The 57,671-nt window shown below is 68.4% G+C and carries 45 protein-coding genes, 1 pseudogene and 1 riboswitch (2 of these 47 running past the window's edge); of the genes and pseudogenes, 17 read left to right on the top strand and 29 right to left on the bottom strand.

Going from position 1 to position 57,671, the window contains the following annotated elements; translation table 11 throughout:
• From nrfD to IT361_08195, 9 genes are all read right to left on the bottom strand, one after another.
• On the bottom strand, positions 1–1,284 hold the 5' portion of the coding sequence (gene nrfD / locus IT361_08235) for a polysulfide reductase NrfD (GenBank protein MCC6317664.1). Its footprint begins 159 nt before the window's first position; only the first 1,284 of its 1,443 coding nucleotides appear in the window; the start codon lies at positions 1,282–1,284; its stop codon lies off the left edge, out of view.
• Positions 1,284–4,370: a 4Fe-4S dicluster domain-containing protein gene (locus IT361_08230; protein ID MCC6317663.1), complete on the bottom strand. Its 3,087-nt coding sequence runs from the start codon at positions 4,368–4,370 to the stop codon at positions 1,284–1,286. Before IT361_08230 ends, nrfD begins: the two co-directional genes overlap by 1 nt.
• 75 nt (positions 4,371–4,445) lie before the next feature.
• The gene (locus tag IT361_08225; protein MCC6317662.1) at positions 4,446–5,087 is read right to left on the bottom strand and encodes a cytochrome c3 family protein; all 642 of its coding nucleotides are present in this window, start codon (positions 5,085–5,087) and stop codon (positions 4,446–4,448) included.
• A 160-nt stretch (positions 5,088–5,247) separates the two neighbouring features.
• The gene (locus IT361_08220; protein MCC6317661.1) at positions 5,248–6,015 is read right to left on the bottom strand and encodes a hypothetical protein; all 768 of its coding nucleotides are present in this window, start codon (positions 6,013–6,015) and stop codon (positions 5,248–5,250) included.
• Between the two features lie 46 nt (positions 6,016–6,061).
• Positions 6,062–6,877 carry an amidohydrolase family protein gene (locus tag IT361_08215; GenBank protein MCC6317660.1) on the bottom strand — a complete coding sequence of 272 codons (816 nt, stop codon included), beginning with the start codon at positions 6,875–6,877 and terminating at the stop codon, positions 6,062–6,064.
• Entirely contained in the window at positions 6,874–8,214 is a 1,341-nt protein-coding gene (locus tag IT361_08210) for an aminotransferase class III-fold pyridoxal phosphate-dependent enzyme (protein MCC6317659.1), read from the bottom strand. The genes IT361_08215 and IT361_08210 overlap by 4 nt, the downstream gene beginning before the upstream one ends.
• A gap of 38 nt (positions 8,215–8,252) precedes the next feature.
• Positions 8,253–9,107: an RNA methyltransferase gene (locus IT361_08205; protein MCC6317658.1), complete on the bottom strand. Its 855-nt coding sequence runs from the start codon at positions 9,105–9,107 to the stop codon at positions 8,253–8,255.
• Entirely contained in the window at positions 9,100–11,844 is a 2,745-nt protein-coding gene (locus IT361_08200; GenBank protein MCC6317657.1) for a heparinase II/III family protein, read from the bottom strand. The genes IT361_08205 and IT361_08200 overlap by 8 nt, the downstream gene beginning before the upstream one ends.
• Positions 11,826–13,295 carry a peptide ABC transporter substrate-binding protein gene (locus tag IT361_08195; GenBank protein MCC6317656.1) on the bottom strand — a complete coding sequence of 490 codons (1,470 nt, stop codon included), beginning with the start codon at positions 13,293–13,295 and terminating at the stop codon, positions 11,826–11,828. The genes IT361_08200 and IT361_08195 overlap by 19 nt, the downstream gene beginning before the upstream one ends.
• Positions 13,296–13,424: 129 nt before the next feature.
• On the opposite strand from IT361_08195, the gene IT361_08190 reads away from it, so the two are divergent.
• A complete protein-coding gene (locus tag IT361_08190; protein MCC6317655.1) occupies positions 13,425–14,408 on the top strand; it encodes an ABC transporter permease in 984 nt (327 codons plus the stop codon).
• On the top strand, positions 14,405–15,244 hold the full coding sequence (locus IT361_08185) for an ABC transporter permease (protein MCC6317654.1): 840 nt from the start codon (positions 14,405–14,407) through the stop codon (positions 15,242–15,244). Before IT361_08190 ends, IT361_08185 begins: the two co-directional genes overlap by 4 nt.
• Here the strand turns inward: IT361_08185 and IT361_08180 are convergent.
• Positions 15,241–17,943 carry a hypothetical protein gene (locus tag IT361_08180; protein ID MCC6317653.1) on the bottom strand — a complete coding sequence of 901 codons (2,703 nt, stop codon included), beginning with the start codon at positions 17,941–17,943 and terminating at the stop codon, positions 15,241–15,243. The two genes, IT361_08185 and IT361_08180, sit on opposite strands and share 4 nt — an antisense overlap.
• A gap of 150 nt (positions 17,944–18,093) precedes the next feature.
• Between IT361_08180 and IT361_08175 the strand changes: the two genes are divergently transcribed.
• Positions 18,094–18,699 (top strand): superoxide dismutase, encoded by a 606-nt coding sequence (locus IT361_08175; protein ID MCC6317652.1) that lies wholly within the window; start codon positions 18,094–18,096, stop codon positions 18,697–18,699.
• A gap of 45 nt (positions 18,700–18,744) precedes the next feature.
• Here the strand turns inward: IT361_08175 and speA are convergent, their stop codons facing one another.
• Positions 18,745–20,718, bottom strand: a complete 1,974-nt coding sequence (speA, locus tag IT361_08170) for a biosynthetic arginine decarboxylase (protein MCC6317651.1) — start codon at positions 20,716–20,718, stop codon at positions 18,745–18,747.
• A 142-nt stretch (positions 20,719–20,860) separates the two neighbouring features.
• Here speA and IT361_08165 point away from each other — a divergent pair, with 142 nt between their 5' ends.
• Positions 20,861–21,754 carry a c-type cytochrome gene (locus IT361_08165; GenBank protein MCC6317650.1) on the top strand — a complete coding sequence of 298 codons (894 nt, stop codon included), beginning with the start codon at positions 20,861–20,863 and terminating at the stop codon, positions 21,752–21,754.
• 5 nt (positions 21,755–21,759) lie between these two features.
• Complete coding sequence (locus IT361_08160; GenBank protein MCC6317649.1) at positions 21,760–22,431, top strand: NAD(P)H-binding protein; 672 nt, start codon at positions 21,760–21,762, stop codon at positions 22,429–22,431.
• 102 nt (positions 22,432–22,533) lie between these two features.
• Here the strand turns inward: IT361_08160 and IT361_08155 are convergent, their stop codons facing one another.
• A complete protein-coding gene (locus tag IT361_08155; GenBank protein ID MCC6317648.1) occupies positions 22,534–25,368 on the bottom strand; it encodes a S9 family peptidase in 2,835 nt (944 codons plus the stop codon).
• Between the two features lie 122 nt (positions 25,369–25,490).
• On the opposite strand from IT361_08155, the gene IT361_08150 reads away from it, so the two are divergent.
• From IT361_08150 to IT361_08120, 7 genes are all read left to right on the top strand, one after another.
• Positions 25,491–26,936 (top strand): MBL fold metallo-hydrolase, encoded by a 1,446-nt coding sequence (locus tag IT361_08150; protein ID MCC6317647.1) that lies wholly within the window; start codon positions 25,491–25,493, stop codon positions 26,934–26,936.
• Between the two features lie 25 nt (positions 26,937–26,961).
• Positions 26,962–27,588 carry a DUF502 domain-containing protein gene (locus IT361_08145; protein ID MCC6317646.1) on the top strand — a complete coding sequence of 209 codons (627 nt, stop codon included), beginning with the start codon at positions 26,962–26,964 and terminating at the stop codon, positions 27,586–27,588.
• Between the two features lie 63 nt (positions 27,589–27,651).
• Positions 27,652–28,956 carry an amidohydrolase family protein gene (locus tag IT361_08140; protein MCC6317645.1) on the top strand — a complete coding sequence of 435 codons (1,305 nt, stop codon included), beginning with the start codon at positions 27,652–27,654 and terminating at the stop codon, positions 28,954–28,956.
• Positions 28,957–29,048: 92 nt separating this feature from the next.
• Complete coding sequence (locus IT361_08135) at positions 29,049–30,278, top strand: exo-alpha-sialidase (GenBank protein MCC6317644.1); 1,230 nt, start codon at positions 29,049–29,051, stop codon at positions 30,276–30,278.
• On the top strand, positions 30,275–30,790 hold the full coding sequence (locus IT361_08130) for a TlpA family protein disulfide reductase (GenBank protein MCC6317643.1): 516 nt from the start codon (positions 30,275–30,277) through the stop codon (positions 30,788–30,790). Before IT361_08135 ends, IT361_08130 begins: the two co-directional genes overlap by 4 nt.
• 41 nt (positions 30,791–30,831) lie before the next feature.
• Entirely contained in the window at positions 30,832–31,446 is a 615-nt protein-coding gene (locus IT361_08125) for a DJ-1/PfpI family protein (protein MCC6317642.1), read from the top strand.
• Between the two features lie 422 nt (positions 31,447–31,868).
• Entirely contained in the window at positions 31,869–32,660 is a 792-nt protein-coding gene (locus IT361_08120; GenBank protein ID MCC6317641.1) for a PEP-CTERM sorting domain-containing protein, read from the top strand.
• Between the two features lie 47 nt (positions 32,661–32,707).
• On the opposite strand, the gene IT361_08115 is transcribed toward IT361_08120, so the two are convergent.
• From IT361_08115 to IT361_08100, 4 genes are all read right to left on the bottom strand, one after another.
• Positions 32,708–33,331, bottom strand: coding sequence for a hypothetical protein (locus IT361_08115; GenBank protein MCC6317640.1), 624 nt, complete (start codon positions 33,329–33,331; stop codon positions 32,708–32,710).
• A 74-nt stretch (positions 33,332–33,405) separates the two neighbouring features.
• On the bottom strand, positions 33,406–34,500 hold the full coding sequence (locus IT361_08110; GenBank protein MCC6317639.1) for a beta-ketoacyl-ACP synthase 3: 1,095 nt from the start codon (positions 34,498–34,500) through the stop codon (positions 33,406–33,408).
• 48 nt (positions 34,501–34,548) lie between these two features.
• Positions 34,549–37,419: a S9 family peptidase gene (locus tag IT361_08105; GenBank protein ID MCC6317638.1), complete on the bottom strand. Its 2,871-nt coding sequence runs from the start codon at positions 37,417–37,419 to the stop codon at positions 34,549–34,551.
• Positions 37,420–37,690: 271 nt separating this feature from the next.
• Positions 37,691–38,104, bottom strand: coding sequence for a cytochrome c (locus IT361_08100; GenBank protein MCC6317637.1), 414 nt, complete (start codon positions 38,102–38,104; stop codon positions 37,691–37,693).
• Between the two features lie 501 nt (positions 38,105–38,605).
• Here IT361_08100 and IT361_08095 point away from each other — a divergent pair.
• The 3 genes and pseudogenes from IT361_08095 to IT361_08085 all read left to right on the top strand — a co-directional run bounded on the left by IT361_08095 (position 38,606) and on the right by IT361_08085 (position 40,037).
• On the top strand, positions 38,606–39,040 hold the full coding sequence (locus tag IT361_08095) for a hypothetical protein (protein ID MCC6317636.1): 435 nt from the start codon (positions 38,606–38,608) through the stop codon (positions 39,038–39,040).
• A 152-nt stretch (positions 39,041–39,192) separates the two neighbouring features.
• Complete coding sequence (locus tag IT361_08090) at positions 39,193–39,696, top strand: polymer-forming cytoskeletal protein (protein ID MCC6317635.1); 504 nt, start codon at positions 39,193–39,195, stop codon at positions 39,694–39,696.
• A pseudogene (locus tag IT361_08085) lies at positions 39,693–40,037 on the top strand (hypothetical protein). The gene IT361_08090 and the pseudogene IT361_08085 overlap by 4 nt, the downstream one beginning before the upstream one ends.
• An 87-nt stretch (positions 40,038–40,124) precedes the next feature.
• Here IT361_08085 and IT361_08080 read toward each other — a convergent pair.
• From IT361_08080 to IT361_08055, 6 genes are all read right to left on the bottom strand, one after another.
• A complete protein-coding gene (locus tag IT361_08080) occupies positions 40,125–42,206 on the bottom strand; it encodes a TonB-dependent receptor plug domain-containing protein (GenBank protein MCC6317634.1) in 2,082 nt (693 codons plus the stop codon).
• Positions 42,198–42,301: riboswitch (TPP riboswitch) on the bottom strand. (Overlaps the previous gene by 9 nt.)
• Before the next feature lie 81 nt (positions 42,302–42,382).
• Positions 42,383–42,988 carry a lysophospholipid acyltransferase family protein gene (locus IT361_08075; GenBank protein MCC6317633.1) on the bottom strand — a complete coding sequence of 202 codons (606 nt, stop codon included), beginning with the start codon at positions 42,986–42,988 and terminating at the stop codon, positions 42,383–42,385.
• 112 nt (positions 42,989–43,100) lie between these two features.
• Positions 43,101–43,970 (bottom strand): response regulator transcription factor, encoded by an 870-nt coding sequence (locus tag IT361_08070; protein MCC6317632.1) that lies wholly within the window; start codon positions 43,968–43,970, stop codon positions 43,101–43,103.
• Complete coding sequence (locus IT361_08065) at positions 43,939–45,138, bottom strand: histidine kinase (GenBank protein MCC6317631.1); 1,200 nt, start codon at positions 45,136–45,138, stop codon at positions 43,939–43,941. Before IT361_08065 ends, IT361_08070 begins: the two co-directional genes overlap by 32 nt.
• On the bottom strand, positions 45,135–45,773 hold the full coding sequence (msrA, locus tag IT361_08060; protein ID MCC6317630.1) for a peptide-methionine (S)-S-oxide reductase MsrA: 639 nt from the start codon (positions 45,771–45,773) through the stop codon (positions 45,135–45,137). Before msrA ends, IT361_08065 begins: the two co-directional genes overlap by 4 nt.
• A gap of 298 nt (positions 45,774–46,071) precedes the next feature.
• Positions 46,072–47,448 carry an aspartate aminotransferase family protein gene (locus IT361_08055; protein MCC6317629.1) on the bottom strand — a complete coding sequence of 459 codons (1,377 nt, stop codon included), beginning with the start codon at positions 47,446–47,448 and terminating at the stop codon, positions 46,072–46,074.
• 141 nt (positions 47,449–47,589) lie between these two features.
• Here IT361_08055 and IT361_08050 point away from each other — a divergent pair, with 141 nt between their 5' ends.
• Both IT361_08050 and IT361_08045 read left to right on the top strand, forming a co-directional pair.
• On the top strand, positions 47,590–50,754 hold the full coding sequence (locus tag IT361_08050) for a glycosyl hydrolase (GenBank protein MCC6317628.1): 3,165 nt from the start codon (positions 47,590–47,592) through the stop codon (positions 50,752–50,754).
• Position 50,755: 1 nt separating this feature from the next.
• On the top strand, positions 50,756–51,289 hold the full coding sequence (locus IT361_08045; GenBank protein ID MCC6317627.1) for a hypothetical protein: 534 nt from the start codon (positions 50,756–50,758) through the stop codon (positions 51,287–51,289).
• A gap of 328 nt (positions 51,290–51,617) precedes the next feature.
• Here the strand turns inward: IT361_08045 and infA are convergent, their stop codons facing one another.
• The 7 genes from infA to IT361_08010 form a co-directional block, all read right to left on the bottom strand.
• On the bottom strand, positions 51,618–51,848 hold the full coding sequence (gene infA, locus IT361_08040; GenBank protein MCC6317626.1) for a translation initiation factor IF-1: 231 nt from the start codon (positions 51,846–51,848) through the stop codon (positions 51,618–51,620).
• Between the two features lie 132 nt (positions 51,849–51,980).
• Positions 51,981–53,351: a M20/M25/M40 family metallo-hydrolase gene (locus tag IT361_08035; protein ID MCC6317625.1), complete on the bottom strand. Its 1,371-nt coding sequence runs from the start codon at positions 53,349–53,351 to the stop codon at positions 51,981–51,983.
• A gap of 156 nt (positions 53,352–53,507) precedes the next feature.
• Complete coding sequence (locus tag IT361_08030) at positions 53,508–53,957, bottom strand: hypothetical protein (GenBank protein ID MCC6317624.1); 450 nt, start codon at positions 53,955–53,957, stop codon at positions 53,508–53,510.
• An 88-nt stretch (positions 53,958–54,045) separates the two neighbouring features.
• On the bottom strand, positions 54,046–54,714 hold the full coding sequence (locus tag IT361_08025) for a peptidylprolyl isomerase (GenBank protein ID MCC6317623.1): 669 nt from the start codon (positions 54,712–54,714) through the stop codon (positions 54,046–54,048).
• Positions 54,711–55,895, bottom strand: a complete 1,185-nt coding sequence (locus IT361_08020; protein ID MCC6317622.1) for a P1 family peptidase — start codon at positions 55,893–55,895, stop codon at positions 54,711–54,713. The genes IT361_08025 and IT361_08020 overlap by 4 nt, the downstream gene beginning before the upstream one ends.
• Positions 55,858–56,730 (bottom strand): zinc metallopeptidase, encoded by an 873-nt coding sequence (locus IT361_08015; protein MCC6317621.1) that lies wholly within the window; start codon positions 56,728–56,730, stop codon positions 55,858–55,860. Before IT361_08015 ends, IT361_08020 begins: the two co-directional genes overlap by 38 nt.
• Positions 56,731–56,982: 252 nt before the next feature.
• Positions 56,983–57,671, bottom strand: partial view of an aminotransferase class I/II-fold pyridoxal phosphate-dependent enzyme gene (locus IT361_08010; protein ID MCC6317620.1) — the 3' portion only. It continues 487 nt past the right edge of the window; 689 of the gene's 1,176 nt are visible here — the last part of the coding sequence; the start codon falls outside the window, past its right edge — the gene reads right to left on this strand; its stop codon occupies positions 56,983–56,985.

Here is a 57,671-nt window from a genome sequence, read left to right as displayed (position 1 = left end):
CATGAAGAACCATCCGAACGACCCGATGAGGATCGAGACGTCGACCCAGCTGGGCAGGTACCCCGACCACTGCCACGGCTCGAACTCGTGCGAGAGCGACGGAACGATGATCACGAACCGCTCATACCACATGCCGAGGTTGATGAAGATCGACAGGATGAAGAGCCACGACGGATTGCGCCGGAGCTTCTGACTGAAGAGCGAGAGCGGGAAGATCACGTTGCACGTCAGCATGATCCACGCAGCCCACCACCACTGCCCGAACACCCGGTTCCAGAAGTAGTCCTGCTCGTACATGTTGCCCGAGTACCAGGCGACCCAGAACTCGATGATGTAGGCGCACCCCACCACCATCGACGTGAACAGGCAGAGCTTCGCCGCCGCGTCCAGGTGGTTGACCGTGACGTAGTGCTGCAGCCGGAAGAACTTCCGGATCGGGATGATGATCGTGAACACCATGCCGATGCCCGAGAAGATCGCACCGGCGACGAAGTAGGGCGGGAAGATCGTCGCGTGCCAGCCGGGCGTGAGCGCCATGGCAAAGTCGAACGACACCACCGAGTGCACCGAGAGCACGAGCGGCGTCGAGAACGCGGCGAGGAACAGGTACATCCGAGTGAAGTGCCGCCACTCGGGCTCGGAGTTGCGCCAGCCCAGCGACATCACGGCCAGGATCCGCTTGCGCACCGGGTTCGTTTCCCGGTCGCGCAGCACGGCGATGTCAGGAATGAGGCCGACGTAGAGGAACGTCGCCGACACCGTCAGGTACGTCGAGATCGCGAACACGTCCCAGACCAGCGGGCTCTTGAAGTTGGGCCAGAGCAGCCGCCAGTTGGGGTACGGCACCAACCAGAAGAACTTCCACGGCCGTCCGATATGGATGATCGGGAAGAGGCCCGCCGTCATGACGGCGAACACGGTCATCGCTTCGGCGCATCGATAAATCGTCGTGCGAAAACCGGCCCGGAACAGATACAGAATCGCGGAAATCAGCGTGCCCGCGTGTCCGATACCGACCCAGAACACGAAGGTGATGATGTACACGCCCCACATCACCGGCGGGTTGTAGCCCGCGTTGCCCAGGCCCCAGTAGATCTGGTAGGTCCAGCTGCCGGCGCCCCACAGGAACAGGAGGATCGCGATGCCAAGCGCCGCGAACCATCCCCTGGACGGCTTGAGCGTCGCCGAGATCTCGCGATCGACCTGCTCGTAATCCCTGACCGCCGGGAGCTGGATGTCGGCCGACGCGATGTTCGGGCGCATCGGCTCAGCAGAGGTGGCCATCAGCGGGCCTCCTGCGGCTGCACCGCGGCGGCTGCGGGCGCCGCGGTCGCGCCGGCTGCCCCCGTATGGTTGACCTTCTTCAAGTAGACCACCGCCGTGTAGGTGTTGAGCTCCTCGAACACGTGGTATCGGCGCGCGTCGCTCGCCGCCGGACGGGCCACCGACCATCGGTCGTCGGCCGCATCACCAAAAACGATCGCGCGCGATGGACACGCCTGCGCGCACGCCGTCGTGAACTCGTCAGGCACCAGCTCCCGGTTCTCGACCTTGGCGCGCGTCTCGGCCTCGCGGATGCGCTGCACGCAGAACGAGCACTTCTCCATCACGCCCTTGCCCCGCACCGTGACATCCGGATTGAGCTGCAGGTGCAGCGGCTCGGGGAATGCGTACTGGCGCCGCTCCTTCTCGCCGTATCCGTGCCAGTTGTAGTAGCGCACCTTGTACGGGCAGCCGTTCGAGCAGTAGCGCGTGCCCACGCAGCGGTTGTACACCTGGACGTTCAGGCCGTCCGGCGCGTGGTACGTCGCATACACCGGACACACCGGCTCGCAAGGCGCGTTGCCGCAGTGCTGGCACATCATCGGGACGAACCGCGCCTCGAACTCGCCGGTCCCGTCCTCACCGCCCTCGAAGTACCGCTCGATGCGAATCCACGCCATCTCGCGACCCTTGAGGATGTTCGCGCCGGGTCGCGTGTCCCACCCGGCACCGTCTGCCGTGTGGAACGGGCGCAGCGAACGACCCTGCCATCGCGCGCCGACCGTCGGAATGTTGTTCTCCGCGTAGCACGCCGTCACACACGCCGAGCATCCGGTGCACTTGGCAAGGTCGATGGTCATCGCCCAGCGCCGTTTGGCCATCCCGCTCCAGTGCTCGGGGTCGTACATCCCCTTGTCCTTCGACGTCGGGTCACCGAGGTCGCCCTGGGCATCGTTCGCCACCGGCGAACGCAGACCCGGCAGGAACTCGTGACTCGCGTCGCCCGGCAGCGCGTGATGCTCGGCTTCGACACCAGCAACGAAGTCGGCGACCGTGATCGCCTGCGCGATGCCTCGGCCGTGTTGTCGCGCGGATCCCTCCAACGTCACGAGCGGCGAATGATCGGCGGCTTTCGCCACGCGCGCCTTGGCCTGCGTGAGCGCGAGACCGCCGCCAGCGTTCAGCGTCGCCCCGAGTGCATCGAGCGCGTTCACGCCGATGCCTTCGGCGTAACGACCGTACTTCGTGTGGCCCTGCCCCAGCGCGATCGCCACCGTGTCCGTGCGAATGCCCAGGTACGGCCAGGCGGGCGCGGTGATGGTGCCCGCGGCCGTCGTCACGGTGACGTGGTCGCCGGCGGCGATGCCGAGTCGCTGCGCCGTGGAGGGGTGGATTTCGACCCACGACTGCCAGACGATCTTGGCCACCGGGTCGGGCAGCTCCTGCAGCCAGGGCTTGTTGGCGCCCTCGCCCGCCCCAAGCACGCTGTGCGGATAGGTGACGAGGAAGAACTCCCCGTCGCCCGCGAGTGTGCCCGCGCTTGACGGGCTCGCGGCCACTGATCGCGCGCCAATGGTGCCGGTCGTGAGCGCTTTCGGCAGCGCCGAGGTCACGTTGGCGGCGCCATAGCGGGCGAGGATCACCTCGCGGTAGTTGCGCTGCGTGTACCGCCCCGCGATCGCCGCGTCGCCGCGCGCAACATCGAGCAGCACGTCAGCGGTGGCCCGCGTCGTGAAGATGCGATCCATCACCGGCTGCTGCAGACCGATGACACCGGGCGCAGCCTGCGCGTCACCCCACGACTCCAGGAAGTGATCGTCCGGGAGCACGAGGTCGCAGAGTTCGCTGGTCTCGTCCGGGTAGCTCGAGAAGGAGACCTTGTACGGCACCTTCGCCATCGCCGCGGCAAACTGCATCGCCTTTGGCGTGTCGTACGCCGGGTTCGCCCCTCGCACGAACAGCAACCGCACCGTGCCGGCATTGGCGTTGTTGGCGACGGTCTGCATGGCCGCCAGTCCCACCGCACCGCCGAACCCGCTGTGGGCGTCGGCCGGCTTGATGGTCACCCCGACGGCGCCAGTCGCCTTGTTGATCGCCGCCACCGTCGTGGCGACCGCCGCCGCGTCGGGCGTGCTGACGCCGGAAACCACAAGGCTCGGGCGCGCGGCCCGAAGCTCGTCGGCCAGCGCCTGCAGCGTCGCCTCGCTCACGCCGCTCGCCTGCGCGGCCGCGGCGACGGTGCCGCCGGATCCCCCAACCGCGGAAAGCAGCGCGCTGGCGATGGCGCCCTCGGAACCCGGTGCGCACGAGATCCACGTGTCGGCGTTCAGACCGGTCAGCGAGCGACGCGCCCCGATGTACACCACGCGCGGCCCATCCTGCAGCTTGCCTCGTGCTTCGCCGAATGACAGCTGCTGCGGGACGCTCGCGCCCCACCCGTCGAGGAAGTCGGCGCCGATCGAGATCACCAGCCTGGCGGCGGCGAAGTCGAGCCTGGGCATGGCCACACCGTACGCCGCCTGGTTCGCCGACTCGTACGCCAGATCCGCGGTGGGATCGTACTGGATGTGAGACTGAAAGCCATACGCCGCGAGCCAGCCATCCAGGAACCCGGCGAACGAGCCGCTGTCCGGGCGATTGATGAAGACCGCGTTCCCCGCTCCCCCTCGGGCCTCACCGAGCTTCTGACGCAGCGTGGTGATCGCCGTATCCCACGTCGTGGGCACGAGCCGGTTGCCCTCGCGCACCATCGGCGTGCGATAGCGATCCGGATTGTAGAGTCCCTGGAGCGATGCCTGCCCCCTGGCACACAGCGCACCCTGGTTCACCGGGTGATCGGGATTGCCCTCCAGCTTGATCGCGCGCCCGTCGCGCACCTCGGCGATCACGCCGCAGGACGTGGCGCACTCGCGGCAGGTCGTGCTGTAGTACGTGGACACGCCGGGCACCGTCTGGTCCGGCGACTCGAGGTAGGGAATCAGCTTCTCGACCTGCTCGTTGGTGCATCCAACAGCGGTCGTTGCCGCGCCAGCGGCCCCGAGCACCTTGAGGAACGTGCGGCGCTTCACGCCGCCGGTCGTTCCGTCAGGTCCCATGGGTTGGCTCATGCAGTAGATCCTCGGTGCGCAGGGAACCCGCGCGCGGCGATGGATGATCCGACGCCGCGCACGAGGTGGGATGAACTAGTAGTGGCAGACCGCGCAATCGTAGCGCGCCTTCTTTGGCGCGACGGCCGCCGCGGCCGTGGCGCCGGCGGTGTCACCCGCGGCCGTGAGTCCCTCGCTCAACTGGTAGCCGTTCACGTGACACGTGAGGCACCAACCCATGTTGAGCGACGCGTTCTGGTAGACCTGCGCCATGTCCTGCACCGCTCCATGGCACGTCTGGCAGGTAACGCCCGCGCTCACGTGGCGAACGTGCGGGAAGCGGACGTATTCCGGGAGCTTGTGGATGCGCACCCAGGGGATCTCCTTCCACTTGGCCGGCTGCCCGATGGGCGCATACTCCTGCAGCGTCTTGATCCCTTCGCTCACCCGTGCGGGCTGGCCATCGCGCGCGGGACGGTTCGGTCCCACCAGGGTATGGCATCCCATGCACGTCCCGACGGCCGGCAACCCGGGATCCGCCGACTTGTTCGCGCTGTAGTGGCAGTACAGGCAGTTCATCCCGACCGTCTTCACATGCACGGGATGCGGAAAGGGGATGGGCTGGACGGGTTGGACGCCTTGCGACGAGGACGCGCCGCTGTAGGCCGAGAGCACGGTCGCCGTCATTGCGATCGCAAAGAAGGCCGGAACCAGTGCCCACTTACTCCTGCTCGTCATCAGGACCTGGGGTGAGGGGAACCCGAGTACAGAACTCCCCTTGTGAACTTATTCACAAGATGGAAATCCGCTGCGGAAAATGTGCTCGGGCCCAAGAGCGCGCAAGAGTAGGCTGCGCCATGAGTTGCGGTTCGCTGCCCACTTCACGATTCCCTGATCCCTACCACGTCGAGGGGTCCGCCAGGCGCGCATCGGCCACGTCCGATTCCAGCAGGTCGAGGTTTGCCGATGGTCCCTGCACCAGTCGCAGGGGCCACATGGTACCGAACAGGAATCGCCCCGCACCAATTGTCCGAAACAGGTGCGACAACTCGTCGACGGGCGGTCCCCAGATCCAGGAGATGTCGTAGAACACGCGGTCGCGCTCTTCCGGCGTCAGCCCCCAGTGAATCTCCTCGATCATCTCGCGGCCCGCGGCCGTGAGGACGACACGCGCACCGGTACGCGCGCGCGCCAGTTCGCGCACATGGGCCGCCGACAGGTCCGGCGCGACGTCCAACGGGTGTCGTTGCCGCTGATCTTCGAAGCGCACCGTCAGCACGAGCGGCAGGTCCTCCGCGGCACAGGCGCTGGCCAGCTCCCGCAACCGTGGATCGCCGGGTCCAAAGCTCCACAGCTGCGGCCAGGCGCGAATGGCCACCGCACCGGCCGCGCGCAGTTCACGCACCCTGGTCATCCAGCGCGGCCAGTCGGGACGCACGATCGGCGCCGCTCGCAGGCGCCCCCGCCCCGCATCCATGGCCTGCAGCAATTCCCGGTTGGCGTGCGCCGGATCGCGATGAAACGCGCCCGGCAGGTGGCCCACCCATGCGGTCTGGACGCCCTCGCGCTCGAGCACGCGCGCCAGCACCGCGGGTTCCGGGTGTGGCACATGGCGGAATGGATGGCCGCCGATGAAGGTGTTGACGTCTACGGTGACGCGTGACAACGCAGGGAGAGGCGCGGGGATCTGGGAACGAGCGAGTGGTGGTCGATCAGAACCGCAGCGAAGGAAAAATGCGGGCGGCGTTGCGCCAGCGGATGTCGGCCATGGCGGCGCCGTCGAGCCCGATGACCTCGAGCGCGCGAAGCTTGGCGAGGCCCGTGCACAGCGTGAGGTCGGCGCCCCACAGCAGGCGTTGTGGCCCGACCGCCTCGAGCGCGTCATCGAGCATGCCGCGATCGATCCCGCTGCCGGAGAGATCGAGGAAGACGTTAGGCACGTCGGCGGCTGCCGCGAAGGTGTGGGCGTAGTCCCCGCCGCCGCCGATATGCGCGAGGATGAACACCACGTGCGGGAACCGGGTCGCGAGCCCCGCGAGATCTGCGCCGTCAGAGATGTCCTGGCCGGGCCAGTGCCGGCGACGATGTTGCCAGATGTGGTGCAGCACCGGAAAGCCGTGCGCGGCGGCGCGCTCGATGATCGGCTCGACGACGGGATCATCACACCGTCGGGCGGCGGCCAGCTTGAGACCGATGGCACCGGCCCCGGCGCAGCGGTCGATCTCCGCGACGGCGAAGTCGGTGTCGTTCGGATTGACGGCGACGTACGATCGGATGCGCCGATCGCCGCGCTGCAACCCCAGCATGGCATCGTTGGCGCTGCGGGTGTCGTCGCGGGACTGGAAATAGGTCGGCGAGGTCGCTCCCCACGTGCCGAGCATCGACGCCACGTGCACCGTGATGCCGAGCCGGTCACCGGCCTCCAGCCGACGCGCGTTGAGGTGGCGCCAATCGCTTCGCCCCGCGCCCTCCTGATAGAAGTGCGCGTGCACGTCGATCAGCGGCCCCTCGCCCGCGAGGGCGTTCACGCGACGTCCTCCAGCACCTCCACCATCGCGGTGGACGCCACACGCTCGATCTCGAGCAGCACCTCATCGGTGTCGTGCGCGAGCGCCGCGTAGTTGTAGGCGCCGCGTTTGAACATGACACCCAGGGCAGCCGCGCGCTCGAGAAAGCGTGTCTCCAGGGCCGGCTCGTCGAATCGCAGGAACCACATGGGGTCGAGCCCGTGGACGCTGACCCCGGCGATGCCGCTCGCCACCACGGCGCGCTCGACACCCAGCCGGATCTGTCTGCCCACCCTGGCGAGCGTCCCACAGACGTCCTCCTCACCGTAGCGATCAAGCACGGCGCCGATCGCCGCGAGCGAGGCGGACTCACCGGCGGCCGTGGACGAGATCCACGTCTGCGTCGCGGCCGCCATGACGTCGCGCCGACCGACCACGGCGGACACGGGCATCCCACACGCCATCGCCTTGCCGAACACCGCCAGGTCAGGCTGGATCGCATGGCCCTGGTGAAAACCGCCGGTCGCCAGTCGGAATCCGGTCTTCATTTCGTCGTACACGAGCACGGCACCCGCCTCGTCGCACCGTTGGCGCGCGCGTGCCAGCCAGGCGTCGTCAGGCAGGCCTTCGACCACCGGCTCGATGACGATGGCGGCGAGATCCGCTCCCGCGGCATCGACCGCGGCATCGAGCGACGCGAGGTCGTTGAAGGGCACACGCGTCACCGTTCGCGCGACCTCCGCGGGAATCCCCTGCCCTGCATTGGACCAGTCGTGCCAACCGAAGTAGCCCGACGCCACCACGTGCGACCTCGACGTCACGGTGCGCGCGATGCGCACCGCCGCGCTCACGCCCTCGGCCCCGCTCTTGAGAAAGCGCACCTGCTCCGCACACGGAATGACCTCGCAGAGCCGCTCGGCGATGTCGACCTCGCTGACGTGCGCGAACGCGGCCACGTGCCCGCTTGCCACGGCGCTGATCACCGCACGCACCACGCCGTCGTCGGCATAGCCCAGGCTCACGGCGCCGAGCGCCATGGTGCAATCGATGAGCGTGCGTTCGGAGGCGGTGGTGACGTGGCAGCCGGAGGCGCGGAGATAATGCGCCGGCCCCTCGGTCGACGCATCGCCGTACAGGGCCGCCGGCCGGCGACTGCCGGTGGACGCGCCACCCGGAATCCAATCCGCCGCACGCGAGCGCCACTCGAGGTCGAGCGCATCGTCGTCAGCAACGGACTCGGGAGCCCCTTCGTCGTACTCCTCGCTCGCACGCTCCTCTTCGGACGTGTCGGTCTCCTCGACGGCCGTCTCGTCAGGCGGGGGCGCGCCCTCTTTGCGGCGGAAGAAATTGAAGGCCATGTCCGTGTGGGTGCGTTGGAGAGAGACCGTGGAGTCGCCTACAAGTTGCCGTGCGGTGTGGAGGTTGGCGATGGGTCGTCCGTGCTCACGAAGTCGTCACCTGCGTCGAATGCGACGGGCTCACCCGGATCGATCGGCGGGAGCCCCGCAATGCCGCGATAGCGATTCATTGCGCGCACGACCTCGATCCACATCGCGCGGGCGAGCATGACCTCGCGCGCGTCGAGCCGGGTGCGTGAGGTCATGGACCGCGCGCTCCTCATGATGTGGGTGCGAAAGCGGGTCTTGAAGAACTCGACCGCTTCGAGCGCGCGCTCCTGGTCTCGATACAGCCGTTCGAGGTCGGCGCTGGTGGCCGGGGGCACGAGGTGCCGATGCGGCTCGACGATCCGCGTGGCGTCGCCGGCGGCGACGTGCAGTTCATAGAGGGCGATGACGACGGCCTGCGCCAGGTTGAGCGAGGCGTGTTCGCTCGTCGGGATCGTGATGGCCACGTGCGCGCGGTCGAGCGCCTCATTGGGCAGCCCGTCGTCCTCCCGACCGAACATGAGCACGACGGTGCCCTGCACCGCCTGCGAGAGCACCATCGGCGCGAGCGACCGCGGCGTCGCGAGTTCCCATTTCACGCGGCGCCGCCGCGCGGAGAACGCGGCCACCAGGACCGCGTCGGACAGCGCCTCATCCAGCGAGTCGACGTCGCGGATCCGTTCGATCACGTCGAGCGTGTCGTGGGCGATGCCTTCCAGTCGATACGGCGTGTAGGGCACCGGCCGCACGAGTGTCAGGTCGCGCACGCCGAAGTTCTTCATCGCCCGAACCGTCGCCGCGATGTTGATCGGGTTCTGCGGCTCGTAGAGGACCACGCGCACGCGATGGAGCAGCGACTCAGGCATCGACGATCTCGAAGGCGAGCATCCGGAGGGGGTCTTCGCGGTCGCCGCGCAGGTACACCCACTCCCCCGTGGCCCCGGTGGCCACGAGCTGACCACGACGGCGCTCGCGATCACGGGAAATCTCGTTGATCACGACGTTCAACATGAAGTGCCGGTCGATGCCCAGGCCCTGCGAACCACGCGGCAGGTGGATGCGCACCCGGTATCCATCGGTCGTTAGGCGCCACTCGGCGCCGATGGCCGGCACGCTGCCACTCACCTGTCGTGCCGCGATGCGGACACCACCGCCCTCCTCCGGGACGAGCAGCCAGCTCGCCTGCGCCTGCGAGTCGGGCAGCGTGAGATAGAGCTGGAGGCCGTCGGAGTTGATATCGGGATCCTCGTTGTCGAGCAGGTTCTCTCGGCGCGGAGGGGCAAACACGGGATCGCGCTTGCGCACCTGCACGTCGATGTCCACCGCCTCACGACCGGCCGCCACGCGCAGCGACGCCTCCGGCGCTCCGGCGGCCGCCCACGGCAGTTCGGATCGCCGATAGTGGCGCTCGGCGAGTTCCATCACGAACGGACGGCCTGCGGCCAGCATGTGGCGCGGCAACGTGCCTACGGCCTCGAGCGCCGCGGGTGAGACCGGACGCGGCGCCGACGCGCGACCGCGCAGCACGATCTCGACGGGCGCCCCCACGCCCTGCGTGCGGACGTGCCACGCGGGGCCGATCGCGCGGTGTGCGTGTCGCTCGCCACCGGCGAGGAGCGAAATCGTCTCGGGCGTGAAGCGCACGGCGCTCACGCTGGCGTCCCAGGCGCACACCATGCGCATGCGCCCTTCGTGTCCTCGCCAGCGCGAAAAGATGAATCGTCGCGGCGGTTCGCCCGGCGGCCCGGGGGCAGTCGCGCGATACCACTCGCAGGCCGCGTCGCTCTGGATCCATCCGCGAATCGACGAGGCTGCGCGCGTGGCCGCGAATGCGTCGAACGACGTGCCTGATGCGCGTTCGACGCCGCGCAGAAACTCGAAGCCGCTGCCCGGCGTGACGGCGATCGTCGACGGCTCCCATCCGGTACCCGGCCCCTCGTCCGGGTCGACGTGCATCGGCAGGTCGAACGTCGTGTCGTCGGCACTCGCCCAGCGCACCTCATCGATCAGGTAGCCGGGCATCACGATGAGCCGTCGTGTCACGCGTGCCCGTCCGGGCACGATCTCGAACTCAGCCTCCACCCATCCGGCATCTCCCTGTTCGTCCCAGGCGCGCAGGACGCCGGCGCCGTACGGCTGCGACGTGCCGTTCATGAGCGGCGCGTTGTGCGCGAGGGTCGAGCGGTACCAGAAGAGCGAGCGATCCACGTACGAACCGGTGCCCACGTCCTCGAGCCAGCGATCGGCACCCGTCACGAGCCACAGGTTGAGCCGATCCGGATGACCATGACCGCCGCCAGGGACTCCATAATCGAGGCCCGCGTACACCTGCCCACCGCGCCGCCGAAAAACCGCAAACCCCTGGTGCGCCAGGTGCACGGAAGCAGGCGTCGGTCGCGCGCGCGGGGCGTCCGGCAGCGTTGGCTGCGCGTGCAGGAGCGACTTCCAGCCCAGCGACGCTCTCGTCAGGCGCGCCGCGGGTGCGTTGCGCTCCGCCTCGGCGGTCGAGCGGGCGCGCTCGGTATCGCCCGGGGCAACGTCGTCGCGGTACAACTCCAGGAGCGCAGCGGAGAGTCGCGGGTCGTCCCGTCGCGCGAGGCCGAGTTCACACGACTCGGCGTAGCGCCACTGGCGCAGTGAGACGCCGTATTGCGAGTCGCGCCGCGCCGGGGACGTGAAGTCCGGCAGCGCGGTGGCAAAAGGGATGGCGAACGCCTCTGCAAAGCGCTCGGCCAACGCCTCAGGCAACGGCTCGCCTCGTCGCTCGGCCATGGTGACACCGTACCACAGGCCGCGATGCGCGAATTGATGATAGTTCTCTCCTTCGTACCAGGCGCCGTCGGCGAGCAGGCCGTCACGCAGGTGCGCCAGCAGACCGGCCTTGCCGTGGATGGCGCGCTCGGCGACGGCGTCATTGGCGAGAAGCGTCGCGATGGCGAGCATGGCGGCATTGTTCCAGACCTGACGATTCGAGGCGCCCTCATCGTATTCGCAGATGAGCGCGAGCGACGGTTCGAGCAGTTCACTGCGCACGGCGGCGCCGAGGGCGCCGGTCGCGCCCGATTGTTCGAGCAGGTCGAGCGCGACCGCCAGCTGCAGGGCCCAGATGCTCTCGAGGTACGTGCTGAAGAACGGCCGCGTGGGGCCAAGCACGTTGTCCTTGTTTGGGTAGTGCAGGTACGCCGACACGCACGCCGAGAGGATGCGTTCGGCGAGGTCGCGGCACGGGGCACTCTCGCGCGTCGCGGCGAGGGCCGCCGCATGCACGCACCGCTCGGCGAGCCAGAGCTGGTAGTTCATTATCCACCAGCGGTAATGGTCATCGCTGGTGAACACGTCGCCACACACCGGGCACGTGTGCGCCCGCGGCGACAGGGGATCGAAGGCGAGCAGGACGCCGTGAACCGGGCAACGTCCGCCCGTTCTCGTCAGGCGGGCCTTCTCCGGTGGCAACACGATGCGGTCCGCCGCGAGCAGCGGAGAGAGGTCCTCCTCGAGGGAGCGCGCGAGACCCGCCAGCGGACCGGCGACCACCTCACGTCGCGCCGCGAGGTCGGCGGGAGAAGCGAGCAGGAAGGTGCCGGTCACCGGGAGAGTGTCCACTGCGAGAGGGTGACCAGCTCTCCACGCAGGTCCATCCGGACGCCCCCGAGTCGGCGCGACATGCCCTGCACCCCACGCGCGTGATAGAGCCACGCAACAGGTGCCTCTCGCGCGAGCCAGCCGTCCACCGCCTGCCAGGCGGCCGCGAGCCCGGCCTCCGTCGGCGCCTCACGCGTGCCGTCGAACAAACTATCCAGCGCCGCGCGATGAAAGCCGGCGTAGTCCAGGGCCCCACCGGCCTGGTCGCCCTCGAACATTGCCGCGAGGTGAGACAGTGACACATCACCGGGAATCCCGGTGACGAGCGCGTCGAACGATTTCTCCGTCGCGCGCGCCATGGCCAAAAAGGCCCCGAGCTCCATTTGCGCGATCCGGACGTCGACGCCCAACGCTCGCAGGTCGGCCTGCACCAGTTGCTCGAGCGCGTTGTCGCCGTTGCCGACGGTGCGCAGCGTGAACGCGAGGCGCGTCCCGCGGCGCGACCGCCAGGCGCCCTGTCTGACCCAGCCCACCGAATCGAGCAGGGCGCCGGGGTCGACCGCGGCGGGCTTCAGCCCGTGAAACGGATGGTCCGGTGGAATGGCGCCGTCCGCGACGACGCCAAACCCGTTGAGCGCCACGTCGACCAGGCGACGCCGGTCGATCGCCGCTCCGATCGCACGTCGGACGCGCGCATCATCGAACGGCGCGCGCGCGGCATTGAACACCAGCGCCGTCGTGAAGGCGACCGGGTACGACACCACCTCCAGTCGCGGATCCTCGGCCACGAGGCCGGCCATGGTCGGCGCGATCCCGGCGAGGTCGAGGTCACCACTCACCAGCCCGGCGAACTTCGTCGTCGGTTCATCGACCACGGCGACCACGAGCCGATGGACATGTGGCGGACCGCCCATGGCTGGTGGAAACGCGCTGTCGGCCACAAAGGTCCAGAATTGTCTGGCGCGACGTTCCACAAAACGGTACGGGCCGTTGCCCATCGGAGCGCGCGCAAACTCGTCGGCACGGAGCCGTGCACGCGGCACCTCGGCGAGGCGGCTGGCGGGCGCAATCGGCAATTCACACAGCACGAGCGGAAAGCGCGCCTGAGGACGCGCGAAGGTGATCGAGACCGAGGTATCGTTATGCACCACCGTCCCCGTCACCTCGCCCAGGTCGCCGCGACGAAAGAAGCCCGTCGCCGGATCACGTGCCGCATCGACGGTGAACGCGACATCGGCGGCCGTGGTGGGCGTGCCGTCGTGCCAGCGCAGGCCGCGCGTGAGCGCCAGCGTGAGGAGCCGACGGTCGGCGCTCCATGACCACGACCGCGCGAAGTAGGGCGACGGCGCCAGCGTGGAGTCGTACCGGGCCAGGGTCACGAACAGCGCGTAGCGCTGCACCTGCCGCGCCAGCGGATGGATGGTGGTGAGCGGGTTTGCCGACTCGAGGTCCGCACCCGATGCGACCACCACGGTCGAGGGCGAGCGACCGCCGCCCGAGCACGCACTCGCGGCGAGCGCACCGGCGACGACGACGCCCCAGCATCGAGCGACCCTCCGCCGCTCGGTTGACGTAGCGCCTCCGCCCCCCATTATGCGCGCGTGCAACGCATCCTGCGCCGCGGCGCCGAGTCGCTCGTGCTCTTCTGGCTCGTCGTTTCGCTCACGTTTCTCCTCACGCGACTGGCCCCTGGTGATCCCACGGACCTGCTCGTCCCACCGACCGCGCGCGCCGAGGACATCGCGCGACTGCGCGCGGCCTACGGGCTCGACGCCGGCCTCGCCGGCCAATATGCACGATGGACGACGCAGGTGCTCTCTGGCGACCTGGGCCTCTCGTTCGCGACGCAGGAGCCGGTGCGCGATGTCATCCGGCGCGCACTGCCGATCACCCTCGCGCTGGGTGTCACGTCCCTTGCGTTGACGTTCCTTCTCGGCGTGAGCGTCGGCCTGTGGCAGGCGCGACGCGCCGACACCACCGCGGACCGTATCGCGACGACGATCAGCATCGCGATCTTTGCGGCGCCCAGCTTCTGGATGGCGCTGGCGCTGGTTGCCCTCTTCACGTCCGGCGCGACGCACTTCGGGTGGCCGGCCTGGCTGCGACTGCCGGCCATGGGCCTGGAGACGCCGGGGAGCGAATGGCGCGGATGGGCGCGGGCGAGCGACATCGCGCGGCACGCCGTGTTGCCGGTGACCGTGCTCACCGCGATCGGCGCCGCGGGACTTGCGCGTTATGCACGCGCGGCCGCGCTGGACCTCCTGGCCAGCGACTGGGTGCGCACGGCGCGCGCCAAGGGACTCGGGGCGAGCGCGGTCATGCGACGACACGTGCTCGCGAATGCACGACCGCCGCTCATCACGCTGCTGGCCCTGTCGCTCCCTGGCACGGTGGCCGGTTCGGTGTTCGTGGAGAGCGTCTTCGCGTGGCCCGGCATGGGGCGTACGATGCTCGCATCCATCGCGGCCCGGGACTACCCGGTGGTCATGGGGGCGGCCCTCGTGTATGCCGCGCTGGTAATTGCGTCCAACTGGCTGGCCGACGTGGCCGTGGCGTGGGCCGACCCGCGCCGGCGCGACGCATGACGCGCGGCGGCCGCCACGCGGTGCTCGCGATAGGCGCGGTGGCACTCGCCGCGGTCTTCGTGCCGCTGCTGGCCGTGAAGGATCCGCTCGCCATCGAAGATGTGCTCGCCACGCGACTCGCGGCGCCCTTCTCCCGGGACGGCGACGGCATCTTTCACGTGCTCGGCACCGACCGGTTTGGCCGCGACCTGTTCGTGCGCACGCTGCTCGCCGCGCGCATCTCGCTGGTCGTCGGTGTGGCGGGGTCGTTGATCGCCACGGGGCTCGGCGTGGCCATCGGCGCGGTGAGCGGCTGGCTGGGCGGTGTCGTCGACCGACTGCTCATGAGTCTCGCGGACGCGCTGCTCGCGATCCCGCGCCTGGTGCTGCTGTTGTTGTGCGTCGCCCTGTGGGCGCCGGGCCTTGGCACCGTGATCGTCGTGCTGTCGGTCACCGGCTGGATGTCGGTCGCGCGACTCGTCCGCGCCGACGTCCAGGGGCTCTGCTCGGCGGGCTTCGTCGACGCGTCGCGCACGCTCGGCGCGCCGGGCCTTCGCACGCTGCTCCGGCACGTGGTGCCCAACGCGACCAGTGGTGCGATGGTCGCCGCGACGCTTGGCGTGGGGAACGCGATCCTGCTGGAGAGCGGGCTCGCTTTCCTGGGGCTCGGCGTGCAGCCGCCGACCCCCAGTTGGGGCAACATGATCGCGGGCGGGCGCGACCTCATCGTCACGGCGCCCTGGGTCGCCCTCGCACCGGGTCTCGCCCTCATCGTGACCGTGTTGCTCTGCACCGTGATCGGCGACGGCCTGCGCAGCCGCGCCGGCGTCCCTCGCTCACTCGGCGATCGTACCTAGGCGTCGCGTGCCGAGCGCCCGGCGCGCAGGCGGATCGTCGACGTGGCGTGTGGCGCGACCAGGAACGCGACAATGCCGTCGCGGACTTCCAACGCGCCAAGCGGCGTCTCGTCGAGCCGCGCGACCCACGCGCATTCGAGACCTGCGAGCCGCCAGGATCCCGCGGCCCACCCGCCGCCAACGTTCGTGCAGCGCACGACGAGATCGGCGCCGTCTTCGGACCGCTTGCACGCCCCGAATGCCAGATCGTCACCGAGGAGCGTCAGCCCGACCGCGTCACCCGACGCTCCGGGCACGGTCGTGCGACCACGCGCGGGCACGAGCACGTCGTCGCACGCCCGTTCGATGGCGCCCAACGTGGCGGGCGTGGCCAGGCCATGCGGCAGGATCGCCAGCTGCGCCTCCCAGTCACGCACACACTGACCGAGCGGCGTCGGCGAGGGCCAGCCCGCATGACCCGGGCGCTCGGGCAGGTCGTTCCGACTCAGCTCACCGACCGCCCGGACGAGGGTGATCGCGATCTCGCCGTCGCCGGACGCTTCGTATTCCGCGAGTCCGTCCGAGATCACGGTGAATCCTCGTGATACGTCAAAGACCGACACCGCGCGCTGCAGCGGCGACGTACCCGGCAGCAGCTCGACGTCTCCCGCCAGCGACATGGTGCGCAACGACGAGCGCTCGACCGCGCCGAAGGCGGCGTCCGCACGATGTACGGCGGAGCGTGCGCCCGTCCGGACCACGGCCCGCAGACGCTGATCCTCGTGCGCGTTGGCGCCACTCACGAGGATCCGGAACCACGGCGCGCCGGCATCCAGCTGAACACGCACCACCACACGATGGCTCCCCTCGGGTCGCGAGCGGCCCACGCCGGTCGCATCGTCGAGCTGCCTGGCGGCCACCGGCACGACGACGTTCAGCCGGAGCTCGCCGCGCAACGGACCTCGCAGGGTGACCTTCCCGGACCGGGGGACGGCGCGGCGGAGCGTGCTGGGAATCGCCGAGTGTGTGTACAGATCGCCGCGATCGCCAACGGTCTCAAAGGCCAGAAGATCTTCCCAGGTTTCGTCGCCCCGCGCACAACAGAGTCCGCGATGGGTGTCCCACCACACGCGGACCCGACCGTTGTCCAGCGCGGTCCCCTCGACGCGCACTGGTCTCGGGGGACGGGCGCGGCCGCGCCGATCGACGATCGGGATGACGCGCGTGCCGAGTGGCGGCAGGTCATCGACCCACACCAGGGCGCGCTCGCGTTGCACGATCGCGGTGCGCGGGTAGTGGTGCGGTGCGTCGTGGCGCGCAAATCCACGGACGCCGCCAAGGCGCTGCATGGGGAGCGACGGCGCCCCGATCGACCACGGCGGAACCGCGCGCGGCTCCGGCGTCTGGTCGGCCGACCCGGGCCCCACGGCGACGATGGCGAGGGGAATGTCGACTTCGACCTCGACCACGCCACAGCGAGACCACGGGACGGGATTCGTGATCAGCACCGCGCGTGCATTGCCGCTGAACGCCGCGCGATCCCGGTCTCCGTCGCGACCGGCGCAGGCAGCCACCGCACGGTCGCGAAGGGTGACGGCGCCCGCGGCCGCGCGGGCGATGCGATCGTCCATGGCGTGCGCCACCTCGTCGATCGCGCTCCCGCAAAGCGTGTCGTGCGGGTGGGAGGTGAGCGTCAGGCGCCACAGCGCGTGCTCGGCGCATTGCAGATCGAGGCCCGTACGCCACCAGGCCAGCGCGGTCCACGGCTCCACCTCGCGGACCAGCAGGCGCTCGAGACCGGCGTTGGCCCGCTTCTGGTGGGCGCGCGAACCAAAGGTTCCTTGCAGGGACCACGCGAACGACGGCGATCCACGCAGCTCGCCGGTCACCACCGGCAGTGCCACACGCGCGCCGAGCAACTGCCGCACCTCGGCAAATCCCCACAAGGTGGATTCGTCGATGAGATCCCCGATCTCCGCGCGGCCGGCATCGAGGGCGGCGGACAGGTCCCTTTGCATGGCGTGGTGGTCCGCCCCATTGAGCAGGAGCGAAGCCGGCAGCGTGGCGCGCGCATGCAGGGTGCGCCAGAGTGCCGGCCATCGGAGTGCCGCCTCCCCCGGATCCACGGGCAGGTTCGATCCTTCCTCGTAGCCCGACGGCGACAGGTGAAAGAGCTGCACCTCTTCGCCCGCCATCGAACGCCAGCGAGCCGAGTCACCGGCGGGCCAGCCTCTCCCACCGTAGCCACGCCACACGATGGCCAGCGGCAGAGCAAAGCCCGCCGCGAGCGTGGGTCCGGCGGCGGGGTGACCGAACGAATCCGGGCAGTAGAGCACCGGTGGTGCTTTTGCCCCCGCCGCGCCTAACGTGCGGCGGCCGGCAAGGAGGTTGCGGACCAGCGCCTCGCCCGACGGAATCAGATTGTCGGCCAGGACATACCACGGTCCGGCCTCGAGCGACCCGCGCGCCAGCCGGCGGTGCAACGGGTCGGTCGCCTCGGGCTTCCAGGACAGATAGTCGTCGACGAGGATGGCCTGGCCGTCCAGCAGGAACGGGCGATCGCGGGCCAGCACGTCATCGATGAGTTCGATGAGCCCGATGCGAAAGGACTCCGCGGTGCGATACCACTCGCGATCCCAGTGCGTATGGCTCACCACGTGCAGCCGAGTGCCCTCGGTATAGCTGATGACGCGATCGCGCGCGGCGAGGTTCCGGCTCATGGCCGCCGAGATTAGGCCGTCCGCCGGAGGGACGCAACCGGGCGCGACGTGTGGGGCGTTCCCACGTCCGCGTCCCCTGTGTAACGTGCGGGTGATCCGGTTTGCACGTTTGTTGTCGACGCGATTCCTCGACCCACCACGGAACACGACATGCCGCACACCCTTGCCGCCCTGCCCTACGCCTTCGAAGCGCTCGAGCCCCACATCGACGCGCAGACCATGCAGATCCATCACGGAAAGCATCACCAGGCCTACGTGAACAACCTCAACGGCGCGCTGGACAAGCACTCGGCCCTGCACGCGCGCACCCTTGACGGGTTGCTGGCCGACCTCGCGTCCGTTCCCGACGACATCCGCGGAGCGGTGCGCAACAACGGCGGCGGCCACTGGAACCACACGTTCTTCTGGGGCATCATGGGCGCCCCGGCAGGCGCCGAGCCCACGGGCCGACTCGCGGACGCGATCAACAAGGCGTTCGGCTCGTTCGGCGCTTTCAAGGAGAAGTTCGCGGCCGCCGGCGTCGGCCGGTTCGGCTCGGGCTGGGCGTGGCTGGTGAACGATGGCGGTGCGTTGAGCATCACCTCGACGCCCAACCAGGACAACCCGATCATGGACGGCAAGTCCGCGGGCCAGATCCTGCTCGGCATCGACGTGTGGGAGCACGCGTATTACCTGAAGTACCAGAACCGTCGTCCCGATTACATCGCCGCGTGGTGGAACGTCGTGAACTGGAACGCGGTCGCTGCCCGTTTCTAGGATTCCGGCGGGGCCGCGGTCATGCGCGCGACATGACCCGGCCCGCTACCGCGCCGCCTCGCCCTCGAGGTAGGTGTATCCCTCGAGCCCGGCCACGTACTCCGCGATATAGGTGTTGGCTTCCTGACGTGAGAGCTCGCGGGCATTGGCGACCTTGCGCCGGAAGGTCGCGAGCAGGTCGGAGGCGCTGAACTGCACGTAGTTCAGCACCTCCGTCACCGTGTCACCGTGCACGAGGTGCGTGAGCTCGTAGCCGGCATCGGTGAGGCGCACGTGCACGGCGTTGGTGTCGCCGAACAGGTTGTGGAGGTCGCCCAGGATCTCCTGGTACGCGCCCGTGAGGAAGATGCCGAGGATGTAGTCCTCGCCGTCGCGGAACGGATGCAGTTCGAGGTTGGGCTTCCCGTCCTTGCCGCCGACGAAGCGATCGATCTTGCCGTCGGAGTCGCAGGACATGTCCTGCAGCGTACCGCGGCGGTCGGGCTTCTCGTTCAGCCGATGGATCGGCATGATCGGGAACAGCTGGTCGATCGCCCAACTGTCCGGCAGCGACTGGAACAGGGAGAAGTTGCAGAAGTAGCGGTCGCAGAGCGTGGCCTCGACGTCCTTCACGATCTCCTCGTACCCGGTCCGGCTCTCGGCCACGATGTGCGCGATGCGATTCATCGTCGCCATGTACATCGTCTCGGCAGTGGCACGGTCGCGAAGCGACAGCACGCCGCTGTTGAACAGCTGCTGCGCGCGATCCTTGTCGAACGACGCGTCGTGGTAGATCTCGATGACCTTGCGCTTGGGCAGCTTCTTTCGGGATAGCGCACGATAGTCCTCGGCCATTTCGTGGAGGAGGACGTGGTCGCTGGGCTGCAACGTGGGCTCGACGTGGTCGGCCTGCGACTCGACGTCGATGACGCGCAGAAGCAGCAGGGCGTGATGCGCGGTGAGGGCACGCCCCGACTCGCTGATGAGGTGCGGCATCGGGATCCGGCTATCGCGACACGCCTCGGCCAGGGCGTAGACCACGTCGCTCGCGTACTCCTGCAACGTATAGTTGACGCTCGCCTGGTTCGTGGAGTTGGTGCCGTCGTAGTCCACGCCCAGCCCTCCGCCCACATCCACGTGCGTGATGTTCACGCCCATCCGGTGCAGCTCGAGGTAGAAGCGGGAAATCTCCTGCAGCCCCGTCTTGATGTAGCGGATGTCGGTGATCTGGCTGCCGAGGTGGAAGTGCACGAGCTTGAGGATGTCGATGCGGCCCAGGTCCTGGAGCCGGTCGATGAGCTTCATCAGTTCGGCGGTATTCAGGCCGAACTTGGACTTCTCGCCGCCGCTCTGGGCCCACCGCCCCGCACCCTCGGCGGCGAGCTTGATGCGCACGCCGGCGTTGGGGACCACCCCGAGGTCGTCGGCCGCGGCGAGCAGCACTTCGAGCTCCGACAGCTGCTCCACCACGATGAACACCTGGTGGCCGAGCTTCTGCCCCATCAGGGCGAGGCGCATGAACTCCTCGTCCTTGTAGCCGTTGCACACGATGATGTGCTCGGTCGAATCGGCCAGACCGAGCACGGCCTGGAGTTCCGGCTTGGACCCCGCTTCGAGTCCGACGCCGTGCTTGCGCCCGAACGCGACGATTTCCTCGACGACGTGGCGCTGCTGGTTCACCTTGATCGGGTAGACCGAGGTGTAGCCGCCGGTGTAGTCCCACTCCTTGATCGCCGCCTGAAAGCCCTCGCTCAGCGTCTCGATCCGCTTGCGCAGGATGTCGGAGAAGCGGAAGAGCACGGGCAGCTGGATGCCCTGGGCCTCGAGGTCGACCGCCAGTTCGTAGAGGTCCACCGTCCGCGTCGGCATCTCGGGATCCGGACGGACGATGACGCGGCCCTGCGCGTTCACGTCGAAGAAGCCGCCGCCCCATCCATCGACGTTGTAGAGCGCCTTGGCATCGTCGACCGACCACCTGGGCGCGACATGGGTTTCATCGGCGCCGCTGGGTGCCGGCGCGGCGGGGCGAGTGCTGGTCATGGCGCCAAAAAGTAGGGCATGGCGGGGGGGCGCGGTACCGTCCGGCGGTCGGGAGGTCGCCCCATCGGATGGCGCACTCGTCGCGCGGGAATCCAGCGCGCAGGGTTCTCCGTAGTGCACCGATCCCTCCTCCACACCCTCCATGCGCATCGTCAAGCGGCTCCTCGCTGGTCTCGTTGGCATCGTCGCGCTTCTGCTCGTTCTGGTGTACGGGGTCTCATCCTGGAAGATGAGCCGCACCATGTCCGTGTCGGACAGCGTCCCGGTCTTCACCCACGACTCGGCGACGATCGCGCGCGGCGCGTACCTCGTCCGGGCGATCACCAAGTGCGGCGAGTGCCACGGCGCCGACCTGGGCGGCAAGCTGTTCATCGACGGCGGCCCGCTCGGCACCTTCCACGCGCCGAACCTAACGAGTGGCCAGGGCGGGCTCGGGAAAGTCCTCTCCGACACCGCGATCGTCGTGGCGATCCGGCACGGCCTCAACCCGACCGGCCACAAGCTCCAGTGGATGCCGTCGCTCGACTGGGTGCAGCTGGCCGACGAAGACGCCGCCGCCATCGTCGCGTACCTCCGCAGCGTGCCCCCGATCGACCGACCTTCGGAGCCATCGTCCGTCGGGCCGCTGGGCCGCGCCCTGTACCTCGCCGGGGTTCTCCCCCTTTTCGACGCGGAAGCCATCGAGCACGACGGCATCCAGCGCTCGCGGCCACCCAACGGCGTCACGGTGGAGTACGGCCGCTACCTCGCCAACATCGGCGGGTGCACCGGGTGTCACGGGCCGACGCTGTCGGGTGGGCCCCTGCCCGGCGCGCCACCCGAGTTCAAGCCGGCGGCGAACCTCACGCCGGAGGGCATCGGGCACTACACGGAGTCGGACTTCTTCCGCGCGCTCCGCGAGGGGCGACGCCCGAACGGCACGCCGATCGACACGCTGATGCCGGTCACCGCGACCCGTCAGATGACCGACGACGACATCCGCGCCGTCTTTGCCTTCCTCCGCACCGTGCCGCCGAAACCGTTCGGCAACCGTTAGGCACCGTGAGGCAGATCTTCGTCACCGGGGGCACGGGGTACATCGGTCGCCGCGCGATCGAGGCCCTGCTTGCCCGCGGGCACACCGTGCGCGCGCTCTGCCGCGAGGCCGCAGTGTCTCGACTCCCCGCCGGGGCGATCCCGGTGGTCGGCGATGCGCTCTCGGGGGCTACCTTTGGCGACGCCGTCCACGCCGGCGACACGTTCATTCAGCTCGTCGGCACGCCGCACCCGGGGCCGTCCAGGGCCGCGGAGTTCGAACGGGTGGACCTCGTGTCGGCACGCGAGTCGGTGCGTGTTGCCGTCGCGCGTGGTGTGCACCACTTCATCTATCTGAGCGTGGCGCAGCCGGCTCCGATCATGCGCGCGTATGTCGACGTGCGTCGCCGCGGCGAGGCGACGCTCGCGACGAGTGGCCTTCGCTACACCGCGCTCCGCCCGTGGTACGTGCTCGGCCCTGGCCACCGCTGGCCCTGGCTGCTCCTGCCCCTCTACGCGCTCTGGGAGCGGATGCCGTCCACACGGGACACCGCACGGAGGCTCGGCCTGGTGACACTCGAGCAGATGGTGGCCGCCATGGTTCGTGCCGTGGAACACCCGCCAACATCGCTCGCACGCATCGTCGACGTTCCAGGGATCCGGAACGCGGCATCAGGCGCGCCGTGGCCTGACGATTGAGCCACGGCGCGCGGGGTGCTGACCCCGCACTGGGGACGCGCCTGTCCGGACGGCACCGGGGAGGCCTGATGGAGCGCGTCCTCACCCGAATCCCGCACGCGACTACGGCACCAGCTTCTTCATCTGGTCCTTGCCCTTGTCGACCGCCGGGATGCCCTTGACCATCCATTCCGGTGCGGGCTCGCCCTTGAGCTTGTTGGCAAAGAACTGCTGCATGCGCATGTCGATGTCCATCTGGTTCGCGCGCTTTCTCGGATTGTGCCCGTCACCGTTGTAGGTGACCATGTACACCTCCTTGCCCAACCGGCGCAGGCCGACGAACAGCTCGATGCCCTGGTACCACGGCACCGCGCCATCGGCGTCGTTATGCATGAACAGCACCGGCGTGGTCACGCGATCGAGGTGGAAGAGCGGAGAGTTCTCGATGTAGCGCACCGGGTACTCCCAGAGCGACCCGCCAATTCGGCTCTGCGTCTTTTCGTACTGGAAGGGGCGCGCCATCCCCGACTCCCAGCGGATCCCGCCGTAGGCGCTCGTCATGTTGGCCACCGGCGCGTTCGGGACCGCGGCCGCAAACATCCCGGTCTGCGTGATGAGATATGCGCTCTGGTACCCGCCCCAGGACTGCCCGGCGATCCCGATGGCCTTCGGGTTGACGTAGCCCTTGGCGATCAGGCTCTGGACGCCAGGGATGATCGCCTTTTGCGCGCTGGGCCCCGGCCAGCCCACCTCGTACACGATGTCCGGGAAGAAGACGACGTAGCCTAACGACGTGTAGACCGACGGATTCACCACATTGCGCCCGGTCGGCGCGTGGTAGTTGTGCAGCCCGTCGGAGAGCATCTCATAGTAGTACACGACCATCGGGTACTGCTTCGTGCGATCGAAGCCCTCGGGCGTGTACACGAGCCCCTTGAGCGGTGTGCCATCGCTGGAGATCCAGTGCACCAGTTCCACCGAGGGCCACCGGTACTCCGCCTGCTGCGGATTGGCGTTGGTGACCTTCGTCGCCGCCGCGAGGCTCGGCCCGGTCCACAGATCAGGGAACTCGGCGACCGTCTGTTGCGTGAAGAGGTATTGCTCCGCGCGACGGGCCTTTGACGGCGTCCCGTAGTTGCGGTCGCCCCACACGAGCCGCTCGGGCGCCGCCGTCCGGTCCAGCCAGTCGCGATAGTAGCCGCTGGCTTTGGTCTCCTCGTTGAAGGCCCGCACCAGCACGGGCTGCGCGGGATCCACGAACCGATCGTCGGGGTCGAGATCCACCAGACGCATGATGGTGGTGTTGCGTCGGCCCAGTGAATCGGTGAGCACCCGCGGCGCGCGCACGCCGAGCGGGTCGAGTTCCCACACATCCCATCGGTCGTAGACCAGGACGCTGCGGTCCTCACGCGTCCATCCGGCGATGCCATAGGGCGACGCGGTCGTCGGGCTGTCGTTCGTCTCGTCATCGAAGCGAATGCCCGTCAGCGTGCCGGTGAGCGACCTGGCCTGACCCGTTGCCGGGTTCCACGCGTGCCACGCCCCCTTGTCGAAGTAGGTGACGAACCGCCCGCCGGGCGAGAGCTGCGCGCCGAACTCGAGGCGTCGCGCCACGGTCGAGATGCGTCCGGTCGCGAGGTCGGTGACAAACGCGTCGGTACCTCCGTCGCCCCACATCGCCTCGACGGCATACGGCACGTTGGTCGTCGTCAGCGCGACCCTGGCGTCGTCGCTCACCGTGACCTGCGGCATCGTGTCGTTTGCCAGGCGGAGGCTGCGACGCGCCCTGAGCAGGTGCACGGCGGCCCAGGTGCGATCGCGATCGCGGGCGACTTCGATCTTCTGTTGCGGCTGGAGGCGCTTGTCCTGGTAGTGCCAGAGGTCGAACACCGCCTTGTCGGCGAGCGAGTCGGCGGGAATCGTGTCTGCCGCCGGGGGCGCCACGCTGAACAGAATCGCGGAGCCATCACGCGTGAAATCCGTTCGCCCTCGCTCGCTGGGACTCAGACCGTCCACGCTGCCCGGCGCGGCCACCAGCGTGGCCGCGGGCGAACGCACCGTGGCGTGATAGAGCGAAAAACGCGGCTTGGGCTGCGCAAACTCCGTCCGGTTGCTCACGAAGGCGAGTTGAGTTCCCGCCCGATCCAGTACCACGGACCGATAGTCGCCCTCGCCCGCCATCACCGTGGCCGTCTGCTTGGTCGCCAGCGTGCGGAGGTACACGCCATCGGACTGCGGGGTGCGTGATGCAACAGCGTACACCAGCACGCGGCCGCTGTCGTCGAAGGCGTAGGTCGTCACGTCCGCCAGTCGATCCTCGGTGCCGTCGACGAGGTTGCGGACGACCAGCGTGCTCCCGTAGTCGCGACGGCGCGTGCGCGTGGCGAGCGAGTCGCTGAGTTGTCGCATCGCGGGCCCCGTCGAGGAATCTCGCGGCGCGGGGTCGGGTTCGAGCAGGTACGCAAGCCAAGTGCCCGATTCGCGCGCGAGCCGAAAGCTGCGCACCCGCGGGACCGTGCTCACGCGACCATCAGCAAGGCTCATGAGGCCCAGCGACGCACGAGGCTGCTGCGCCGCCGGGCGACGCTCGGCGCGTGCCCGATCGAAGTCGGCCTTTGGCGCGTACGCGAGGAACACGGCGTGACGGGAGTCGGCGGTGATCTGCGCTGGGACCGCGACGAACGGCGAGTCCACCGTCACACTCGTCACCGGACGGCCGGTCCAGCCGCGCGGCGCCCGGTACTCGGTGGTCCCCTGCGTCGCGCGCACCACGACCTCGCCGTTGCCAACCACCGGCGTCAGGGTGTACACGACCCATTTGCCGTCCGCCGACAGCGTCGCGCCCTGGATCTGTCGCCAGGAGTCATAGGTGTCCTGCGTCAGCGCCTTCTTGCCCTGCGCGCCCGCCACTGCAGGCATCCAGGCCAGCACCGCGAGCACACGTGACCAATGTCGCATCGTCCTTCCTCCGCGCCGTGACGGCGTCGATACGGGGCTGGAAGCCCCCCTGTCATTCCGCCAGTTTTCCCCAGGTTCGCAGCAAGAACGCATCGGCTGATCCTCGCGTTGCCGGAGGCGACGTGCTCCTCAAGCGATTCTACCACGACGGCCTCGCGCAGGCGAGTTATCTGGTCGGTTGTCAGCGCACCGGCGAGGCGATCGTCATCGACGCGCTCCGTCACCCGGAGCCCTACCTCAAGGCGGCCGCCGCCAACGACCTGCGCATCACCCAGGTCACCGAAACCCATATCCACGCCGATTACCTTTCGGGGAGCCGCGAACTCGCCCGCCGCGCCGGCGCGCGGCTGCTGCTCTCCGGCGAAGGCGGACCAGACTGGCTGTACGCGTTTGCGGAGTCTGACGGTGCCCGGATCCTGCGTCATGGTGACCGCATCCAGGTCGGCAACGTGCACCTCGACGTGTGGCACACGCCGGGGCACACGCCGGAGCACCTCACGTTCGTGCTCACCGATGCGCCGGCCGCGCCGCAACCGCTCGGGGCCTTCACCGGCGACTTCCTGTTTGTCGGTGACGTGGGACGCCCCGACCTGCTGGAGCGCGCGGCCAACATCGCCGGCACCATGCGGCCTGGTGCGGCGCAGCTCTACGACTCCCTCCTCCGATTTACGTCGGCGTACCCGGACTACCTCCAACTCTGGCCCGGGCACGGCAGCGGGTCGGCGTGCGGCAAGTCGTTAGGCGCGGTTCCGTCGTCGACGCTCGGCTACGAACGCATGGCCAACTGGGCGCTGCGCAGCACCGGCCGCGACGCCTTCATCGAGGAGGTCCTCGCCGGCCAGCCGGACCCGCCGCCCTACTTCGCGGCCATGAAGCGCCTCAACCGCGCGGGACCGGCCCTCCTCGGTGCGTCGCCGACCGCGCCGCGGCTCGCCCAGGACCAGCTCAGCCACGCCCTCGCCGCCGGCCGCCGAGTGGTCGACCTGCGCCCAGCAGCCACCTACGCGCAGGGATTCGTTCCCGGCACGATCAACCTGCCACGCAATGGATCGCTCGTGACGCGCGCGGGCTGGTTTCTTGACGTGGAGCAGGAGTACTACCTGCTGAGCGACGCCAATGACGACCAGCCTACGCGCCAGGCGCTGGCCGAACTGACCCTGATCGGACTGGACCGATGTGCAGGATGGTTCGGCGCCGACGTCCTGGCCTCAGCGCGTGAGCGCAGCACGCTCTTGCAGATGCCGCAGGTGGACGCGAACGCCGTGGCCGCACAGATACGAGACGGGCACGTCACCGTCGTCGACGTGCGCAACGACGACGAGTGGGCCGAGGGCCACATTCCGGGCGCCGTGCACATCCCGTTGGGTCGGATCGAACAGCGGCTCGCGGAGGTCGACACCAGCCGCCCCGTGGTGGTGCACTGCAAGTCCGGCGGTCGGTCGTCCGTCGCGGCGAGCCTCCTGCGCGCGCGCGGCGTGGCGGACGTGCGGAACCTTGAAGGTGGCTTCGTCGGTTGGCGACGCGCCGGGCAGCCGGTCGAGACCGAGGCGCGCGCGGGTGACCGCTGAACCCGCGCCACGAGCCACCGGGCGCGTGGCGGCGCGCTCCCGAAGTCTCGGACGACGGCTCGTCGGATATTTTCTTCGCGGGTTGGTGTTTCTGGCCCCGGTGGTCATCACGATCTACGTCGTCGTGGTGGTGTTCCGCACCGTGGACGGCTGGCTCGGTGGCTGGCTCGGCGGCTGGCTTGGGCTCTCGATCCCCGGCGCCGGATTCGTCGTCACGATCGTCCTGGTCGCACTCTTCGGCTTCTTTGCGTCCGGGTTCATCACGCGGAGCCTGGTCGCCGCGCTCGACGATGTACTCGAACGGCTGCCCGTCGTGCGGCTGCTGTATTCGGCCATCCGGGACTTCGTGAACGCCTTCGTCGGGGAAAAGCGGCGGTTCGACAAGCCGGTGCTCGTTCGCCTCTTCGACAACAGTTCGGCCCACGCCCTTGGCTTCGTCACGCAGGAGTCGCTGGATGCGCTCGGGCTGGCAGACTGGATCAGCGTGTACATGCCGCACTCGTACAACTTCTCGGGCCAGATGTATGTGTTCCCGCGCAGCGCGGTCACGCGGGTCGAGGCGAGCAGTTCCGACTTCATGGCGTTTGTCGTGTCCGGCGGCGTGACGGAAGTTCCGACGGTGGCTTCAAGGCCGGGGCCACCCACCCCCTGATCGCGGCTGGCGCGGAGCCCAGACCCCACCGCACCTTGGTGGCTCACTCCGACCACCCTGTTCATGGCCCGTACCCGCATCCGGTTTTCGTTAGGCGCACTGGCGCTCGCCGCCGCATCGCTCGATGCGCAGCGCCCCGCCCCGGCTCCCGATCTGCTGCTCAGACCGGCGCGCGTGTGGGACGGCGTCGCCGATGCGCCGGTCGAGGGACTGGTGGTCCACGTCCGCGGTGATCGCATCGTGGCGGTGGGCCCGGCGGCCCAGGTGCGCGCCCCCGCCGACGCGCGCCGCATCGACCTCCCCGGACTGACCCTGATGCCGGGGCTCATCGACGCCCACTCGCACGTCCTGCTGCATCCGTACAACGAGGCGTCGTGGGACGACCAGGTGCTCAGGGAGTCGACGTCGCTGCGCGTGGCGCGCGCGACCGTCAGCCTCCGCAACACGCTGCTGGCCGGCTTCACCACGTTGCGCGATCTCGGCACTGAAGGGGCGGGCTACGCAGACGTCGGTCTCAAGCACGCGATCGAGCGCGGCGTCATTGTCGGACCTCGCCTCCTCGTCACGACACGCGCGATCGTTGGCCGCGGGAGCTACGGGCCCAAGGGGTTCTCGACCGAGGTGGAGGTGCCGCAAGGCGCCGAGGAAGCGGGCAACACCGAGGAGCTCGTGCGCATCGTGCGTGACCAGATCGCGCACGGTGCCGACTGGATCAAGGTGTACGCCGACTACCGATGGGGCCCCAACGGCGAGGCACGGCCGGGCTTCACCGAAGCCGAGCTGCGCGCCGCGGTCGAGATCGCCGAGACCAGTGGGCGTCATGTGGTGGCCCACAGCTCGACCGCGGAGGGCATGCGACGGGCGACGCTCGCGGGCGTGACCAACATCGAACATGGCGACGCCGGCACGCCGGAGGTCTTTGCACTGATGGCGCAGCGCGGCGTGGCGCTCTGCCCCACGCTCGCCGCCGGCGATGCGACGGCCCAATACGCCGGATGGAAGAAGGGCGTGGATCCCGAACCTGCGCGTATCGGCGCCAAGCGCGCATCCTTCGCGCGAGCTCTGGCTGCGGGCGTGACGATCTGCAACGGGAGCGACGTCGGTGTGTTCACGCACGGCGACAACGCGCGCGAGCTCGAGCTGCTCGTCGCGTACGGACTCACCCCGCTGCGTGCGGTACAGGCGGCGACGTCGGCAACGGCAAAAGTCCTGAAGATGGAAGACCGAATCGGCAGCGTGCGCGCGGGGCTCCTGGCCGATCTCATCGCCGTCCAGGGTGACCCGACACGGGACATCCACGCGACGCGCGAAGTACGATGGGTAATGAAGGGTGGCGAGGTCTTCCGCGATGATGCGGCGCGACCGTGATTGGCCATAGATTGGAGGGACGCTCTCGCACGTCGCTCGCGGGTCACTGCTCGCGCCTCACACCGCGTGCCTCACTCCTTCCGCGCCCCACCGTGCCCCTTTCCCTCTTCCGAACGTGCCGCATCACCGCGCTCGTCGTGCTGGTGGGATGCGCCAGCGAGGCGCGGACGCCCCCCCTCACCGAACTGGCCTCACCGACGGGTCCGCGCAGCGGCGAACCGTTTCTGCACGTGGACGGCAACGACCGCGTGCACATGACGTGGATCGAACGCACCGGCGATTCGACACATGCCGTGCGCTATGCGCGGCTCGACGGCACGACGTGGACGACACCGACGACCATCAGCGAGCGCCGCGACCTCTTCGTGAACTGGGCCGACTTTCCTTCGGTTGTCGCGACCGCGTCCGGCCGACTGGTTGCCCACTGGCTGCAGCGCAGCGGCACCGGCGGTCGCTACGCGTACGATGTGCGCGTCGCGGAGTCGCGGGACGCCGGCGCCACGTGGAGCGGAGGCGGGTTGCTGCACACGGACGCCGCCGGCGCCACGGAGCACGGCTTCGTTGCGCTGTGGCTCGGCGCCGGTGACAGCGTGTTCGCGGCCTGGCTCGATGGCCGCGACACCGGTGGCCAACCCGATGCCGCACGCGGCGCCATGAGCGTGCGGCAGACCAGCGTAGGCCCGGACGGCGTGCCGTCGGTGGAGAACGTGCTGGACCTGCGCACCTGTGAATGTTGCCAGGTCAACGCCGCCGTGGGCGCGCGCGGCCCGATCGTCGTGTACCGCGACCGCTCGACCGAGGAGATCCGCGATATCGGCGTCGTGCGCCAGGTGGATGGGCGCTGGACCGAACCGGGCATCGTGCACGACGACCGCTGGCGGCTCGAAGCCTGTCCGGTGAACGGGCCCGCCGTCGCGGCACGCGGGGACACGGCCGTCGTGGCGTGGTTCACCGGAGCGCAGGATACCGCGCGCGTACGCGTGGCGTGGTCCTTTGATGGCGGGGCCACGTTCAACGCGCCGCTTCGTATCGACGGCGGCGATCCCGTAGGTCGCGTCGACGTCGAGCTACTGGCCGACGGGGCAGCCGCCGTGACGTGGCTCGAGCGCGTCCCGCCGTCCACCGGTGAGGTCCGCGCGCGGCGCGTGTCACCCTCGGGAACGCTGGGCACGCCGATCCTGCTGGCCAGCACGTCGTCCGCGAGGCCCTCAGGTTTTCCCAAACTCGTCCGTCGCGGGTCAGACCTCATCGCCGCGTGGACGGTTCCCGGCGACACCGCGCGCGTCAAGCTCGCCCTCCTCCCCGCGTCGGCCCTGCCATGATCCGCCCGCATGCCACGATGATCGTTGCCGCCTTCGCTCTGCTCAGCGCGTGCGCGCCTGGCGAACGCGGGCCGGTCCAGGTGGGCGATGTCGCGCCGGAATACGGCGCGACGCTGCTGACGGGCGACTCGGTGAGTACCGCACAGCTCGAGGGCAAGGTGGTGCTGCTCAACGTGTGGGCGACGTGGTGCGCCCCCTGCCGGCAGGAGATTCCCTACCTCCAGAAAGTCTACGACGCGAACAAGTCACGCGGCCTCGAAATCGTCGGCGTGTCCATCGACGCACGCGGCTCGGACGAGTCCATCAACGAGTTCGCCAGGGAGTTCGGGATGACGTATCCCATCTGGCGCGACCCCGACGAACGTGTGCAGTCGCTGTACATGGCGCTCGGCGTTCCGGCGAGCTACCTGATCGATCGTCGTGGCGTGCTCCGGTGGAAGCACCTCGGCACGGTCAAGCCGACGGACACCGCGTTCACCGCGGCCCTGGAGCGCGCGCTCGGCGGGGACTAGTGAAAGAAAGCCACGCGCCGACGGTCACGGACCCGCAGTCGATGGCAACGCCACGCACCGTCGGGATCTTCATGTTTGACGAGGTCGAGGTGCTGGACTTTGCCGGACCGTTCGAGGTCTTCTCTGTCTTCGGGCGGCGGAGTCAGCTCGACCTGTTCCGCGTGCTGACCGTCTCGGAACGCGGACAGCCAATCACGGCGCGCAACGGTCTGGTGATCACGCCGACCCACGGTTTCGCGACGTGCCCGCCACTCGACATCCTGCTCGTGCCGGGCGGATTCGGCACAAGACGGGAGATGACAAACCCTGTCGTCCTCGAGTGGGTGTCTGCCCGCGCCCGAGCCAGCGAATACACGCTTTCGGTGTGCACGGGCGCGCTCATCCTCGGGACGGCCGGGCTTCTCGACGGGCGGAACGCCACGACGCATCACCTCGCCGTTGCCGAACTCGCTGCGGCCGCGCCGGCCGCGATCATCCACCCGGAGGCGCGCATGGTCGACAACGGCTCGCTCCTCTGCTCGTCAGGCGTGAGCGCGGGTATCGACATGTCGCTGTACCTCGCGGCCAGGCTCCACGGCGATGACCTGGCCCGCGAGACCGCGCGATACATGGAGTACGAGGGTCGGTGGAGCGACCCCTCGCGCGTGGTGCGCTGACTCGCGCCACCCCGCCGACCACCACGTGCATCACCGGAGGGTGCGTTCGGCATGCGCCTGATCGACCCGCCACGTCGCTGCCTGCCGCGAGGCCGTCGCGGGCGACAAGAGCCGCCAGGCGAAGTCACCTGCAGACGACAATTCATCTGAAACGCCGGACGGGAGTGCGCCGCATGGCGATGAGAATGGTCAGGGGCTGAGGCACCTGCTCACCGCTCCGCACGGCCACCAGCGGACGGCGCGTCATTGCGCCGCCGGCACTCGTAAGGCAGTTTTTCTGCGGCTCACCCTTCCAGGCGTCACGCCTTCCCTGACGCAGATCACCAATCCGATGCGACGTACAGCGCAGGCTTAGCGGCGTGCCGGTCCCAAGTATTCCCACGGATGAGTTCCGATCGTTCCGTCGCCCCGCGCTGATGCCGATGAATCGCCGAGCCGAAGTCACCATGCGCACGAACCCCTGGTGGATCGCCGCCGTGCTGATGGTCATGGCCCCTGGGCGCGCCGACGCACAGGGGGCGCGGGTCTTCTGCGTGCCCAACACCCAGGCGTGCTTCAGCGCGACGTTCGGGTTCGTGCCAACGCCGGCGAATCCCTTCTACAGGAACCGGCTCTCGTCGGTCGTCACCAACGTGCAGGGCACGTACGGCGGATTGAACACGCCGTACGGATTTCTTGGCCTGGAGTATGTGCAGCGCTGGAACGGGCTGACGGATGAGCGGACGACGACCGCGTTCATGGATCTGCCAGGTTCGCTCGGCAATCTGCGGCGCAACTCGGCGGCCCCTGGATTCGACTTCGATCAGCCGACGGGTCGAGACGGGTACATGATGATGCGCGGTACCGGGTATCTGGGGTGCCAACGCATCGCCACGGACGACTTCTGGACCTGGTCCACCTGCCCGCGCGATCGGCGGGATGGCCGCGTGGCCTTCGACATGGACCTGGCGTACCTGGCACCCAACGGTTCGATGCAGCCCGCGACGTTCAGGCATTTCGCGCTGCGCGCACACACGACGCTCGGCACCTGCACGTTGCCCATGGCGCGGTGGCTGACGGAGCGTCGCGGTGACGCCTGCGAGGAACGGGTGGTCTTCGACGCGACGCTCGCCGACGCCGTCGTGACGCCCGAACCGGGAACGCTGTTCCTCCTTGGCAGTGGCGCCGCGCTGGCGGGCGCGGCGCTGCGCCGCCGCAGATCACGCGCCTCGTAGGGCCGGACCCGGGATCGCGCAAAGCGCACGATCCCGGAGTCACCGAGCTACTTCGTGACCGCCAACTGGTCGACGTGCACTTCGAGCTGGTGGTTCACGCGAATCCCCCACACGCCGTCGGTTCGGGCCGACATGCCTGACCTGGGCGTGCTGTGCACCACGGTGCCGTTGACCACATAGTCGATCTTGTCCGCGCCAACTCGCACCTCGAGCGTGTTGGTCGAGCTGCCATTGGCATCCGGCTTCACGACCGAGGCGTGCGGCGTCTTGGCCTGAACGTCGTGCGTCGCGGCACCGGCGCGATGCTTCACCAGGAACGAACCGTCCTGCCCCACGAGAAAGTAGAGATAGGCCTGGTCTCCGCCTTCGAGCCCACCGGCACCAAAGACCAACCCGTAGTAGTTGGTGTGCCCACTCGGCTTCACCAGCCGAAAGCGACCTTTGAGCGTGTAGGCACCGGTCGCCGTGTTTTCGTTCTTCCAGAGCGTGACCGCGGGGCCAGTGGTCACGTGGAAGCCGTTCCCCATCGTCACGAACTTGATGTCGGGCGTGTTGTCGGGGTCGCTGGCACTCGTGCTCCGGTCCACCCGCTCGTGCCAGCCGGCCGGGGCCTGGGCGGCGAGCGGGAGGGCGAGCAGTGCCGAGAGGGCGACGACAGCAGGGCGAAGCATGTAGTGAACTCCAGAGAGGCGGGACACACAATATGTCGCCCCGGCTTCCGGCGTGCTTGACCGGTTCGGATCGCTCAGCCGTGCAGCGACGACTCGGCGAACACCGGGGCGTGCAGTCCTGTCGCGGAGCGACCGTGCGGGTCCTGTCGCGCGCGAATCTCGTTGACCATCTGGAGGGCGGTCCGCTCCGGCTCCGGCAGCGCGCGCGAGGAGTAGCCGAGCGGCACGGTGCGCTCGCCCCAACGGACCAACAGGGCGCAGAAGGTGAGGCCGGCACCGAAGCCCGGAAGCAGCAGAAGACTCCCGGCGCGGACGCGACCCGCCTCGAGCGCCTCGACGAGGGCGACGGGGACAGTGGCCGCGCTCATGTTGCCGTACTTGTGCACCGTGGTCACCACGCGATCCATCCCGATACCTGCATACTTCGCCACGGCTTCGATGATGCGCAGGTTCGCCTGGTGAGGCACGACCAGGTCAACATCGCCTGACGCGACGCCGGCCTCGGCCAGGACGCGCGCCGACGCCTCGCTCATTCCCTTGACGGCGCGCTTGAAGATCGTCGGGCCGTCAAAGTCCCACAGCGTGTCCCCAAACGACACTCCCAGCCCCGCGTAGCCGCATCCCACGCCACGCACACGCAGCGTGTGCCGCGCTTCGGCGTCGCAGCCCAACACGCTGCCGACGACCCCCAACGGCGCACTGCTGGCCTGGAGCACTACCGCGGCCGCCCCGTCACCAAACAGCACGGCCACGTTGCGATTGCTCCAATCCATGTACCGCGAGATGAGTTCGACGCCGATGACCACCGCGTTGCGGACGACGCCGGTGCGGATCATGGCCGTCGCCGTGGACAACCCGTAGAGGAAGCTGGTGCAGGCGGTGTTGAGATCCATCGACGCGGCGCGCGTGGCGCCGAGGGACACCTGGACCCCCGATGCGCTGTTGGGCACGGCCTCTTCGTTGCTGCAGCTGCCGTAGATGATCAGGTCGAGCTGCTCGGGGGGCAGACCAGCGCAGGCGAGCGCGCGCGACGCGGCGAGGGCCGCCAGCTCCACGGCATTCACATGCGAGACGCGGCGCTCCTTCATGCCGGTGCGCGTGGTGATCCACTCGTCCGACGTCTCGAGAAACGTCGAAAGGTCGTCGTTGGTGAGGACGGCGGGGGGCATGGCTGCCCCCCACCCCGTGATCTCTGCGCCTTCGCTCACCACCTGCGGTCAGGAAGCAACCTTGGGCTTCTTCTGTCGCGACTTGAGGTGCTCCTCCATCTGCAGCCGCGGAATGCCGTTCCTGAGCCACTCCGGCGCGGGCTTGCCCATGAGGAAGTGGTCGAAGTACTCCGCCATGCGCAGGGTGTAGTCCTTCTGGTTCTTCGGCAGCTGCAGGCCGTGGTTCTCGCCCACGTACTGCAGCATGATCACGTCCTTCCCCTGCTCACGCAGGGTGTTGAACCAGGTGATGCCCTGGTTGAAGTCGACGGCGCCGTCCTTCTCGTTATGCAGGATCATGACCGGCGTCTCGACCTTGTCTGCGAAGAACACCGGCGAGTTGCGGATGTAGGCGTCGCGATTCTCGATGTAGCTGCCCTTGAAGCGTCCCTGCGACGATTCGAAGATCGCCATGTCGGCCGTGCCCGTGTTCCAGTAGACCGAGCTGTACATCGAGACCATGTCGGTGAGCGGCGCGCCGGTCACGATGCCGGCGAAGAGCTTGCCGGTCTGCGTGGCGAGGAACGAGGATTGGTAGCCGCCCCACGAGTGGCCGTGGAGCCCCACCTTCGCCGGATCCACGATCCCGGTCGCGATCGCCGCCTTCACCGCGGGCACCACGCACCACACGGAGGACATGCCCGGGTCGTTGATCTTGTACACGATGTCGGGCATGAGCACGGCGTACCCGCGGCTCGTGTAGACACTGGGGTTGAATGCCCGCGTCTCGTTGGGCACGGCGTACTGGTGCAGACTCTGCGAGAGCTTTTCGTAGATGTACACCATGGTCGGATACTTCCGGCCCGGCTCGTAGTTCGCCGGGAGGAAGAGCGCACCCTGCAGCGAGTCGCCCTTGTCGCTCACGTAGTTCACGAGCTGCGCACCGCTGGACCACGCGTAGTCCGCCTGCTGTGGGTTGGCGTTCGTCAGGCGGCGAGGCGCCGCGAACGTCTTCTCGGCGACGTAGTAATCCGGAAAGTCCCGGAAGGTCTGGCGTGTGTACACCCACGTGTCGGCGTTGCGCGCACGATTCACGGTGAACTTCGCGTCGTCCCACAACAGCACTTCGGCACCGGCCTTGCCCGGCATGACGCGGGCCAGTCCCTCCTTCTTGGTCTTCTCGCCGTAGGTCTGCAAATACACGGGTTGCGCGAGGTCGATCCCGCGTTCCTTCGGGTTGATGACGAGGCGCCGTGTGTAGCGGATACGCTCCTTGCGCCCATTGCCCGTGAGGTTCACGAACGCGCCACCCCTGATGCCCACCTTCCATACGTCGTAGTTGTCGAAGAGCAGCACCGACTGATTGTCGGCGGCCCAACCCACGGGCTGCACCGGCGGACGATCGACGTTGTGATCGTCCTCCGTATCCACGAAGCTGGTCGGAGCGCCCGTGGTGATCGGCGTCGACGCCTTCGTCGCGAAGTCGTAGATGTGGTATTGCCCGTCGTCGTAGTAGAGCGCCTTCGTGCCGTCGGGCGATGGGAACAGGTTGTACTTCGCCGCGGACCGGATCACCGAGCGCGCGCCCGTGGCCAGGTCGATGGCGAGGATGTCGCGGCGCTGACCTCCGTCGATGGCATCGCGGCGCTCGTAGGCGCGACGATCGTACCCGTAGGCAAATCGATCGCGCGGCGTCAGCTGCACCTCGCGCAGCTCATCGGTCGCGAGTCGCAGGAACGTCTTTGTGCCCAATCGATACTCGGCGAGATAGGAGTACTGCTTGTCGCGGTTCTCCTCGACTTGCTGCTGGGACTGCAGGCGTGGGTCGCCCTTGCCGTGCCAGATGACCAGGCTCGGCAGGTCGTCATCGCTGCCCCCGGCGCCCGCCGGTGACTGCATCGCTCCAGGCGTGCCGGCTACCGGGCGCACATCGGGACGCGTGGCCTTCGATTCCGGGCCGGTGCGCCGAGCGCTGATGCCGAAGAAGAAAGCCGACCGATCGGTGCTCCACCGCGGCGCACGATCCGGAGAAATGCGCAGGCCAGCCGGGAACGACGCGACATCGGCCACAGCGAACGCCGAGCGCGTGGGCTGCGTCGCGTTGCCGGTCCAGCCAACGATCGAATACGCCGTGTCGGACGCCGCGCTGTCGACCACGCCCCGGAGCACCGTCAGCGCAAAGCCGGAGTCGGTCCAGGTGAGCCGCCGGTACAACGCCTTGTCACTGTCGAGCGACCGGACCACGTCGGTCGCGAGGTGACGCAGCTGCACACCATTGCCGACCTGGTCGCGCACCTCCGTCGTCCACGCGAGCTGGGCTCCGGTGTCATCGAGTGCCCATTCGCCCACGGAGCCGATCGTGGAGATCGTGCCTGAACGCAGGTCGAGCAACAGGAGGTCCGCGGATGGGGCCCCTTCCGCGGCATAGCGATGCATCACGAGCCAGCTCGGGGCGTCTCCGGCAAACGCAAACCGTCGGACCTTGTCGAAGTCGCGCTTCTCGCCCGTCGCGACGTTCACCAGCGTGAGCCCATTCTGCAGGGGCTTGCGATCCTTGCGCAGCTTTTTTGCGTCGGCCGCCTTGGGGTAGGTCGTGAACGCCAGCCATCGTGCATCCCCGGAGATCGCGAGCGACGCATCGGCGGCCGGGCCGAACGGCCCTCCACCTCCTCCGGCAGACGGTTCGCCGATCGGCCACGTCTTCTCGACGGCGTCGGCACCGGTGGAGCGCAGTTTGACGGATCCATCGCCTTCGTTGGGGGCGACGACGTAGGCGAACCACTTGCCGTCCCACGATGTCGCCGTACTGCGGATGGAGTTCCAGGACGCCAGGTCGGCTGGATCCAGAGCGCGAAGGGAACCAGGACGAGCAGCGCCCGGTCCCTGGGCGGTGGCCAGCGCCGGCGCCACGAGGGCAGTCAGGAGTACGCGATGACGCATGGGAGAGTCGGGTGGCAGTTCAGGAACGCATCGACCCGCCAAAGATGGGCGGCGGACCACGCCACGCCAGCCCGACGCCGTACTCCCCGAAGATTTCACGTGGACCGAACTGCGCGGCGGCATCCGCGCTGACGACCACCGTCGTCATCGGAACGGCTGGCCAGAAGCAGCAGGCCCCGCACAAGCTGACGGGTGAGCACAAGTACGTGCCCATGCCATGAAGACACAGCGCCCGGCTCATCACCGGGCGCTGCGGTCACGCTGGAGCGGTCTACTTGTGGCTCAGCGAATACACATACGCGGCCACGGCCTTGATCTGCGGGTCCGTGAGGTTCATGCGGCCGCCGCGCGCGCCCATGGGAAACTTATGGGTCGAGTCCTTGATGCTGGCGGCCGGCACGCCGCTCGTGATGATGCCCACGATCTCCTCGTAGCTCCCGCTCTTTAGCTGCAGCCACTGGCTGTCGTTCAGCATCGGGCCACCGGTTGCGCCAATACCCGCACGGCCGTGACAGCGCATGCATCCACCGTTGTTGAACAGCGAGTCACCCAGCGCGATGTTGGCCGCAGTCACCTCCGCGGGACGTGCGGCGACCGCGGCAGGCGCACCGCCGGCAGCGCCAGCGGACGAACCACTGCGACAGGCAACGGCAAGGAGCGTGACGAGCACGAATGAGCGAAGCATGGGATGGCGGTCGAGGACAGAGGAGAACCTGGGACTGCGGGAGCGGGGAATCTGCACGATGAATGGTCCGGCGTCAGGGTGGCTTCAGCAGTTCATGCACCGGTGGTTGTTCGTCGACCCCAGGCGTTCCAGCAGACGGACGGCGCCCAGGCAGGCGAGATCCGCTGGATCAGCCCGTTGGGCATGTCCACACGCCCGATGCCGCGTGGAGCGGCTGCGCGCCTGTCCCACCCGCAGGCACTGGCAGCAGTCCCGACGCATGAACGCGCGGCGTCGCGCCCGGGTCGGCCCCGACATGACGCGAGCGCTGCGAGGGCCGAATCGGCGCGCGGTTCGGATCGCCGGCCGCGGACAACAGCAGGTACATCGTCGCCACGCAGGCGGCGCGAAAGAAGTCGTGGGCCACCGGACGGTATCGGCGAGGCAGGCATGAGGATGAGTTGACGGGCTTCGGACCGCTTCTCACATTGCGGTCGGTTCACGCCCCCTCCTGGAGGTTCTGTGCGCGCCGCCTCCTGCGCGATCATGCTCGCTGGCCCGATGAAGGGAGACGTGTGCACCGCAATGGCGCAGGCCGCTGCCGGGCGGGGCATTCCCTCGGAACAACTCGACGCCATAGTGCGCACGTACCCCGCGATCGACACGCTCCGCGAACGGGCAAATGCCGAGTTGGCCGACCCTCGCAACACGTCCACGCGCGCGCAGGAAAAGTTGCGCGCGAAACTGCGCCTCACCGTTCGACAGGTACTCAGGGAACAGGGGCTGACCGATGAGGAGCTTGACCGGTTCTCGCGGCGAACGCGCACGGACACCGCGGAGCGCCGAGCCTTTGACGATGCGCTCGCACGGTTACGTCGCAGTGACGGGCTCAGTCCGCACCAGGGGAGCGCGCTTCGGAAACGCGACACCACGCTTCCGATGACACGATTCCAATGAAGGCAGCTGGAGACGACCGGAACCCGGAGTCTGCGATGTTCGCCGCTGACGAGCGGTCGTTGGGTTGGTGTGGAGCGAATTTGGTGACCCATCTGACAGCGCCGACATGATCCGTGCTGTAACCGTCGGTGCCCCACACAGGAGTCTCATCCATGGCACTCTGGAAGGAACCCGTAGCCCCCAAGCGCGAGTCCGCGCTCCTCACCCCGGACCCGATCACGCGCCGCGATGACCCCACGCCGGCCGAAGCCGCGCCGAGCTACGACGCGGTGCGACGGACACCGGTCCGCGAGGTCAAGGAATCGGTGATCGGCTCGGACATCACGATCGAAGGCAAGATCGACGGCACCGGACACATCCGGATTGCTGGCCGTTTCAAGGGCGACGTCCACGTGGAGGGTAACCTCACGATCGAACCGGGCGCTCGACTGACGGGCGGCGTGAAGGCGAACGCCGTGGTCATTGGCGGCGAGTTGGAGGGCAACGTCATCGACGCGGCGCGTGTTGAGCTGCAGGAGGGCGGCGTGATGAACGGCGACCTCAAGGCCGGAACGTTTACGGTGGCCGCGGGCTCACGGATGCGTGGGCGCGTGGAGTTTGGCTGGCAGGATGGGAATCACCGTTCGCCTAACGGGGAGACCGGCGGCGATCTATGAGCCCGGTGCGTGAGGGTCCGCCCGGGGCCACGCGCACGTGTCCGCACTGCCGGGCGACGATCCTCGAAAGCGCCGCGGTCTGCCCGGGGTGCCGCCATCACCTGCGATTTGACCCAACCGCGGCGGCCACGGCACGATCCCAGGCGAGCTTCACGCCACTGCGCGTGGAGGGTGCGGTGCCGCATCCTCCGCCGGGCGAAGCGTGGGAGTACTCTGTCGTGATCGTGATCCGCAACGAGAAGGGCGAGGAGGTCTCGCGCCAGGTTGTCGGCGTGGGCGCCCTGCTCCCCAACGAGGCACGCACGTTCTCCCTGTCGGTCGAGGTCTTTGCCCCGGGACGCGGCCCGGCCGAGCGCGCCGTGAGTCGCCCCGCCGTCGCCGCGTCCGACCAGAAAGGCCGCTCGTCTCCCCCTTCCCTCCGCTGAACGTCAGAACGCGACGTCGAAGGTCGCGAAGAGCGAGCGCGCCGGAAGCACGAAGTACCGCACGGTCCCCGACGACGACACCGACCCGCTCCCGAACTGATCGTTGTTGGCGAGGTTCACCGCACGCACGGTGAGCGCGTAGCGCGCCCGCACGACGCGCACCGCGGCATCGAGCTGGTAGTACGCCGGAAGCACACGATCCACGCTGCCGGTGTTGTCGAGAAACGCCCTCGACTGATAACGGCCCTCGATCGAGGCAAGCAGCGACTTCGTGACCGTGAGGTCCGCACGCTGGGTGGTGAGCAGTCGCGGCGTCAGCAGGGGTTCCACGTTGCGCCGCACCACCGGGACGCCGCGCGAGGAGTCCGTGAAGGCGCGAATCCGGTTGGTGCTCCACGTCGCATTGCCGCCGAGCGCCAGCCGTTCGATCGGCTGCCACCGAGCGTCGACCTCGATGCCGCGTCGATAGCTCGCGCCAACGTTGCGCCGCAGCACCGAACCCGACGCCGTCGGAGCACCGATGCGCGCGATGTCGTTGCGAAAGTTCATGTCGTAGAGGTTCACCGACAGGTCCCAGCGTGAACGTGCCACCGACACGCCCAGCTCGAGGTCGCGAACGGACTCCGGACGCACGCGGCCGAAGTCTCCGTAGTCTTCGACGTTGCCCGCATTGAGGTCGTCGTCCCCGGCCAGGAGATCGCTGCGCGCCGGCTCACGGGCGGTGCGACCGACAGAAGCAAACGCCGTGATGCCTGCGCGGAGAGGTACCGTCACGCCGATCTTCGGGTTGAGAAACGTCCAGTCCATGGCGCGTTCACCGATGCCCGCGGCCGCGTCGGGCGTGTACCGGAATCGGGTGTGGCGCACCTGCACGTCCCCGAACCACCGGAGCGGGCCTGCCGCGAGCGACGCCTTGCCAAAGAGGCTCACGTCCTGCTTGTGCCCGGTGTTCTCATAGAGCGTCGTGGATGGCTCGAGGTAGCCCCGATGATCGCGCGCATAGGTGTTTCCATTGACGCCGAGGTTGAACCTCCAGTCGCCGACGGCGTGGTTAACCGCGCTGGTCACCCCGTACCACCAGTGATCGAGGTTGAAGCGATAGCGATCCGGTGCGGCCAGGTAGTCGTAGCTGCCGGCCGCCGAATTGCGATAGGCCGTGGTCGTGAACGACGTGGCGGCGCCGAAAAGGCGCGTGTAGGACAGGGCAACCATCTGCTGGGCAAAAGCGTCACGCTCCGACGGATCGAGCGGGTTGAACCGCCGGTTCGTCTGCAACTCTTCGAGCGTGGCACCGGTGTACGACAAGGTGTCCCGCAGCACGCCAACCAGCGTCGTGAGCTTGAGTACATCGCGGTCGCCGAACCACCCGGCGCCGACGAACGCCGAGCCTCCGCGAACTCCGCTGTGGTCGCGGTATCCGTTGGTCGTGACCGCACCGGCGCGCCCGTACACGGAGAGGCGGGTCCCGGGGATTCCCCCGCGGAACGACGCACTGACGCGTCGCGAGCCGAACGACCCCACCTGGAGCTGGAGCTCGCCCTCCGCGTCGCGCCGACCGACCGGCACGGTCTCGAAGTTCACCGAACCAGCAAACGATGCCGTGCCTGCGGAGCTCGTGCCGACCCCACGCTGAACCTGGACACTCTGCACGCTGGACATGAGGTCGGCGATGTTGGCGAAATAGAGGACCTGGTCCTCCATATCGTTCAACGGCACGCCGTCGATCGTGATGTTGATGCGCGTCTGATCCATGCCACGCAGCCGGAGATAGCTGTATCCCCAGTTGGTGCCTGTCTCGGTGTGCGCGGTGATCGAAGGGACGGCACCAACGAGGAGGAGCGGAACGTCCTGCCCGAACTGGCGGCGAGTGATCGTGCTCCGGGGCACGGTGGTCTCGGCGATCGGCGCGAGCGCCGATGCCCGAAAGGCGGTGACGAGAACTCGCTCAATCGTCCGCGTCGAATCGCGGGAGGCGCCAGCGCTGTCGGCCTGCGCGGCGAGGCGGAGCGGATGAAGGAGGAGCAGGGCCGCGAGCGTCACGCACGCGCCCGGACGCGACGCGCGCGCCATGGGACCATCAAACATCGTTGGACTCCCTACGCCGGTACGAACCGGATCAGGTTCAGCGGGTGTTTCTCAGCCAGCGCGCACCAGCGGCGCAGGCACCCCGGTCACCGGGAAGGATAGCGCAGGCGTCGGGTCGTGGGCAAAGGGGTTGTCCCACGCGGACTGCCAGAGCCCCGATCGCGCGGCCATCGCGGCTATCGATCGTCGTAGGCTGAAGGGTCGCGCGCCATCGAGGCAGTAAAGTGGCGACGGAGATGCTCCATGTCGCGGGCGATGTCGCCGCCGGGCCGCAGCGACGGGAAGATGCGGATCAGCCGTGCGGAGTAATCGAGCGCCACGGGCAGGATGAGCGCGCCGGCCCCGCTGGCGATGTGATAGAAGCCCGACTTCCACTCCGTCACGCGCCGTCGCGTGCCTTCGGGCGCCAGGGCGAGGAGCATGTGATCGCGCCGCCGGAACTCCTCCACATACGCATCGACGACGTTTGCCGAACGACCGCGCTCGATCGGAATCCCACCGAAGTGGCGGAACAGTGGACCCAGCGGCCACCGGAAGAGGGTGTGTTTGCCGAACCACGTCGTGTCGAGTTCCAGCGCGAGATAGCCGAGGAATCCGATCACGAAGTCCCAGTTCGACGTGTGCGGCGCCACGATGAGCACGAGACGTGGCGCGTCCGGCACGTCCCCGACGATGCGCCAACCGAAGGCGCGCAGCCCCCACGTCCCGATGAGGCGACGTGTGCGCGACCGACGTCGAGGGATCGTCGCGGGGAGCCGGGGTGCGATCGGGAGCGAGGGCATGGAAGCCGACGCGCAAGGCGGCGGCTCCGTAGTCTATCGCGACACGCGCGATCAGGTCGAGGCCGCACGTGCGCGCAGCGATCGACGAAACGACCGCAGCACCTGCCCGACGTCAGGCCATGGGTCGCAGGAGCTGCGCCACGTGGCGACGACTGACCTTGAGCTTGGCCCCGCTGCGGAGGATCGCGATGTAGTCGCCACCGAACCAGGGCTGCAGCTCGCGAATGCGATCGATGTTGACGATCGTGGATCGATGGATGCGCACGAACATTCGAGGGTCGAGCCGTGCCGCCACGTCACGCAGCGTCCCGCGCACTCGATGTCGCTGTTCGCCCACACGAAGGACGACGTAGTTCCCTTCTGCCTCGATCCAGTCGACGGACGCCGCGGCAACGAACTGCGCACCAGTGTCGGTCCGCACGGTGAAGCGGCTCACAAACGCCGGTTTGCGCGCGGCCGACGCGGGCGGCCCTTCGACGGGTGCATCAGGGGCTCCCTCCCTACGCACCATGGCTCCACCAGTGCCTTCCCAGCCCCGAACAAGATCCGCGAGTTGGCGTCCGAGCGCGCCGTCACGCCGTTCACGCGATCGCAGGAGCGCGTGATCAAAGGCGGCAAGCAACCGCTCATCGTCGAACGGCTTGAGCACGTAGTCGAGCGCATGAACCTCGAACGCTCGCAGCGCGTGGGCGTCAAAGGCCGTCACGAACACCACCGGCGGCATGTCCGAGGGGCCGACCTCGGCGATGACGCCAAACCCGTCGAGTTCCGGCATCTGCACATCGAGGAATACCATGTCCGGCGCAAGACTCCGGATGGCCTTCACCGCCTCCGTGCCGTCGGCGCACTCGCCCACGATCTCCACGTCCCCGCGAGCGGCGAGGGCAAGGCGGATACAATCCCGCGCGAGCGGTTCGTCGTCGACGACGAGCACCTGCGGGCGCGCGGGGTCACGCACCGGCGGCCGCGTGGCTCTGCCCACGACTCAGGTGGAAGGGGAGATACACGCGGGCGCGCGCTCCACCGCCAGCCGCGTTGGCCAGGTCCACCGATGACACCTCGGCGCCGTACAGCTCTTCAAGGCGAGCTCGCGTGTTGGAGAGACCAATGCCCTGACGCTCGGGCCGCGTTGTGCGGGGCATGATCCCCTCGCCCGTGTCGCGCACCGCCAGTTCGAGCTGCAATCCGACCTTGCGGGCCGACACGTGCAGCAGCCCCGCCCCGGACCTCCGCGCGATGCCGTGTCGGAGCGCGTTCTCCACGAGTGGCTGCAGAATGAGCGGCGGCACGAACGCATCGTACGTCTCGGCGTCGATGTCCCACACGACGCGCAGGCGGTCACCGAAGCGCACCAGCTCGATGTCGAGGAACCGGCGAAGCAACGCGAGTTCCTCGGCGAGCGTCACCTCCGGCGGCATGTCGCGGTTGAGCGTGACGCGCAGCAGCTCGCCGAGCCGAGCCAGCATGTCGACGGCACCTTCAGGCTCGCGACGGCGCACGAGCCCCGCCACGGAGTTGAGTGCATTGAAAAGGAAATGCGGATTCAGCTCCATGCGCAGGGCATGAATGCGGGCGTCCGCAAGGCGCAGTTGGAGCCTGGCGGCCTGCGCCTCCATGCGCGCCGCGGCGAGCGCCGAACTCCGAAAATGGCGGAAGTATTCGTAGGACCAGTACGCGCCGATCGCCGCCATATACGTCATGAGGTCCATGAACAGGAATCGGCCGAGCACGATCCGCACCTGCGCCAGTGGTGTCGGCGCGATCGCTGCGCCGAGCAGCGTGTTGGCCAGCGCCGCGTAGGCGCTGGAGTGCGACAGGGAGATGATCGCGCCGATGCTCGCGTGAATGACCGCACTGCGGGGCCAGCGCGGGCCGTCAAACCGATAGCGCCGAGCCAGGGCGAGCACCGCGGGTGCAAACAGGATCCACAGGAACCACCACGGCACCTGGGCGCGAAGGACGGTGCCAACGTTGCGGGGCGCATCGCCGAGGCGGGAGGTGGACCAGTCGACGATGGCCTCGAGCACGCCGACGCCGAGAAAGGCGAAGACTGACACACCGAAGGCCCGCCAGAACGGCACCTTCTGCTTGAGCGCCTCGTCGGCATCGAAGACTTCGTCCGATGCCTCGTCAGGCAACTCGATGCTCATTGTGCCCCTTCGCGGAACAGCGCGGGCAGCGACGTCCTGAACCGGGCGATCCGCGGCCGATCCCACGTTACGACATACGGGTGTGTCGGGTTCTTCTCGACAAAATCCTGCTGGTCTTCGGGTACGAGGTGAAACGTCCCGGCGGTCGCTACCTGCGTTGCGACCGGAGACGGAAAGGCTCTGGACGACTCGATCCGCGCAATGGCCTCCAGCGCCGCTCGTCGCTGCGCATCGTCCGCCACCCACAGCACCGAGCGATACCGCGATCCGACGTCGGGACCCTGTCGGTTCACGCTCGTGGGGTCGTGCGCCGCTCTGAAGAACACCGTCAGCAGCTCCTCGTAACTCACGCGCCGGGGATCCCACGACACTCGCACCGCTTCGGCCGCTCCCGTCGTCTTCGTGGTATTGCGCTGGTAGGCCGACATGACGACGTCGCGGCCGGTGATCCCGGCCTCCACCAGGGTCACGCCACGCACGTGCTCGAATACGGCCTCGACCGTCCAGTAGCATCCGGCAGAGAAGATTGCCGTTTCGGTCGCCGGCGCGCTTGACCGCGCGGCCGAAAGCGCAAGCACCGCGAACAGCGCGCCGGCGAGCAGGCGGAGGCCGGAACCAGAAGGAGGCAGGGTCATCGCGGATACCTTCGTCGGGCGGTGGTCGACTCGGGCGCACCGTGGGTTCCTGGAGAACGCGCCTGGCTTCGGGAAAGATGTGCTCAAGAAAGCTGGTCGGGCAGCGAGCGTCCGCATCTCTCGCGGGCCGACTGGTGAATAGCGGGGACCGAGCGCGAATGCATGCTCCGCCGTGCGGTCGGGAGCGCAGCGCGAACCCTCCCAGACTGCGAACGCCGAGTGCGGTGTCAGCTTCAGAACCTCAGCGCTCCGAAGACGCCAGGCACGCTTGAACCGGGTACTCCTGACCGCTCGACCGCTACGGTGTCGCCATCTCGACGCCCACTCCCACGCGAGGAAAGACGTCGCGACCCACGTCCAGCACCTCACCAAACGCCGCGCAGAGGCCGTCGACCTCGGCGGCGGTCATGGCCGTATTCACCGCAAGCAGGTTGCGCGGCGCGACCAGGTAGCCGCGCACCAGCAGCCCGAGGTGCGTGAGCCGCACGGCGGCGCGCGGCGTTCGCAATGCATCGCGATACGAGCGAACCGGACCTGCGCAGTAGTGGATGTGTGCAAGCGAGCCGACGCCCTGCACGTGCGCGAGGACGCCCCGATCGTCGATCTCGCGTTGCAGCCCGCGCCGCATGCGCGCGCCCAGTTGGTCCAGACGGACAACCTCGTCGGGCCCGTAGTTCGCGAGCGCCGCAAGGCCGGCCGCCATGGACGCGTTGTTCCCGTTGAATGTGCCGCTATGCGAGATGGTGCCCGCGACCCGCGGATCGAACAGCGCCATCACCTCAGCGCGTCCGCCAAAGGCCCCCACAGACAACCCACCACCGATCACCTTGCCCAGCGTCGTGAGATCCGGTGCCAGATCAAGAATGCCCTGCACCCCTCCGATGGAAAGCCGGAACGTGACGATCTCGTCGAAGATGACGAGCGCGCCCACGGCATGCGCGGCCTCGACCACACCCTCGAGGTAGCCGGCGTCAGGGACGATGAGCCCCGCCATCGTCACGACGGGCTCAACGAGCACCGCGGCGATATCCCGTGCGTAGCGACCGAGAATCCACTCCAGCATCGCGAGGTCGTTGAACGGCACCACGAGCACCTCGGCCAGGATTCCGGTGGACACGCCAGGCCCTTCGGGAACACCCGTAGGGTACGGCGGCGCGTGAATCCCCGGAGCCACGCTGACCTGCGCGACATCGTACGCACCATGGTAGCTCCCCTCGACCTTCACGATCATCCGCCGTCCGGTGCTCGCGCGCGCGCACCGGATCGCCTGCATTACGGCCTCCGTGCCGCTGTTGCAGAACCGCAGGCGCTCGACGGATGGCACGCGTTCCGTGATGGCTTCGGCGAGCGCGACCTGCTGCTCGCTCGGATACCCGAGTGCGGTTCCCACCCTCGCCTGTTCGGCGATGGCAGCCGCGATGCGCGGCTCAGCGTGTCCGTGGATCAGCGAGGTGTAGTTGCCGAGGAAGTCCACGTAGCGATTGCCATCCACGTCGACGAGTTCCGGTCCCTCGCCCCTGTCCATGAACGTCGGGTGCGGCGGGTAGAACGTCCCCGTGCGCGTATCCCCGCCGGGCATGACCCGCTGCGCACGCTCATGGAGGGCGCGCGAGGACGGCGTGCGGAGGGCGTAGGTGGTGGAGAGCTGGCGCTCGAGATCGTCGACGATCGACATGGACCGCAGGTTGGCGCGAGGGGGAGCGCAAGATGGGCGGGTGGCCGCCTCGGGGCCAGCGCGAAAATCGGCATTCCGGGCGCGCGTGTCGATTCGTAACGTTCCCGACGCTCGCTCCAGCCTCTTCAACGACGTCCTGTCATGATCGCGCTTCGCGGATGGACCCGCGGTCTGCTCCTCGGTTTGCTGGGTGCCGTGCCGCCTTCGCAGGGCGCTGGCCAGGCCACACCGCCGCGACCGCCGGCCGGCGCGACTCAACCGCAGCGGGCGACTCCGCTGCCGCTGCCGCCGCCCTCCGCGTTTGCTGCTCTCGCCTATCGGAACATCGGGCCGAACGGCGGAGGGCGCTCCATGGCAGTGTCCGGGAGCGCGCAGCGCCCGCGAGAATACGTGATGGGCGCACTCGGCGGCGGCGTGTGGAAGTCCGTGGACGGCGGTACGACGTGGCGACCGCTGACCGATGGGCAGTTGCGTAGCGCAGCCGTGGGCGCGATCGCGGTGGCGCCGTCGCATCCGGATACGATCTACATCGGGATGGGTGAGGCCGGTCTGGCCGGTGACCTGCAGCTGGGCGATGGGATCTATCGGTCGATTGATGGCGGCCGCACGTGGGTACACCAGGGTCTCACGGAAACGCAGTCCATCGCCCGCATTCGCGTGCATCCGAAGAACGGCGCGATGGCGTGGGTCGCGGCATTTGGTCGGCCGTGGGAACGACATCCGGCACGCGGAGTGTATCGGACGCTCGACGCCGGCCGCACCTGGGACAAGGTGCTCTACCGCGGCGACTCGGTGGGTGCAGTGGACATTGCGATCGATGCCGGGAAGCCGGGCGTGGTGTATGCCGCCATGTGGCAGGCGGCGCGGCGGCCGTGGTCACAGGCCTCGCGCGGGGGTGGTTCCGGACTCTTCAAGTCGGTGGATGCCGGCGACTCCTGGACGGAACTCACGCGTAATCCCGGATTCCCGCGCGGTGTCATCGGCCGTATCGGCATTTCGGTCTCGCCGGTGGATGGCAATCGCGTGTATGCGATCGTCGACGCGGACTCGGGTGGCGTCTTCGCTTCGGACGACGGTGGGGCCACGTGGCGACGCACGAGCAGCGAGTCGGCTCTGGATCCGCGCGCGATCGAGAGCGGGCGCGTCGAGGCCGATCCCCAGGAGCGTGAACGTGTCTATGTGCTGGGCATGGAGCTGCGTCGGTCCGACGACGGTGGCCGCACATTCACGGCTGTTGGCGCCGGCCAGCGGGGCGGCGTTCGCGACCTCTGGATCGATCCAAAGAACTCCGCGCGCCTTGCCTTGGCCGGCGACCGCGGCACCGCGCTCACCGAGGATGGTGGTCGCTCCTTCACCGCATCCCGCCTGCCGATCGCTGAGGCAGACCACGTCAGCGCGACACACGACATCGCATACCAGGTGTGCGGCGCGCGGCTGGGCGGTACGACCGTGTGCCAGCCCGGCACGCCGCGCGCAACGACCGGGTTCGACACACGCGAGGGCGCGTTTGGCGACTGGGTACTCGACGTGCGAGGCGGCACCAGTGGAGCGGTGGAGGCCCACCCGACCGACCCCAACATCATCATTGCCGGTGGCGCGGATGGTGTGATCCAGCGACTTGATCGCCGCACCATGACGACGCGCGAGGAGCGACCGGGTGCGCAATCCGATACGCGAGCGTCGGCGACACCGGAGCGGTGGCGCCGAGACTTCCCGGTGCGCTTCGCCCCGCTCGAGCCCAACATCGTCTATGCGGGGTCGCAGCGCGTCTGGCGCTCGACCGACGGAGGGCAGTCCTGGCAGTCCGTGTCTTCCGACCTCACGCTGCACGCCGATTCCACGCGTCCAGCGCCCAGCGGCCTGGCATTGGGAGCGGGGAACGCGGCCGAATCGTTTGGAACGATCTCGACGATCTCTCCCTCGCCGCGCGAGCGCGGGATCGTCTGGACCGGTTCCGATGATGGGCTCGTTCACCTGACTCGTGACGGCGGCGCGACCTGGACGAACGTCACCCCAAAGGATCTCCCCGCACTCTCACGGATCTCGCGCATCGAAGCGTCGCCGCACGCGCCGGAAAAGGCCATCATCGTCGCGCGTCGTGACGAACTCGGCGACCGCAGCGCGCACGTGTGGAGGACGTCGGACTTTGGTGCCACCTGGACGAACATCTCCGATGGATTCCGAAGCGATGCGTTCGTGCACGTGGTGCGCGAAGATCCGGTTCGCGCGGGGCTGCTCTTTGCGGGCACGGAACACGGCGTGTACATGTCTTTCGATGATGGAGCGCGGTGGCAGCCGCTGACCCTCAACCTCCCCGATGTCCGTGTGTCCGATCTGCAGATTGCCGACAACGATCTCGTGGTGGGTACGCATGGACGGTCGATCTGGATCGTGGACGATATCACCGTGCTCCGCCAACTCGACGCCGAAGCGCTCAAGCCGCCGCTGCACATCTTCGAGCCTCCTCCGGCCACGCGCCGGCTCACCGATGCCGTCGTCGACTACCACCTCTCGCGAGTGGTCGACAGCGTCGCGATCGAGGTTCGTGACGCCGCCGGAACGCTCATCAGGCGCGTTGTCTCGACCGCCGCCGACACGGCCATTCCGCCAGCGCCGGTGCTCGCGGGTAACGCTCAGGTGCCACCGATCGGGCATGGCCGGCCGACGCGGCGCGCCGGGCACAATCGCTTCGTCTGGGACCTGCGCTATTCCGCGAGCGCAGAGGCGCGCGACACGAACGTCCGGGACGCCATGGTCCCGGGGCCCCTCGCGCCTCCTGGGGAATACCAGATTCGCATCGCGGCCGGTGGAGAAACGAAGACGCAGCGCCTGGCCGTGGTGCGGGATCCGCGCCGAGCCGACGTCAGCGATGCGGACCTGCGCGCGCGGTTCGACCTCGCCATGCAACTGCGCGACGAGGTGCGTCAGGGGATCCACCTGCTCGCGCACGCGCACGCACTCGGCGCGGCAATCGACGCGAGTCCCGCACCAAACAGCCGAAGCCGAGCCATCGCGGCGGAGGCTCAACGCCTGACCAGGGCCATCCGCACGGTCGAGGACTCGCTTTCGCGATCGGGGGGAAGCGCCCTCATGGACCGACTCGCCGCGCTGCAGCGGACGGTCAACATCGGCGACGGACTGCCCGACGCCGAGACCCGCCGTACGCTCGACGCGTTGAGTCGCGCGCTGGCCGCGCAGCAGCGCGTCATCGATACGATCGTACAGACCGACCTTCCGGCGCTCAATCGTCGGCTCGCGGCACGGGGGCAGTCACCAATCCCCATTCCAGCGCCGCCGGCTCGCTGAGGTGGCGCTCACGCCTCGCCACCTGCTCGTTGTCACGGTTCCGGCGTGCCTGATCGTCGGGTTCTTTGGAGCGCGCGCCGTCGGTGACGTCGCGTCGCGAAACGCCAACGCCGTGCTGGCCACGTTGGCGGCCCGGAGTACTCAGCAGGTGCGCTTCCCCGAAGCGGGCGAGTATTGGGTCTTCGCCGCTGGCTCGCAGGACGCGATGAAGGCGTCCTCCACCTGGGCGGTGCGCGTGACCCACGACGCGCTGCATGCCGACGCTCGGGTTGCGCGCCCGGAAAGCCGGCGCGCCCGCGATCGCGAGAACCGCGCGGCACTCGACCTCCTGTTCACGATTCGCGTTGACGTGCCGGGTACGCACACGGTGCGACTTACGCCGGATTCCGTCAGCCCCGGCGACGTCCAGCTGCGGATCACGCGGTTCGATCGGTCCAACGCGGGCGCCGCGATGCGCGCCTTTGGCCTCGCCGCCCTGTTCTCCGTCCTGCTCGTACTGAACGGCGTGCTCGTGATGCGAGCGACGAGCAGCTGACCGGCCCTGTCGTCTCCTCACCGAAAAACGTGTGCATCAGCCAGGGCCGCGTGCTGCGCAGGCACAACGTGCGTCGCTTGCGCGTGAGGTGTTTGCGGGAGACCGAGTTCGCGTCCGGACGCCGGCGCGGCACAGCGGATGGTGATGCTCCCGCCTGAGGTGGTAGCGGGAGACCCGGCTCGCATCCGGACGCCGTCGAGGCACGGCGGAGGGTGATGCCCCCGCGGGTGAGGTGTTTGCGGGAGACCGGGCTCGCGTCCGGACGCCGGCGCGGCACAGCAGATGGTGATGCTCCCTCCTGAGGTGGCAGCGGGAGATCGGGCTCGCGTCAGGACGGCGGTTTGGTGTAGCGGAACGTGATGCGCCCGCGCGTCAGGTCGTAGGGGGAAACCTCGAGCTTCACGACGTCGCCGGCGAGGATGCGGATGCGGTGCTGTCGGAGCTTGCCGCCGAGGGTCGCGAGGATGTCGTGGCCGCCGTCGATCATCACGCGGAATGTCGCGTTAGGCAGCACTTCCGTCACCCGCCCCTCGAGTTCGATCGCATCCTGCTTGGGCATGCACGTTCCTCGCGATTCGGACAGGAACCCGGACCGGGGCGCACAGGCCCTGACGGGCTACGGCGAAAAGCTTGGCGTTTGCCTGTGTTCGACACAAGGGAGCGCGCCACCCGCGCCCGCCCCCACGTCATCTTACCTCACGCCCGTCGGCAAACGCTCCGGCATATCCGCCACCACGTACGCCATGACGGCGAGGGTTGCGACGCACAGCGCCACCTCGCGCGGGTCGAGCTTGTCCACCGTATCGCCATCGGTGTGGTGGTACCAGAAGTACCTGGTGCCATCAACATTGAGCCCCATGCCCGGCACGCCAAGCTCCATGATTGGCGCGATGTCCGCCCCACCGCCGCCCGTCTGAATCTCGCCCGCGCCGATCCCGGCCAGGAGCGCACCCACCTGTCGAATCAGGGTCAGCGCCGAGTCCGGGCCCGTAAAGCCGAACCCGAGCGGACGAAACACGCCACCGTCGGACTCGATCGCCAGCACGTGCTGCTTTGCCTCCCCACGATGCGCGTCGCGATACGCCTGGCCACCGCGACCGCCATTTTCCTCGTTGGTCCAGCCGACCACGCGAATCGTGCGCCGCGGACGCAGTCCGAGCGCCTTGAGCACGCGAAGGGCTTCCCACGCCGCCACCACACCGCCGGCGTCGTCCATCGCACCGCGCCCCACGTCCCACGAATCGATGTGGCCCCCCATCACCACGACTTCCTCGGGCCGTTCGCTGCCTCGCAGCTCCCCGATCACGTTGCGCGACGGGGCGTCGGGCAGCACGCGCGCCGACATGGAAAGTCTGACACGGACGCGCTCGCCCCTGGCCACCATCCGCGCGATCATGTCGGCGTCTTCCGTAGTGATGGCCGCATGGGGAATGCGACGGACCGCGGGATCGTAGCGCATCGAACCCGTGTGCGGCGTGCGCTGCGAGTTGGGCGTCACGGACCGGACGAGCGACGCCACCGCGCCGGCGCGCGCAGCTTCGACCGCCCCGCCCGTGCGGTACGCCACCGTCTGCCCATAGTTGGTGAACGGCACGTTGAAGAGCACGATGCGGCCTTTCGCTTCGGCGGCACGGGCCTTCAGCTCGTCATACGAAGCGACCACCATCACCTCGGCCGTAATGCCTTGTGGCGGCGTGGCGATCGAACCGCCAAGCCCAAGCATCGGCAGCGACTGCCGGCGCGGCAACACCAGTTCCGCCGATTCCGTCCCGCGCACCCAGCGCGGCACGAGCACAGGCTCGCCGCGTACGCCGTCGAGTCCGTCGTGCTGCATCTCTGCGAGGGTCCAGTCGATGGCCCGCTCCAGCGAGGGGCTCCCGCTGAACCGGGCTCCGAATCGCTCCGTCAGTTCGGCGATCCGGTTCCAGGCGGCGCTGTCGGCGGTGGCCGCCGCAATGATGCGATCCGCCGTCGCACGATACCGATCAGTCAGGGACTGGGCGCCCAGGAGCACCGGCGCCAGTGTGGCGACGATCAACAGGACGGGTCGGCTGGTTCGCATGCGTGTCTCGGGCTCGGGTCCGTGGATCCGCCGTAATGCGACCCGGAGCGCTGGCCCGCAAGGTTATCTCGCCACGTGCTCACGCAAATGAGCGCATGCTCGCCGGCAGCGAACATGCGCTCATCTCATCTCTGCGCCGAGAAGGGGGTTCCGGCGTCAGAGCGTGATACCAACCGTCACCACGTTTCGGTCCAGCCGTTGGTGCCGTCGAACTTCACCGAACACCCCGGTGCGGCTGAGCCCGAATCGAACGCCCGCTCCGTAGTTAACCCCACGAACTTCGAGCGGTTCCCCGTACGAATAGGCTCCGTAGCCGCCGATCACGTAAGGCTGCACCCCCGGCAGTCGCAGCGGCAGGACGGCATTGGCGATGAACGACCGCGGCGCCGAGCCAAAGTCGCTCAACGACGTCATCCCCTCCACACGCACGGCCACGGGGACCACGGGTAGCCCAACCTGCAGCCCAACGTAGACTTCCGAGTTCCTCAGAGTGATCGAGGTGGAGTCGCCGTTCGGTCGTCCCGCCCCCAGCCACAACGAGACCCCCTGGGCCTCCGCGGTGCCTGCCGAAGCGATAAGCATGCCGAGTACGTGAATCAGCCGCATGGGTCCTCCTCGAGGGGGACGGGATCGTCGAAAGGTTACCACGCCTGGCCCGGGTTGTTCCAGCGTCGACTTCGGCCTGTTCCCCAGGTCACCAGGTTCTGGTGACGCGAGCCGTCACGATGTAGTCCAGACGCGGGAACACGCGCCGGAGATACGCGTTGCCCTGTCGGCCGATCGAGTCCTGGGATGGGCCGGGGAATGTCTGCCCGCCTCGGGTTCCGCTGTACTCCCAGTTCAGCGAGTCGAGGACAGCGAGGCCACCCACGACCTCGCCGATCGGCGGAAATCCAATCGTGGCGAGGGTATCGAGGCGCGGGGTGTTGTCGACGGTGTTGAAGAAGAGCTGCGTGCCGCGCGACCGCGGTCCGCCACGCGCATAGGAGAGCGTGCCCTTGCGGTTCGGCGCCCGGACCGGCTCGTCGTCGAGCCCGCGACCACGCCAGGCCCGCGTGACGGCGGTGTCGCCAGGGATGCCGAACTGCGCCACAAAGTTCCTGATCGTGCGATGAAAGGCCACGTCGTCAAAGAACCGCTGCCGGACGAGCGCATGAAACCGGTCCACGCCCAGCGGCGACCAGGGGCGGCGCAGCCGGACGATCATGATGCCCCGGGTAGTCACCATCGTCACCTCGAATGAGTCAGGCGCCACGGCGGTGTAGGCCCGCGCATCGGGATCGCGGAGCGACGCGCGCCGGGCGCATGAAGCGGTCACCGCGACGGCGAACAGCGCGACAACGGACCACCGGATCCGCGTCACCGGGCCCCCACATTGTATTTCCTGAGAATCTCGCGCAGGCGATCGATGGGGAGCGCCTCAACGGTTCGGCCACGGCTGGTGACCGTCGTCGCCCTGAGCATGGAGTTGTAGATGGCTTCCTCGGTGGCTTCGACGACGCCCTGGAACAGCGCCGACATGGCATCGTTGGTCAGCTCGGTGGTGGAGCGCTGGGTTGCCGATGGACTGCTCGCCGCCCCGGGGAGTCGCCGCACCGACGCAGCCGTGGAGAAGGCCAGGACGTAGTCACCACTCCCGTTTGACGCCGCCGAGCCGGTGCGCGCGAGGCCCATGATGGCGCGTGCGGCCAGCCGCGCGAGGTTGCGGTCCGACAGCGGTGCGTCGGTCGCGACCACGATCATGATCGATCCGTCGCCGCGCTCGCGATCCACCTCTCCGCGAAAGGAGTACCGCCCCAACTCCTTGCCGACGGGCGCACCCATCACCTGCAGCACACCACCGAAGTTCGATTGCACGAGTACCCCGACGGTGTGCCCACCCAGGGTGGCCGGCAACACGCGCGACGACGTGCCGATGCCCCCCTTCCAACCAAACGCGATGGTGCCGGCGCCGGCGCCAACCGCTCCCTCGGCCACTGGGCCCGAGGCGGCCTGCTCCAGCGCCACGCGGACATGCTCCGCGCGGATCGGGCGTGATCGAATCGCGTTGAGGCCGCCGTCGTTGGTCTCACCCACGACGGGGTTGATGGATCCGACGCCCTCCACGCCGGGCCGCGCGAGCATCCACTCCACCATCGCGTCCGCCGCCTTCCATACGCAGAGCGTACACGTGAGCAGGATCGGCGTCTCGATCTCGCCGAGTTCCCGGAGTTGCGTGGCGCCCAGGAGCTTGCCGAATCCATTGCCCACGTGAAGCGCGGCCGGCACCCGGTCAACGTACGGGTTGCCGGCGTGCGGCAGGATCGCCGTCACACCGGTGCGCACCGAATCGCCTTCGACGACGGTCACGTGGCCGACGCGCACACCCGCCACGTCCGTGATGGCATTGTGCGTGCCCGGGGCAAAGATGCCGGGGGCAATCCCCAGGTCTCGCGCGCGCGGTCGCTCCTGCGCGCCTGCCGGGCCGGCGCCGAGGAGCCCGAGCGCCAGCGCGAGCCGAGTGGCCCTAACGACTGAAAGTGTCACACGCCTCGGGACGGCCATCCCTGAACCCGCGCTGGAACCACTGCATGCGCTGTTCAGACGACCCGTGGGTCCATGATTCCGGGTTCACGCGCCCGGTGGCCTGTCGCTGCAGACGATCGTCGCCGACCGCCGCCGCCGCTCCAAGTCCCTCCTCCACGTCGCCGGGGTCGAGGAGCTGCTGCCGCGCCGCCGTGTTCCCCCACACCCCGGCATAGCAGTCGGCCTGCAGCTCGAGGCGCACGCTGAGCTGGTTGGCGCGCTCCTGGTCCCCGCCCTGCTGCGCACGATGCACCTCGTCGCTCGTGCCGAGCAGGTTCTGCACGTGGTGCCCGATCTCGTGCGCCAGCACGTAGGCCTGTGCAAAGTCACCCGGCGCGCCAAACCGGTTCGCAAGCTCATCGAGGAAGGCCAGGTCGAGGTACACGCGCTGGTCTCCGGGGCAGTAGAACGGCCCCGTGGCCGCCTGACCATAGCCACACGCCGTCTGCGTGGCGTCGCGGAAGAGCACCAGTCGCGCGCGCTGGTAGGGCGTGCCCATGGACGGCAGCGTGCGCGCCCAGAAGTTCTGCGTGCTGTCGAGCACCGCGGACAAACGCAGCACGGCAGGCTCCTCGCTGGGATCCTGTACCGGCGCTTCGCCGGCCGGAGCCTCGACCGCGGCACCGTCGCCACCGCCGGCCAGCGAAAGAAAGTCGCGCTTGAAGACGACGCTGAGCACGAGAAGGATGACCAGGCCGCCGAGGCCGAGGCGACCACGACCGAAGCCTCCGCCACCTCCACCGAAGCCGCCACCACCACCGCCGCCACGACGGTCTTCGAGGTCACTGCTGCGTTGCCGAGGATCAATGCGCATGCGGGCTCCGAATGGTTCGCAGGAAAAGGTGTCGTCGCTCGGCCTCGCGCCGCCAGTCGACGTGAGGTCCGGGACAGTCGGGAGAGCGATGTTCAGCCTGGCGACGTTCGTTTCGCCCTCGAAGACCGGTAGGCCGGGAACGTTCTCCGTGGAGTCTCCGAGAAACCGGAATCCGTCACGCGGCCCAGCGGAACAGTGCGCCGGGTACTGATCATCCGGCGGCGACGAGGTCGCCGCAGCACCCGCTGGTATCTACCCACGCATCGCGGTCAGCAGTCGACCCGCACGGATTGCCGCCTCACACAGGCGGTCGGGGGGCACGATGAACGAGATGCGGAAGAACCCTTCGCCTCCCGCGCCAAAGCCCGAACCCGGCATGACGATCACGCCCTCGTCATCCATCAACCGGTCCGCGAAGGTCTTGCTGGCGATGCCGTCGGGCAGCGGGATCCACAGGTACATCGTGGCGCGGGGCGCGGTCGCGTCGAACCCGGCCGCACGAAACGCCGAGACCGCGGCATCACGGCGTTCACGGAACGTTGCGACGTTGCCCGGCACGAACGTGCTCCAGCTCTCGATGGCTGCCACGCCGGCTGCCTGGATCCCCATGTAGGTGCCCGTGTCCACGAACGTCTTCACACGAGCGAGCGCGCTGCAGACTGCCGGGCTACCCACCGCCCAGCCCGATCGCCACCCCGTCATGTTGTAGGTCTTGGACAGGGAGTGGAACTCGATGGCGACGTCGCGCGCGCCTTCGATCTCGAAGATCGACGGAGGCACGTAGCCGTCAAAGGCCAGCTCCGAATAGGCGTTGTCGTAGACCAGCAGGATGTCGTGCTGCCGGCAGAACGCGACGACGCGCTCCAGGTAGTCACGGGGCGCGATCGCGGTGGTTGGGTTGTTCGGGTAGTTGAGGTACACCACGCGGGTGCGCGAGCGCA

The organism is Gemmatimonadaceae bacterium, from assembly GCA_020846935.1.
Taxonomy (GTDB): Bacteria; Gemmatimonadota; Gemmatimonadetes; order Gemmatimonadales; family Gemmatimonadaceae; genus RBC101.
The sequence above is the reverse complement of the archived record's forward strand: the minus strand, read 5'-3'. Positions and strand labels throughout refer to the sequence as shown.

What these genes read in the sequence shown, in the direction of transcription:
- IT361_08080 (MCC6317634.1), bottom strand. Translation starts at nt 42,206, where the DNA reads ATGTTTGATGGTCCCATGGCGCGCGCGTCGCGTCCGGGCGCGTGCGTG.
- IT361_08120 (MCC6317641.1), top strand. Translation starts at nt 31,869, where the DNA reads ATGAATCGCCGAGCCGAAGTCACCATGCGCACGAACCCCTGGTGGATC.
- IT361_08130 (MCC6317643.1), top strand. Translation starts at nt 30,275, where the DNA reads ATGATCCGCCCGCATGCCACGATGATCGTTGCCGCCTTCGCTCTGCTC.
- IT361_08175 (MCC6317652.1), top strand. Translation starts at nt 18,094, where the DNA reads ATGCCGCACACCCTTGCCGCCCTGCCCTACGCCTTCGAAGCGCTCGAG.
- IT361_08125 (MCC6317642.1), top strand. Translation starts at nt 30,832, where the DNA reads ATGGCAACGCCACGCACCGTCGGGATCTTCATGTTTGACGAGGTCGAG.
- IT361_08230 (MCC6317663.1), bottom strand. Translation starts at nt 4,370, where the DNA reads ATGAGCCAACCCATGGGACCTGACGGAACGACCGGCGGCGTGAAGCGC.
- IT361_08090 (MCC6317635.1), top strand. Translation starts at nt 39,193, where the DNA reads ATGGCACTCTGGAAGGAACCCGTAGCCCCCAAGCGCGAGTCCGCGCTC.
- IT361_08100 (MCC6317637.1), bottom strand. Translation starts at nt 38,104, where the DNA reads ATGCTTCGCTCATTCGTGCTCGTCACGCTCCTTGCCGTTGCCTGTCGC.
- IT361_08030 (MCC6317624.1), bottom strand. Translation starts at nt 53,957, where the DNA reads ATGCGGCTGATTCACGTACTCGGCATGCTTATCGCTTCGGCAGGCACC.
- msrA (MCC6317630.1), bottom strand. Translation starts at nt 45,773, where the DNA reads ATGACCCTGCCTCCTTCTGGTTCCGGCCTCCGCCTGCTCGCCGGCGCG.
- IT361_08105 (MCC6317638.1), bottom strand. Translation starts at nt 37,419, where the DNA reads ATGCGTCATCGCGTACTCCTGACTGCCCTCGTGGCGCCGGCGCTGGCC.
- IT361_08210 (MCC6317659.1), bottom strand. Translation starts at nt 8,214, where the DNA reads ATGGCCTTCAATTTCTTCCGCCGCAAAGAGGGCGCGCCCCCGCCTGAC.
- IT361_08065 (MCC6317631.1), bottom strand. Translation starts at nt 45,138, where the DNA reads ATGAGCATCGAGTTGCCTGACGAGGCATCGGACGAAGTCTTCGATGCC.
- IT361_08020 (MCC6317622.1), bottom strand. Translation starts at nt 55,895, where the DNA reads ATGGCCGTCCCGAGGCGTGTGACACTTTCAGTCGTTAGGGCCACTCGG.
- IT361_08165 (MCC6317650.1), top strand. Translation starts at nt 20,861, where the DNA reads ATGCGCATCGTCAAGCGGCTCCTCGCTGGTCTCGTTGGCATCGTCGCG.
- IT361_08140 (MCC6317645.1), top strand. Translation starts at nt 27,652, where the DNA reads ATGGCCCGTACCCGCATCCGGTTTTCGTTAGGCGCACTGGCGCTCGCC.
- speA (MCC6317651.1), bottom strand. Translation starts at nt 20,718, where the DNA reads ATGACCAGCACTCGCCCCGCCGCGCCGGCACCCAGCGGCGCCGATGAA.
- IT361_08225 (MCC6317662.1), bottom strand. Translation starts at nt 5,087, where the DNA reads ATGACGAGCAGGAGTAAGTGGGCACTGGTTCCGGCCTTCTTTGCGATC.
- IT361_08115 (MCC6317640.1), bottom strand. Translation starts at nt 33,331, where the DNA reads ATGCTTCGCCCTGCTGTCGTCGCCCTCTCGGCACTGCTCGCCCTCCCG.
- IT361_08110 (MCC6317639.1), bottom strand. Translation starts at nt 34,500, where the DNA reads ATGCCCCCCGCCGTCCTCACCAACGACGACCTTTCGACGTTTCTCGAG.
- IT361_08055 (MCC6317629.1), bottom strand. Translation starts at nt 47,448, where the DNA reads ATGTCGATCGTCGACGATCTCGAGCGCCAGCTCTCCACCACCTACGCC.
- IT361_08075 (MCC6317633.1), bottom strand. Translation starts at nt 42,988, where the DNA reads ATGCCCTCGCTCCCGATCGCACCCCGGCTCCCCGCGACGATCCCTCGA.
- infA (MCC6317626.1), bottom strand. Translation starts at nt 51,848, where the DNA reads ATGCCCAAGCAGGATGCGATCGAACTCGAGGGGCGGGTGACGGAAGTG.
- IT361_08180 (MCC6317653.1), bottom strand. Translation starts at nt 17,943, where the DNA reads ATGAGCCGGAACCTCGCCGCGCGCGATCGCGTCATCAGCTATACCGAG.
- IT361_08155 (MCC6317648.1), bottom strand. Translation starts at nt 25,368, where the DNA reads ATGCGACATTGGTCACGTGTGCTCGCGGTGCTGGCCTGGATGCCTGCA.
- IT361_08185 (MCC6317654.1), top strand. Translation starts at nt 14,405, where the DNA reads ATGACGCGCGGCGGCCGCCACGCGGTGCTCGCGATAGGCGCGGTGGCA.
- IT361_08205 (MCC6317658.1), bottom strand. Translation starts at nt 9,107, where the DNA reads ATGCCTGAGTCGCTGCTCCATCGCGTGCGCGTGGTCCTCTACGAGCCG.
- IT361_08015 (MCC6317621.1), bottom strand. Translation starts at nt 56,730, where the DNA reads ATGCGCATTGATCCTCGGCAACGCAGCAGTGACCTCGAAGACCGTCGT.
- IT361_08035 (MCC6317625.1), bottom strand. Translation starts at nt 53,351, where the DNA reads ATGCGAACCAGCCGACCCGTCCTGTTGATCGTCGCCACACTGGCGCCG.
- IT361_08050 (MCC6317628.1), top strand. Translation starts at nt 47,590, where the DNA reads ATGATCGCGCTTCGCGGATGGACCCGCGGTCTGCTCCTCGGTTTGCTG.